Annotated in this window: 60 protein-coding genes (2 of these 60 cut by a window edge); 23 read left to right on the forward strand and 37 right to left on the reverse strand. The window is 65.5% G+C overall.

What is annotated here, in order from left to right; genetic code table 11:
• From J8G26_RS08170 to J8G26_RS08270, 21 genes are all read right to left on the reverse strand, one after another.
• Positions 1-8, reverse strand: partial view of a DUF3275 family protein gene (locus tag J8G26_RS08170; protein ID WP_210568559.1) — the beginning only. Its footprint begins 604 nt before the window's first position; the window shows 8 of its 612 coding nt (coding positions 1-8); the start codon lies at positions 6-8; the stop codon falls past the left edge of the window.
• 55 nt (positions 9-63) lie between these two features.
• Positions 64-615: an STY4534 family ICE replication protein gene (locus tag J8G26_RS08175; protein ID WP_210568560.1), complete on the reverse strand. Its 552-nt coding sequence runs from the start codon at positions 613-615 to the stop codon at positions 64-66.
• A 344-nt stretch (positions 616-959) separates the two neighbouring features.
• Positions 960-1325, reverse strand: a complete 366-nt coding sequence (locus J8G26_RS08180; RefSeq protein WP_210568561.1) for a DUF3085 domain-containing protein — start codon at positions 1323-1325, stop codon at positions 960-962.
• Between the two features lie 65 nt (positions 1326-1390).
• Positions 1391-2188: a GTPase gene (locus J8G26_RS08185; RefSeq protein ID WP_210568562.1), complete on the reverse strand. Its 798-nt coding sequence runs from the start codon at positions 2186-2188 to the stop codon at positions 1391-1393.
• Positions 2189-2478: 290 nt separating this feature from the next.
• A complete protein-coding gene (locus tag J8G26_RS08190; RefSeq protein ID WP_210568563.1) occupies positions 2479-3195 on the reverse strand; it encodes an ABC transporter substrate-binding protein in 717 nt (238 codons plus the stop codon).
• Between the two features lie 250 nt (positions 3196-3445).
• Positions 3446-3838 carry a hypothetical protein gene (locus J8G26_RS08195; protein WP_210568564.1) on the reverse strand — a complete coding sequence of 131 codons (393 nt, stop codon included), beginning with the start codon at positions 3836-3838 and terminating at the stop codon, positions 3446-3448.
• 24 nt (positions 3839-3862) lie between these two features.
• On the reverse strand, positions 3863-4114 hold the full coding sequence (locus J8G26_RS08200) for a hypothetical protein (protein WP_026353305.1): 252 nt from the start codon (positions 4112-4114) through the stop codon (positions 3863-3865).
• A gap of 805 nt (positions 4115-4919) precedes the next feature.
• Positions 4920-6950 (reverse strand): DNA topoisomerase III, encoded by a 2031-nt coding sequence (locus J8G26_RS08205; protein WP_210568565.1) that lies wholly within the window; start codon positions 6948-6950, stop codon positions 4920-4922.
• Between the two features lie 295 nt (positions 6951-7245).
• Positions 7246-7629, reverse strand: coding sequence for a single-stranded DNA-binding protein (locus tag J8G26_RS08210; protein WP_004362284.1), 384 nt, complete (start codon positions 7627-7629; stop codon positions 7246-7248).
• Positions 7626-8165, reverse strand: a complete 540-nt coding sequence (locus tag J8G26_RS08215) for a DUF3158 family protein (protein WP_210568566.1) — start codon at positions 8163-8165, stop codon at positions 7626-7628. Before J8G26_RS08215 ends, J8G26_RS08210 begins: the two co-directional genes overlap by 4 nt.
• Positions 8162-8938, reverse strand: coding sequence for a PFL_4669 family integrating conjugative element protein (locus J8G26_RS08220; protein ID WP_210568616.1), 777 nt, complete (start codon positions 8936-8938; stop codon positions 8162-8164). The genes J8G26_RS08215 and J8G26_RS08220 overlap by 4 nt, the downstream gene beginning before the upstream one ends.
• Before the next feature lie 123 nt (positions 8939-9061).
• Complete coding sequence (locus J8G26_RS08225) at positions 9062-9253, reverse strand: hypothetical protein (protein WP_068636810.1); 192 nt, start codon at positions 9251-9253, stop codon at positions 9062-9064.
• A 28-nt stretch (positions 9254-9281) separates the two neighbouring features.
• On the reverse strand, positions 9282-9569 hold the full coding sequence (locus tag J8G26_RS08230) for a type II toxin-antitoxin system RelE/ParE family toxin (RefSeq protein ID WP_020651212.1): 288 nt from the start codon (positions 9567-9569) through the stop codon (positions 9282-9284).
• Positions 9556-9855: a type II toxin-antitoxin system RelB/DinJ family antitoxin gene (locus J8G26_RS08235; RefSeq protein ID WP_009618210.1), complete on the reverse strand. Its 300-nt coding sequence runs from the start codon at positions 9853-9855 to the stop codon at positions 9556-9558. The genes J8G26_RS08230 and J8G26_RS08235 overlap by 14 nt, the downstream gene beginning before the upstream one ends.
• Before the next feature lie 131 nt (positions 9856-9986).
• A complete protein-coding gene (locus J8G26_RS08240) occupies positions 9987-11186 on the reverse strand; it encodes an STY4528 family pathogenicity island replication protein (RefSeq protein WP_210568567.1) in 1200 nt (399 codons plus the stop codon).
• A gap of 2 nt (positions 11187-11188) precedes the next feature.
• The gene (locus J8G26_RS08245; protein WP_020651215.1) at positions 11189-11749 is read right to left on the reverse strand and encodes a DUF2857 domain-containing protein; all 561 of its coding nucleotides are present in this window, start codon (positions 11747-11749) and stop codon (positions 11189-11191) included.
• 17 nt (positions 11750-11766) lie between these two features.
• On the reverse strand, positions 11767-13425 hold the full coding sequence (locus tag J8G26_RS08250; RefSeq protein WP_210568568.1) for a ParB family protein: 1659 nt from the start codon (positions 13423-13425) through the stop codon (positions 11767-11769).
• The gene (locus J8G26_RS08255) at positions 13418-13666 is read right to left on the reverse strand and encodes a type II toxin-antitoxin system HicA family toxin (RefSeq protein WP_142096545.1); all 249 of its coding nucleotides are present in this window, start codon (positions 13664-13666) and stop codon (positions 13418-13420) included. The genes J8G26_RS08250 and J8G26_RS08255 overlap by 8 nt, the downstream gene beginning before the upstream one ends.
• On the reverse strand, positions 13650-14516 hold the full coding sequence (locus J8G26_RS08260) for a ParA family protein (RefSeq protein WP_210568569.1): 867 nt from the start codon (positions 14514-14516) through the stop codon (positions 13650-13652). Before J8G26_RS08260 ends, J8G26_RS08255 begins: the two co-directional genes overlap by 17 nt.
• Before the next feature lie 41 nt (positions 14517-14557).
• The gene (locus J8G26_RS08265; protein WP_009461157.1) at positions 14558-14776 is read right to left on the reverse strand and encodes an AlpA family transcriptional regulator; all 219 of its coding nucleotides are present in this window, start codon (positions 14774-14776) and stop codon (positions 14558-14560) included.
• Between the two features lie 110 nt (positions 14777-14886).
• Positions 14887-15648: a hypothetical protein gene (locus J8G26_RS08270; RefSeq protein WP_210568570.1), complete on the reverse strand. Its 762-nt coding sequence runs from the start codon at positions 15646-15648 to the stop codon at positions 14887-14889.
• Positions 15649-16396: 748 nt separating this feature from the next.
• On the opposite strand from J8G26_RS08270, the gene J8G26_RS08275 reads away from it, so the two are divergent.
• The 6 genes from J8G26_RS08275 to J8G26_RS08300 all read left to right on the forward strand — a co-directional run bounded on the left by J8G26_RS08275 (position 16397) and on the right by J8G26_RS08300 (position 21990).
• Positions 16397-16816 (forward strand): helix-turn-helix domain-containing protein, encoded by a 420-nt coding sequence (locus J8G26_RS08275; RefSeq protein ID WP_210568571.1) that lies wholly within the window; start codon positions 16397-16399, stop codon positions 16814-16816.
• A gap of 122 nt (positions 16817-16938) precedes the next feature.
• Positions 16939-17739, forward strand: a complete 801-nt coding sequence (locus J8G26_RS08280) for a TIGR04255 family protein (protein WP_217999606.1) — start codon at positions 16939-16941, stop codon at positions 17737-17739.
• A gap of 16 nt (positions 17740-17755) precedes the next feature.
• Positions 17756-18400, forward strand: a complete 645-nt coding sequence (locus tag J8G26_RS08285) for a transcriptional regulator (RefSeq protein ID WP_068636797.1) — start codon at positions 17756-17758, stop codon at positions 18398-18400.
• Positions 18401-18415: 15 nt separating this feature from the next.
• The gene (locus tag J8G26_RS08290; RefSeq protein ID WP_068636796.1) at positions 18416-19270 is read left to right on the forward strand and encodes a hypothetical protein; all 855 of its coding nucleotides are present in this window, start codon (positions 18416-18418) and stop codon (positions 19268-19270) included.
• 530 nt (positions 19271-19800) lie between these two features.
• Entirely contained in the window at positions 19801-20691 is an 891-nt protein-coding gene (locus tag J8G26_RS08295; RefSeq protein WP_246881306.1) for a sulfurtransferase, read from the forward strand.
• A 108-nt stretch (positions 20692-20799) separates the two neighbouring features.
• Entirely contained in the window at positions 20800-21990 is a 1191-nt protein-coding gene (locus J8G26_RS08300; RefSeq protein ID WP_210568573.1) for a YeeE/YedE family protein, read from the forward strand.
• Positions 21991-22087: 97 nt separating this feature from the next.
• On the opposite strand, the gene J8G26_RS08305 is transcribed toward J8G26_RS08300, so the two are convergent.
• Positions 22088-23578, reverse strand: coding sequence for an NAD-dependent succinate-semialdehyde dehydrogenase (locus J8G26_RS08305; RefSeq protein WP_246881300.1), 1491 nt, complete (start codon positions 23576-23578; stop codon positions 22088-22090).
• 151 nt (positions 23579-23729) lie between these two features.
• On the opposite strand from J8G26_RS08305, the gene J8G26_RS08310 reads away from it, so the two are divergent.
• From J8G26_RS08310 to J8G26_RS19540, 4 genes are all read left to right on the forward strand, one after another.
• Positions 23730-24017 carry a PepSY domain-containing protein gene (locus J8G26_RS08310; protein WP_210568574.1) on the forward strand — a complete coding sequence of 96 codons (288 nt, stop codon included), beginning with the start codon at positions 23730-23732 and terminating at the stop codon, positions 24015-24017.
• A 134-nt stretch (positions 24018-24151) separates the two neighbouring features.
• On the forward strand, positions 24152-26773 hold the full coding sequence (gene alaS / locus J8G26_RS08315) for an alanine--tRNA ligase (RefSeq protein WP_210568575.1): 2622 nt from the start codon (positions 24152-24154) through the stop codon (positions 26771-26773).
• Between the two features lie 288 nt (positions 26774-27061).
• Entirely contained in the window at positions 27062-27250 is a 189-nt protein-coding gene (locus J8G26_RS08320; protein ID WP_210568576.1) for a hypothetical protein, read from the forward strand.
• A 45-nt stretch (positions 27251-27295) separates the two neighbouring features.
• Positions 27296-29836 (forward strand): HD domain-containing phosphohydrolase, encoded by a 2541-nt coding sequence (locus J8G26_RS19540; RefSeq protein ID WP_282598163.1) that lies wholly within the window; start codon positions 27296-27298, stop codon positions 29834-29836.
• 3 nt (positions 29837-29839) lie between these two features.
• Here J8G26_RS19540 and J8G26_RS08330 read toward each other — a convergent pair whose 3' ends face one another.
• From J8G26_RS08330 to J8G26_RS08350, 5 genes are all read right to left on the reverse strand, one after another.
• Positions 29840-30892 (reverse strand): GGDEF domain-containing protein, encoded by a 1053-nt coding sequence (locus J8G26_RS08330; protein WP_210568577.1) that lies wholly within the window; start codon positions 30890-30892, stop codon positions 29840-29842.
• 32 nt (positions 30893-30924) lie between these two features.
• Positions 30925-31728 (reverse strand): tRNA (guanosine(46)-N7)-methyltransferase TrmB, encoded by an 804-nt coding sequence (gene trmB, locus J8G26_RS08335; RefSeq protein ID WP_246881307.1) that lies wholly within the window; start codon positions 31726-31728, stop codon positions 30925-30927.
• Positions 31729-31733: 5 nt separating this feature from the next.
• Entirely contained in the window at positions 31734-32732 is a 999-nt protein-coding gene (gluQRS, locus tag J8G26_RS08340) for a tRNA glutamyl-Q(34) synthetase GluQRS (protein ID WP_210568579.1), read from the reverse strand.
• The gene (locus J8G26_RS08345) at positions 32729-33871 is read right to left on the reverse strand and encodes an FAD-dependent oxidoreductase (RefSeq protein WP_210568580.1); all 1143 of its coding nucleotides are present in this window, start codon (positions 33869-33871) and stop codon (positions 32729-32731) included. Before J8G26_RS08345 ends, gluQRS begins: the two co-directional genes overlap by 4 nt.
• A gap of 75 nt (positions 33872-33946) precedes the next feature.
• Positions 33947-34885, reverse strand: coding sequence for a LysR family transcriptional regulator (locus J8G26_RS08350; RefSeq protein WP_210568581.1), 939 nt, complete (start codon positions 34883-34885; stop codon positions 33947-33949).
• Between the two features lie 105 nt (positions 34886-34990).
• Here J8G26_RS08350 and J8G26_RS08355 point away from each other — a divergent pair, with 105 nt between their 5' ends.
• The 5 genes from J8G26_RS08355 to J8G26_RS08375 all read left to right on the forward strand — a co-directional run bounded on the left by J8G26_RS08355 (position 34991) and on the right by J8G26_RS08375 (position 38133).
• The gene (locus J8G26_RS08355) at positions 34991-35692 is read left to right on the forward strand and encodes a pirin family protein (RefSeq protein ID WP_210568582.1); all 702 of its coding nucleotides are present in this window, start codon (positions 34991-34993) and stop codon (positions 35690-35692) included.
• 53 nt (positions 35693-35745) lie between these two features.
• Complete coding sequence (locus tag J8G26_RS08360; protein WP_210568583.1) at positions 35746-36159, forward strand: DoxX family protein; 414 nt, start codon at positions 35746-35748, stop codon at positions 36157-36159.
• 100 nt (positions 36160-36259) lie between these two features.
• On the forward strand, positions 36260-36814 hold the full coding sequence (locus J8G26_RS08365) for a flavodoxin family protein (protein WP_210568584.1): 555 nt from the start codon (positions 36260-36262) through the stop codon (positions 36812-36814).
• Positions 36815-36841: 27 nt separating this feature from the next.
• Positions 36842-37249, forward strand: coding sequence for an OsmC family protein (locus J8G26_RS08370; RefSeq protein ID WP_210568585.1), 408 nt, complete (start codon positions 36842-36844; stop codon positions 37247-37249).
• Positions 37246-38133: a pirin family protein gene (locus tag J8G26_RS08375; protein ID WP_210568586.1), complete on the forward strand. Its 888-nt coding sequence runs from the start codon at positions 37246-37248 to the stop codon at positions 38131-38133. Before J8G26_RS08370 ends, J8G26_RS08375 begins: the two co-directional genes overlap by 4 nt.
• A gap of 66 nt (positions 38134-38199) precedes the next feature.
• Here the strand turns inward: J8G26_RS08375 and J8G26_RS08380 are convergent, their stop codons facing one another.
• From J8G26_RS08380 to J8G26_RS08395, 4 genes are all read right to left on the reverse strand, one after another.
• On the reverse strand, positions 38200-38967 hold the full coding sequence (locus J8G26_RS08380; protein WP_210568587.1) for a sulfurtransferase: 768 nt from the start codon (positions 38965-38967) through the stop codon (positions 38200-38202).
• A 65-nt stretch (positions 38968-39032) separates the two neighbouring features.
• Entirely contained in the window at positions 39033-39890 is an 858-nt protein-coding gene (locus tag J8G26_RS08385) for a MinD/ParA family protein (protein ID WP_210568588.1), read from the reverse strand.
• 10 nt (positions 39891-39900) lie between these two features.
• A complete protein-coding gene (locus tag J8G26_RS08390; RefSeq protein ID WP_210568589.1) occupies positions 39901-40665 on the reverse strand; it encodes a GGDEF domain-containing protein in 765 nt (254 codons plus the stop codon).
• Between the two features lie 34 nt (positions 40666-40699).
• Positions 40700-42424 carry a SulP family inorganic anion transporter gene (locus tag J8G26_RS08395; protein WP_086912500.1) on the reverse strand — a complete coding sequence of 575 codons (1725 nt, stop codon included), beginning with the start codon at positions 42422-42424 and terminating at the stop codon, positions 40700-40702.
• Between the two features lie 185 nt (positions 42425-42609).
• Here J8G26_RS08395 and J8G26_RS08400 point away from each other — a divergent pair, with 185 nt between their 5' ends.
• From J8G26_RS08400 to J8G26_RS08415, 4 genes are all read left to right on the forward strand, one after another.
• Entirely contained in the window at positions 42610-43104 is a 495-nt protein-coding gene (locus J8G26_RS08400; RefSeq protein ID WP_086912499.1) for a BON domain-containing protein, read from the forward strand.
• 108 nt (positions 43105-43212) lie between these two features.
• The gene (locus J8G26_RS08405; protein ID WP_210568590.1) at positions 43213-44451 is read left to right on the forward strand and encodes a PLP-dependent transferase; all 1239 of its coding nucleotides are present in this window, start codon (positions 43213-43215) and stop codon (positions 44449-44451) included.
• 151 nt (positions 44452-44602) lie between these two features.
• Positions 44603-45400 carry a DUF2189 domain-containing protein gene (locus J8G26_RS08410; protein ID WP_210568591.1) on the forward strand — a complete coding sequence of 266 codons (798 nt, stop codon included), beginning with the start codon at positions 44603-44605 and terminating at the stop codon, positions 45398-45400.
• A gap of 56 nt (positions 45401-45456) precedes the next feature.
• On the forward strand, positions 45457-45645 hold the full coding sequence (locus J8G26_RS08415; RefSeq protein WP_210568592.1) for a hypothetical protein: 189 nt from the start codon (positions 45457-45459) through the stop codon (positions 45643-45645).
• A gap of 19 nt (positions 45646-45664) precedes the next feature.
• Here the strand turns inward: J8G26_RS08415 and J8G26_RS08420 are convergent, their stop codons facing one another.
• Positions 45665-46345 carry an arylesterase gene (locus tag J8G26_RS08420; RefSeq protein ID WP_246881301.1) on the reverse strand — a complete coding sequence of 227 codons (681 nt, stop codon included), beginning with the start codon at positions 46343-46345 and terminating at the stop codon, positions 45665-45667.
• A gap of 15 nt (positions 46346-46360) precedes the next feature.
• Here J8G26_RS08420 and J8G26_RS08425 point away from each other — a divergent pair, with 15 nt between their 5' ends.
• Complete coding sequence (locus J8G26_RS08425) at positions 46361-47053, forward strand: ABC transporter ATP-binding protein (RefSeq protein WP_210568594.1); 693 nt, start codon at positions 46361-46363, stop codon at positions 47051-47053.
• Between the two features lie 27 nt (positions 47054-47080).
• On the opposite strand, the gene sstT is transcribed toward J8G26_RS08425, so the two are convergent.
• Complete coding sequence (sstT, locus tag J8G26_RS08430; RefSeq protein ID WP_210568595.1) at positions 47081-48304, reverse strand: serine/threonine transporter SstT; 1224 nt, start codon at positions 48302-48304, stop codon at positions 47081-47083.
• Positions 48305-48596: 292 nt separating this feature from the next.
• Between sstT and rlmB the strand changes: the two genes are divergently transcribed.
• A complete protein-coding gene (rlmB, locus tag J8G26_RS08435) occupies positions 48597-49346 on the forward strand; it encodes a 23S rRNA (guanosine(2251)-2'-O)-methyltransferase RlmB (RefSeq protein WP_210568596.1) in 750 nt (249 codons plus the stop codon).
• Between the two features lie 15 nt (positions 49347-49361).
• Here rlmB and J8G26_RS08440 read toward each other — a convergent pair whose 3' ends face one another.
• The 3 genes from J8G26_RS08440 to J8G26_RS08450 all read right to left on the reverse strand — a co-directional run bounded on the left by J8G26_RS08440 (position 49362) and on the right by J8G26_RS08450 (position 50962).
• Positions 49362-49955, reverse strand: coding sequence for a chromate transporter (locus J8G26_RS08440; protein WP_210568597.1), 594 nt, complete (start codon positions 49953-49955; stop codon positions 49362-49364).
• Positions 49952-50542, reverse strand: a complete 591-nt coding sequence (locus tag J8G26_RS08445) for a chromate transporter (RefSeq protein WP_210568598.1) — start codon at positions 50540-50542, stop codon at positions 49952-49954. The genes J8G26_RS08440 and J8G26_RS08445 overlap by 4 nt, the downstream gene beginning before the upstream one ends.
• A gap of 135 nt (positions 50543-50677) precedes the next feature.
• A complete protein-coding gene (locus J8G26_RS08450) occupies positions 50678-50962 on the reverse strand; it encodes a DUF6150 family protein (protein WP_210568599.1) in 285 nt (94 codons plus the stop codon).
• A 157-nt stretch (positions 50963-51119) separates the two neighbouring features.
• Here J8G26_RS08450 and J8G26_RS08455 point away from each other — a divergent pair, with 157 nt between their 5' ends.
• Entirely contained in the window at positions 51120-51830 is a 711-nt protein-coding gene (locus J8G26_RS08455; protein ID WP_210568600.1) for a VIT family protein, read from the forward strand.
• Between the two features lie 104 nt (positions 51831-51934).
• On the opposite strand, the gene J8G26_RS08460 is transcribed toward J8G26_RS08455, so the two are convergent.
• Entirely contained in the window at positions 51935-52528 is a 594-nt protein-coding gene (locus J8G26_RS08460) for a YigZ family protein (protein WP_210568601.1), read from the reverse strand.
• A gap of 153 nt (positions 52529-52681) precedes the next feature.
• Here J8G26_RS08460 and J8G26_RS08465 point away from each other — a divergent pair, with 153 nt between their 5' ends.
• Positions 52682-54561, forward strand: the 5' portion of a protein-coding gene (locus J8G26_RS08465) for a YgiQ family radical SAM protein (RefSeq protein WP_210568602.1). Its footprint extends 493 nt past the window's final position; the window shows 1880 of its 2373 coding nt (coding positions 1-1880); it begins with the start codon at positions 52682-52684; its stop codon lies off the right edge, out of view.

Genomic DNA, 54561 nt, shown 5'->3' on the forward strand with positions numbered 1-54561 from the left:
GTGATCATGAAGGTCTCCTGCTGACGAAGAGAAGACAAGGCCCCGGGGATGGGGCCTTGCGGATCAGAACGACTCGGCAACGGCCAATGCGGGGGCATCTGCTGCGCCGTCGGCAGCATCGGCGACGGGCTCCGAAGGCTCCGGTGCCGAGGCTTGCTGCGCAGCGGGCGCGTCGGACGTCACAGGGACTTTCGGGTCCCGCTCGTCGGTCTCGGTCGGCTTGGGCTCGGCCTTGTAGACGAGCTTGCCGTCGACCTTGATCCAGCTGACGAACAGCAGGCGGGCCTTGAGGCTCACCCCCTGCTCGCCGGCACGCTTGCCCTTGGAGTAGGTGAAGGTGTCGGTCCACAGGTCGCCCATGCGGAAGCCGATCATCACCTTCTTCTCGGCGTCGACCGCCTGAATGCAGCGGCGCACCAGGTGCTGCGCTTCCGAACCCGATACGCGCGTGTCGAAGCGCACATACGAGACGTCGTCGCTGGGACCGTTCAGGGCTGCGATGTCGCAGGCCAGGAACGCATCGCCTTTCTTGGGCTTCACTTCGCGGATGCGATTGAGGTACCCGAGGCCAGTGATGTGCAGATCGAAGTAGGATTTTTCGTTAGAAGTGGTCATGGTGAATCTCCTGAAGAACAAAGAGGCGGAGACACACCCGACCCAGGCGGGGAAGGTGTGGAACCCCCGCGTGGGTTGATGGAACAGCTTGGTGGCATCGCCATCGAGAACCGATGGCCGTTCGCGCATGGATGCCGGTGCGAACTGGTGTGATCAACGCGGTCGGAACCGCGTCGCAGCCTTGAAGATCGTGGCTGCCTGGGCATGTCGCTGACGGACGTCAGCGGAACATGGCCGGAAGCGTGGCGCCGGGACGGCGCGCAGGCGAGCGGCAATCGGCACTCGCGGCTGTCCGCATTGCCTGGAAGAAAGAGGCCCCCGGAGCGGGGGCCAGGGATGGGCGGTCAGTTGCCGCTGGGCGTGGGAGGAACCGCCTGCAGCGACAGGTGTGTCGTGGTGGCGGACACGTCGAGGTCGTTCTCGCTGCGCAGGATGCGCGCAAACACGCCCTCCTGCGGATCGAAGAATTCGCCGAAGTCATCGCCGCCGAACTCGGTACGCGCCAGTTCCCACCAGTCGTCGAAGGCATCGACATCCGGGTTGCAGCCGGCGGCGTAGGCGATGGTCTTCTGGCGACCATCGGGTCGGCGCTCGCCGCGCTCGGTCAGGAAGTACACGCCCTGATCCTTGACCAGGATGACGCGGCATTGATTCGCCACCGCTTCGGCGAGCACGGGCCGCAGTTCCGTGCCTTTGAATCGAACAGTCATGGGTGTGGTCTCCAGGGAAAGGAATGAAGGGCCTCCCGCCGAGAGGACGGGAGGCCGTATGAAGGTCAGTGCCGGACAGCCTTGCGACCCGACAGGCACTGCACGCGGATGCGCCTCCAACTCCCGTCGTCGATCAGCCGTTCCAGCGTCTCGCCGAGGGTGTCGAAGAACACCTCATCGACCCGTTCGACCAGCTCGCCGTCGCGGTACAGCTCCACCGCGTAGAGGTCGAGGCCACGCTCATACAGCACGGTGACGCGACCCTGGAACTTCATCGTGGCGACGGTGAAGCCGATGGCCGGTGGCGTGCGGATGATGTCGGCGGGCAGCGGATCGACCCAGGTGATGTCCCGCGCACCTGCATCCACCAGCATGTGGGTGATGCGCCGGAAACCGTCGGGAGCGGGCAACTGCTCCAGTTGCTCGACCAGCTCCTGCAGCTCGGGGCAGCGCGGCTCGGGAATCGGCAGCTTCGCCGGTGCGGACCCGAGCACGAACCGCTTCACCGTGTAGGGCTGGCCGTCGGCGGTGAACTCGGTCTGCTCCTCGGGCGTGTCCGCCCGCTGACCGTCGAAGCGGCGTCTGACATAGGGTTCGACCTGCACCTTGGCGCCCTCGTCGGGCACTTCGGTCACGAGCGTGCGATCGAGAACCGCGAACTCGGCCCGTCCCGTCTTGACGACGATGGCCTCGTCAGTGGTGGCAATGACCTTGCCCTCGAAAGGCTTCGGGTCGATGTGAAAGCCCAGCGTCGAAATCTTGGGCTGACCGTCGAAGATGTTGAACTTGAACGAACGGACGTTGGAAGGCACATGACCGACAACGAGCTTCGGCATCTGTGCGCGGATGGCTTGGGTATCCATGGGGAGACTCCTTGTGGCAACCAAGGGACTCCCGCCCGCAAGGGAGGTCGGTCCCTTGAGGGTGAGGTGGATGGACGCGGGTGCGCCCGAAGAACGAAGCAACCAGCACGGCGAACCGCGCCGCAGTCTCGAAGGTCTCGACTGCCTGGGCATGCTGCCGGCAACGCCAGCGAACATGCGGCCAGCGTGCGGCACATGGCGGCGGCCGTCCGCCGTGAATCGGCAATGCGCCGGCACCGCGTTCCGCGAAAAAGAAGAGCCCCGACGTGGGGGCTCGAATGGGTTGCGGGTTACTCGTCGTCGTAGAGCGTCAGTCCGTCCAGCACGGGCGCGTCGGCATCGAAGATCAGCAGCCGCACGTCGGCGAGCGCGGCTAGGTGGAGCACCTCGACGAGGGACTCCGGCATGCCCTTGGCCCGGTGCTCCTGCCGCAGCTCTTCGGCGGTGATGCCCTCGACATGCTGCAGGTTCGCATCCGTCCAGGGCGTGGCGATCAGCTTCACGCCGATCGCGGGGCTGTACGGGATGCGGAAGGCGACGAACAGAAAACCGCTCGGCGTGGCGATGTCGGCCAGGTTGGCCAGATAGCGGCCGGCCTCCTCGGTGATGTGCGCCGAGCTGATTTCCCAGGCTCGGCTGTAGAAGCCGGTCTCGAAGCGCAGGCGCCGCACCACCTCGCGCGCGGCTTCCTCGGAGTAGCTATCGCCGACGTGTAGCGGCTGGCCGGCTTCCTCGGCCATGACGGCGTAGACGAGGTTTCGGGCGATACCGTGGCTGGGGCACTGCGCGTCCAGCTCGGGCGGCACGTTCTGGCCCTCGGTGATCAGCGCGAAGTCGTCGCAGAAGACGCAGGCATGGCGCTCGACCTGGCTGTCTGGCAGGTGCGACTGCGAGACGTGCAGCGGCAGATAGCTCAGCGGGCAGTCGTCGTCGTAGGAAATCGCCAGCAGCCGCTGCACGGACAGGCCATCGTAGCCGCGGACGAAGGGGTTTTTGGAATGAGACATGGGATTCCTCCAGCAGAGGATGGCCGAGGCAATCCCCTGCCGGGGATTGAACCCCAGCGAGTGGATGAAGCGGCAACCGGTCAGCCGGCCGCGGCGTCGGGCCGCCCTGGTGGCGGGCGGTGCAGGTCAGTGGAAGATGGTGATTCGGGACATGGCCGCTCCTGCGAAAAGAAGGAGGGACATGGCCCCGAACGGGGACGCATGTCCCTCGTGGGGTGGGATGAAAGGACGGTGGGTTGCCAAGCGCGGCTCACCAGCCGTTGTAGTTCAGCGTGAGGTCAGCGATGACCTGGCGCCGTTCCAGATCGAGGCCGCCGAAGTCGGACAGCCCCTCGAAGCCGCAACGCTTGAGCATCGCGCCGCCCTCGCGGGAGTTGTAGAAGCTCACCATCGCGGACAGGAACATGCGTTGACCGCTGCTCAGCACGCCCAGGGCGTCGTTGAGCATCAGCATGTTGGGCCGCAGGTCCCACTTGGTGGTGGCACGCTGCAGACCTTCGCGTGTGCCGTCGCCGAACCACTCGTGGCCGGCGATCTGCGCGCCGCGCTTCCAGGCCTCGAAGAAGGCTTGGGGCGCGGCGGCGAAGTGCTGGTTTTCCAGCTTGATCTGATCAAGTACCTCTTGAGGCAGAGCACGGTTCATGACGGGGGCTCCTGATGATGGGATTCACGGGTGGAGGCGCTGCTGCCAGCGGCCCGTTTGCAGGGCGTGCTCGGCAGCGTGGTGCGAGCGGAAGAAGCTGACCGACTCGCGCGAGACGGGACCATCCGCATCGGCGGTGCCGATGTAGTGGCCGGCTGCGCTGCAGAGCACCTGCAGGGGCAGGCGCTTGCCAACGTAGGCCAGGGCCTGGTAGCCGATGGATTCGGCGCGGGCCTGTTCAGCACTCAAAGGTGCCGATGCGAACGCGAGGGACATATGGTTTCTCCTGGTGGTTGAAGACCGGGAGCACCACGCCCTGTCGGGAGCGGAGACCTCCCGAAAGGTTGAACATCGAAAGCACCCGCGTCGTGGCGACGCGCGTCCGCGGTGGTCGGTGCGAGGCGGACTGGATCGGTCAACGCGGCGAGGCGCGTTGCAGCCTTGAAGACCGGAGCTGCCAGGGCATGGTGCTGACGACCGTCAGCGACACATGCGGGAAGGATGGAAGCGCGGCGGCGCACCGTCGCCGATCAAACGGAACCGCCCGCCGTCCGGTTTGGCCCGAGCACTGCCGGCAGCAGCAGTGCACGATCTGTCCGCCCACGACAAAGGCGCCGAAGCCCCGTAGGGCTTCGGCTGGAGAAGAATCAATCCACCTGTGGGCTGCAAGCAGGCCAGGCCGTCGTCAAAGCCATTCGCCGCGTCAGCAATCTCACCCGGCCCGTTTCGTGGCTGGGGCCGGCATCCTCTGGCGTGCATCCACACACAAAGGGAACCCGTTGTTTCGCCGGCGGGCACCGGCACCGAATACCGTCGACCACAAGCGGTCTCCTGGCACCTCGCAGCCATGCGGGCCAAGGCGTCAGGAGACCGCTCGTGGATGGACGGAACAACCTGGATCAACGGAACCGCGTTGCGCGCGGTTCGACGGAACAATGACCTTCTCGCCCTGCCAGCCGTGAGGCCTGTGCAGGACGCGCACACCGTTGCAGAAGGGAACGCGCGCTGGGGAGTCCCGCGGGGCGCGGGAGGTTTGCCACGCCGTCGGCAGGAGCCGGCGTGGCAGCGGGAGACGTGGGCGTCAGTTCGCCCTGGGGCGCCGCCGCGGTGTGCTGGAGGTGCGGCCAGATGCGCGGCGCTTGTTTGCCGGGGCATCTTCGACCGGCTGTGTACCCTTGCAGTCCGGGTAATGGCTGCACGACCAGAACGCGCCGATCTTGCCGCTGCGCTGGTGCATCGGTGCGCCGCACTGCGGGCAGTTCGGCGCGGGCGGCAGCTTGAAGTCGAGGGTCGCGCCGCGGTACTGCTGCACGATCTGGGCGACCCAACTCGATTGCTTGGCGATGAAGGTGTCCAACGTCATCTGGCCGGCCTCGATCATGTCCAGTGCCTGCTCCCACACCGCCGTAGTCCCCGGGTCGGCGATAGCGGCCGGCACGGCGTCGATCAACGTGAAGGCCGCATCCGATGCGCGGATGGCGCGGCCTTTCTTCAAGAGATAGCCGCGGGCCAGCAGCCCGCTGATGATGTTGCCGCGTGTCGCCTCGGTGCCGATGCCGGTGGTGTCCTTCAGCTTCTGCTTCAGGCGCGGGTCGGTCACGAGCTTGGCGACGCCCTTCATGGCCTTGACCAGCTCGCCCTGCGTGTAGGGCTTGGGCGGAAGCGTCTTCAATGCCTTCAGCTCGACCTGGCCGACTTGACAGGCATCGCCAGCCTTCAACGGCGGCAACACTTGGCTGTGCTGCGCATCGTCCCGGTCCGTGTCGTCAACGGCCGGCGCCGCCAGCACCTGGCGCCATCCGGCCATCGCGATCCGCTTGCCGACTGCCACCAGCGACTGCCCGCCGCACGTGAGCTGCGCCACCGTCCGGTCGAACTCGTGATGCGGCAGGAACTGCGCGAGGTAGTGGGCGCGGATAAGCCGGTAGACGGTCAGCTCCTTGTCGCTCATCGCCGAGAGGTTCGCGGGCTCCAGCGTGGGAATGATGCCGTGGTGCGCCGTGACCTTGCCGTCGTTCCACGCTCGCGAACGCTGTTGGCGATCCAGGCGCTCGATCAGCGGCCGCAGGCTGGGGTCGGTCTTGACCAGACTTTCGAGCACGGTCGGCACCTCGGCCAGCATGCTCTCGGGCAGGTAGCCCGAATCCGAGCGCGGATACGTTGTCGCCTTGTACGTCTCGTACAGCGTCTGGGCAATGTCCAGCGTCTCCTGCACGTCGAGGCCCAACTGCTTGGAGCACACCTCCTGCAGCGTGCCCAGGTCGAACGGCAGCGGCGGTACCTCGCGCACGCGCTCGGTGTCCACCGACACGACCTGCGCATCGCGTGCCACGCGAATGCGATCCGCAGCCTGCTGCGCCACCGGCTGCTGAAGGCAGCGACCCGCTGCATCCGTGCTGCCTTCGGGCGGTATCCAGCTCGCGGTGAAGGACTGGCCGGCATGGGATAGCAGCACGCCCACGGCCCAATACGGCACGGAGACGAATCGCGCGATCTCGCGATCGCGATCGACGACCAACTTCAGCGTCGGCGTCTGCACGCGCCCCACCGACAGCACGCCGGTATAGCCGGCCTGGCGCCCCAGCAGTGTGAACAAGCGGCTCAGGTTCATCCCGATCAGCCAGTCGGCGCGCGATCGGGCGAGTGCCGAGAAATACAGCGACAGCGTCTCGGCGGACGGCTTGAGCGCACCCAGCGCTTTGCGGATCGACGCATCGTTGAGCGCCGACAGCCACAGGCGCTGAATCGGCCCGCGGTAGCCGCACAGGTCGATGATCTCGCGGGCGATCATCTCGCCCTCACGGTCGGCGTCGGTCGCAATCACCAGCTCGCGCGCCTTGGCGACGAGCTGCTGCACGACCTTGAATTGCGCTGCGGTCGCCGCCTTGGGCTCGACACGCCAACGCTCAGGAAGAATGGGCAGTTGCTCGATGGTCCAGCGCTTGTATTGCTCGCCGTAGCCTTCGGGTGGAACTGCCTCCACCAGATGACCGATGCACCAGGTCACGACGACACCCGCACCGCTGTAGCAGCCGTTGCCGCGTTGGCCAGCGCCCAGCACACGGGCGATGTCCTTGCCCTGGGACGGCTTCTCGCACAGGAACACGCGCATGAAGCCTCCTTGGAAATGTGCGGTTCATCGGATGAGCGCCAGCTTGGCAGGGCCAGGAGATGCCGGCAGCAAGGAAGCCGATTGATGCAGACGCCGCTTTGTGATCGGCAGGCGATCCGTTGCCGCAGCGGTGCGCATAGACCGCAGGAGCTGGCACAGCAAGAGCGTCGTTTCGGGAGGGCGGCTGGAACGCCGTGGACTAACTTGGAGCTATCCCCTGGGGATAGCTCGCTGGTGCATCGCGGGCGCATGACGGTTGCTACAGCCGCCCTCGGGGGCGGCGACGATTGGCGAGCTACTGTCCGCCGGCTGGCTTGGCGCTCAGCGCCACCGACTCGATGCGGTACGGCAGGATGCCCACGCGCCGGGCCTCGACCTTGAAGGTCACCCGCTCGTTCTCGTCGGCGTCCTCCCATTCGTCGCGCACGGTGCGGCCCTCGACCAGCACCCGCATACCTTTCTGGTACAGCGTCTTCCAGTGCTCGGCGTCGCGGTGCCACAGCTCCACGGGCGCCCAGAAGCCGCCGCGATCTTCGTACTCGCCGTCCTTCTTCGGGATCGGGTTGTCGAAATAGACGTTCAGGCGAAGCAGCCGGCGTGGCTCGTCGTTGCCGTTCGGAAATTCGCGGTAGTCCGGCGCAGAACCGATGTTGCCCTCGCCGACGAAGTGCGTGCTCATGGTGACTCCTTGGTGGTGGGTGGAACGGACGCGGTATGCCCGTGGACGCGCCGCAGGTAAGCCGCTTCGGCCTGCGCGGCCTTGTTCGCGCATTCCTGGGCTTGGCGAGCGATGCTGTGGGTCAGGCTGATCTGCATGTTCAGCACGATGCGCTGCAGTTCGATCGCGTACAGCTCGTCGATCAGCGATGCCGGCGTCGCTGGGTTGGCCAGCAGGGCCTCCCACAACGCCACGCCCATGGAGGAACGGTCGAGGTTGCGCCAGCGCAGGAAGGTCGTCCCTGCGCCAGTGGCCTGCTGGGCCAGTTGCACGTGGAGCAGGCTGAAGGGGTAGGCGCGCGCCTGGGGCAGCACGCGCCGCTGCGCCAGGCCAATCAGGTCGTCGCGCAGCGCTGCGCACTGGCTGGCCCAGGTCTCCAGACTCCCCTTACCCTTAAAGGGCTGTAAAAGGCCTTTTAGGTAGGTCGCATGTTCCAGCCGCCGGAAGTCCGTCTGTTCCAGCGAAACGAAGTGCGCGGAAGGGGTCAATGCCGTCATGTCGTGGCATCCTCGTCTGGTGCCCCATCGGGTGCGCCATCTTTCGGTGCAAGCTTCACCGTATCGGCGGCAGGCGCCGCAGCCGGCGCACCGGGCCGGTTCGCCCGCCGTGCGATGGGTGGCGCGAAGCGCGAGCGGCGCGTGCCTTCCAGCACGTCCTGCGGCAACTCGCCGAACTTCTCCAGCGCCGCTCGCGCCGCGGCGTTCTTCGCAGCGAAGTCGTCGCGCGTCGTGCCCGAGTAGCGGTATTGCTGGGCCAGCGAGAACAGGCTGCGCAGCGCGTGCGCGCCGTCATTGAGCCAGCGCTCCAAGGTGCTGCGGTCGATCAGCGCCGTGTGGTGCGCCAGGATGAGTTTGCGTGCCAGGTCGTCGTAGTCGGCCAGCAAATACACCGCCATGAAGCCGAGCTGGGCATTCACGAACAGCGGCAGCTTCACCGGCTGCACGTTCATGTTCTCGCCCAGAGACAGCGCCGCTGGCACGTCGGCCAAGGCCTGATCCACCTGTTCGCGCAGCGCCTGCAGCGTGCTCTTGGTCTGCTCCAGCTTGTCTTCGATACGCAGCATCCAGAAATCGGAGTACGGATCGTCCTGCTCGGCGCCGCGCTTCATCTTGTTCATCGCGCTGATGAAGCCGTTGAGGCCGATGATGCCGGCGCGTCCTTCTGAAGGTGCGCGGCCATGCCAGATGCGGGAGGCGTGGTGCGTGTGCAGCGTCAGCGACATCGCGCTGCGCAGCGACCCGAGATTCAATTGCATGGGTTCATAGGCCATGGGTGACGACTCGCGGTAAGGGAAAGAGTCGCCAGCATCGGCACCGACCGGAAGACCGTCAGTCAACAAACCGCAATCGGCTTGCGCCCGGTTGCTCCGTGGCGGGAAGGCTGGCTGTCCCAGCTATCCCCTGGGGATAGCCTCGCGGCGGGTAGCGACGGCAAGCGCCGCTTGCTGTCCCAACTGTGCAATGAAACCTTCGAGTTGGCCGTCGGCGACATCGGCATGGCGGCCGACGGCGATGTCGGCCCAGCCCATGCAAGCTGCTTCCTGCAGCGCCTTGAGTTTGGCTGCGTCAGGCTCCTTGGCATTCATGGTGAATCTCCAGTAAGGAAAACCGCCTTCACTCCCGTGCCGGCGGCCACTGCTGCGCGGCGTGCAACACGCGCAGGATGGACACCGCGCGGGTGTCCTCCATGTAGACCACCACGTAGTTCGCACGCACGACCATCTCCCGCGTGCCGGCCACGCGGCCAGGCCGGTAGAGCTTCGGGCGCTCCGGCAGCTTTGCGGCCTTGGCCTCGATATCGTCCTTCAACCGCTGCGCGGCATCGGGGTTGTCGTCCGAGATGTAGTCAACAATCGCCAGCAGGTCGGCGCGGGCAGCTTGCCGCCACTCAAGTACGCGCACGCCGCTTCCTGTCGATCAGGGCCTGCGCCTCGTCCATGACCTGCTGGTGCGGCACCGGCGGCCGTGTGTCGGCCAGCGCCTCCTGGACCTTCGCCCGGAACCAAGCATCGTAGGCCTCCGGGTCGGCCGTGAGGCCAGCCGGCAGCGCGCCTTCCTTGACCACGCGGGTCAGCAGGATGCGCACGGCATCCGAAACCGTGAGGCCGACCCCGGCGAGCTTCTCGGCGGCATCGGCCTTGAGCTTGTCGTCCACTCGGATATGCAGCATCGAAGTCTGTGCGGCCATCTCGGCTCTCCTGTTTGTGCATCAGGCTGTATTTTGTATCTCAATTGAGACTCGCGCAAGAGCCAGGGCCGGGCCGACTGCCCGCCAGAAGGCTCCCTGTCCCGGCTATCCCCTGGGGATAGCTCGGCCGGTCACGGGTCGCGCAGGGCCGCCCGCAGCCGCGCCAGGTGGGCGCGCGCCACTTCGGGGGATACCGGCGGTGCCGATGGCGCCGGTGCCGGCGCGGGTGGACGGGAAGCAGGCGACACCGTGGCGCTGTCGCCCGCCCAGGCCTTGAACTCCCCACGGATCGCCTTCTGGATGATGCCGAACAGGTAGCCAGCCGGGTTGCGCACCGAGCTGTTGCAGCAGCGCGCCTCCCATTCGTCCAGCACCGCCTGCCGCTGGGCTTCGTCCACCTGCCGCAAGGCCACCAGCGCGCCGGACTGCTGCTCGTGCTTCAAACGCTGGAAGCGGTCTGGCAGCCGCAGGTTCTGCAAGGCCCTCGCGCGCGGTACTGGTACTGTACGTACTTCATTTATACGATCATTACGTACTGTACGGTCCTCCTTCGGAATCCGAAGAGAGCTATCCGGCGCGGGTTTCGGCCCTGCTTCGGATTCCGAAGACGGGCGCGCAGCATTCCGAAGAAGGGCTTCCTGGCCTTCTTCGGATTCGTGGTCCGCACCCTCCTGTGGATAACCTGGCGTCGTCCATCCATGCAGCGCCATGCGCTGCGCCAGCACCTGCAGGCGGGTCGGCAGCGTGCGGCCGCTGAGCAGCGGGTCTTCGGCAATCTCCTTGAGCGTGTTCATGCCCACGATCTGCACCGCCTTCGCCGCGTGCGTGAGCGCCTGGCTGACCAGTCCGAGGTAGTCGGCATCAAGTTGCATCGCCTCGAAGGGCGACAGCGGTTCGTCGTGCAGCACGTAGAGGTTGCCTTGGATGCGGCCGGTCTTCGGGTCGCGCCGTCGTCGCACCAGGCTCAGCCAGCGCGTCAGCCGCAGCAGCGTCAGGGCGCGCGCCACGGTTTCGTGCGAGGCTTGCGCCCCGCAGGGCATCGAGGCCAGGTAGGGGCGCAATTGGTCGTAGGTGGGAAAGGCGGTCACGCCGTCGTCGTTGAGCTGCAGGCGGAACACCTGCCAGGCGTTGCGCTCCAGCGGGGTCAGGCGCCGGTCGAGGAACAGTCGGCGCGGCACGCTCTCATGGCGGTTGCCGCTGTAGAGGAACCCGTCGGCGGCCGGCGCGGTGCCCTGTGCCGGTTCCTGCGGCCCAAGGTGCCGCAGCGCCTCGTCGAACACCGCCGACAGCGCAACGGGACCTTCGCGCCGTGGTGTGCCGGACGTGGCCATGGCTACACCAGCCCCTGGTCGATCCAGTTCCGTATCGCCGACCAGATCACCGACATAGGCAGGCTCATGGCCTCGGCCAGGTCCATGGTCAGTGCCAGCATCGCCATGTCGTCGGTCAGGGCGACATGGCGCTCGGCGACGCCGGCCTTCCAGCGTTCCCACAAGGCCACGTCCTGCGCCTCGTCGAGCACCGGATGCCGGCCCTTGCGCTTGGGCAGCCCGAGGATGTCGCGGCGCAGCGCCACTTCCTGATGCGTGAGGCCGTAGAACTTGCTGACCATCTCCGTGCTCGCCCCCAGGCGCAGCATGCGGTCCACCGTAGCGATCTCCCGCTCCACGTCGTGCACCTGGCTAAGCAGCCGCTTCAACACTTCCCGGTTCACCGACACCGAACACCACGACACCGTGGCATTCACCAGCATGCTCACGAGTTCGGGGTGCTTCAGCGCATCCAGTTCCTCCTCGCCGAAGCCCATGGCCTTGCAGCGGCGCAACTGGCCGTTGCGCAGGTCATGCAGGGCCTGGGCGATCACGGCCTGGTTGAGTGGGTGCGGTGCCGACATGCGGGAGCCTCCTGCGCTCAGGAATCCTGGCTCGCTACGCCGGCTTCCAGATCCAGTAGCCGGCGCGCCAGGCGCAGCAGACGGAACAGCTTCACCAGCGCAGCATCGCTCAGACGTGTAGCCGAGCCGCCGTGGCCATGGAGCAGCGCCGCCAGTTCGTCGGCCAGCCGCGCGCGGTCCAATCCGTTCGCGGCGGGTGGCGCCGCACTCAGCGCATGCAGCAGGGTCAGTACCGCCCGCGCGAACGCCGGCAGCACCTTCGCCTGGCCCACGGCCGGCGCCACGCAGACGAAGCCGATGCCGCCGACGCAGGCCTCGATGTGGTCGGCAACCGCCGCTTCCTCGCCGATTTCGCGCGCGAACTGCGCGATGTGCACGCGCAGGCGATCCGGCGCGTCCAGCCCCGGCTCGACGTACCAGACGTCCGAGATGGGATAGAGCCCGCCGACCTGTACGGGGATCGCACGCAGCGCATCGGCCTCGAAGTCGGGCAGCTTGTCGCCAAGCTGGTCGGCGACCATCCGCTGGATGGACTGCAGGCGCTCGGTGGTCGGTGCCGGTGTCACGATGTGCCCTTGCAGGCGCTCGTCGCGTGGTCCGCGCTGGTCCTCTGGCGCTTCGGGCGATGCAGGCGGTGTCGCTGCTGACACCGCATGCGAGACCGGCGTGGTGTCGCGCGGTACGGACGACCCGGGTAGCTGCTGAGGTGCGGAGACCGGTGCGGAAGGAGCAGCAGGCACGACAGACGCCGCCGAAGGCATCGGCGCCGCCGGTTCGCTGGTCAGCGCACGCTGGCGGCTTTCGCTGTCGTTGATTTCCAGCGCCAGCGTGTCGTAGTCGGCCTCCAGCAACTCGGCCATCTGGCCCACCAGTTCGTCCTGCACCCGCTGCGGCGAGAAGTCGTCCGGCTGTGCGTCGAACTGCGTCAGCACGTCCTGAAACAAGGTGGCGAAGTCCACGGCCACGGTGCGGCCCAGCGTACGCCGCTCCCAGGTGCGCTCGCACGCCTTGCGCAGTACCGCGATCCGTTCCACCTGATGCCGGCCCAATCCGCCGTACAGCAGCGTCGGGATCGCCGGCAGCAGATAGCGCACCGCATCGTTCATACGGCTGATGTGCGACTGCGGCACCGGATAGCCGTCGGCAGTCAGCCGCCGCGCAAGTTCGCTTTGCGATAGCTCCTGGCCGCTTTCCTGCTCGTAGAACTCGCGCGCCTTCTCGATGCCCAACGCCCGCTCGATGAAGGTCAGCCCGCCGCGCAACTCGTTCTCGGCCAGGTGCCCGGTCAGCGCCACGATTTCGCCGCGCGCCGGCCATGGGCGGAACAGGCATGCAATGCGGAAGAAGCGTTCCTCCTTGGTCTCGCTCCACAGTTCGCGCAGGATGGCGAGCCGCGTATTGCCACCGTTCCTGATGATGTAGTGCGCCTCGCCCGGCCGGCGCGTGATCGCCGGCGGCGCGTCCAGCCCGCGTTCGCGGATCGACGCCTTGATTTCCTCGTAGGCCGGGTTGCGCGTCACGCGCGGGTCATGTTCATAGGGGCGCAGCTCGTCCAGCGTCACCACCATCGGTGTGTCGGCGATGGGGTCGGTCAACGCCCCGGCCGAAGGACCGCTGCGCTCGAAGCCGGTGGCCAGCAGCTTGGCGGCCATGTCCTGCGGCGTCGGCTCAGCCATCGCTGCTCTCCCGAGATGCCACCGGTGCCTGACGATCGGCGCGGCGAAGCTGCGCGCGTGCGTTGCGGCTGGCGCGGTGATCACTCGCGGTCGAGCTGGTATAGATCGCGGCGCAGCCGGGCTTGGTGAACATCAGGTGCCCGCCGCGCGTGCGTTTCACGTGCCAACCTTCGCCCAGCGCGAACTCGATCAGCGCGCGCAGCCGCGCATGGCCGCGGGCCAGTTCATGCGCGTTCGCCATGACTGGCTCCCCCTGCGCGGCCTCTGCCGGTAACGCATGCAAAGCGCTCCCTCCATGCCGGGAACAGCTCGCCAGCCAGCGCACGCATCGTCTCCAACGCCGCAGGGGCAGTACGGCCCACTGGTTGCCGGTACTCGACGCGATGCACCGGCAGTCCTCGTGTTGCGGCACGTGGGTAGGCTTCGATGGCCGGGATGTCGGTGTTCAGGACCTGTATGCCAGCGTGCGCCTGGAACACTTGTCGCAGGGCCTGCTGGATCAGTCGGGCGTTCGACGAAACCGGATGCACACGGTTGATGAGCAAGCGCAGCGGTGGCGGCTCGATGCCGAGGTGCCGATACGGAGCGATGTCCTCGATCAGTTGCAGCGTGCCGCGCCTCAGCTCACGCGCCGCCAGGATTTCCGGTGTCACCGGCGACAGCGCCAGGCTGGAGGCCAGTACCGCCATCTCCAGCAGCACACTGCGCGCTCCCTGGGTATCGATCAGCAGCAGGTCGTAGTGCGACGCCAGCGAGGGAAGCAGGTGACGCAGGCGCAGGCGCCCGTCGGGTGCATGCAGCAGCAGTGTGTTCAGTTCGCCGCGGTGGTCGTTCGACACCACCAGGTCGAGACCTGCCACAGCGGTCTGCGAAGCCAATTGCTCGATACGCTGCTCGTTGAAGGCCAGCATCTCGTAGATACCGGCAGGCGCATGCGTGCCGAGCGTGAAGTAGCTCGACAAGGTGGGCTGTACGTCCAGGTCCAGCAGCAGCACGCGCAGCCCTGCATCGGCGATGAAGCCGCCCAGGTTCGCCGCGGTGGTCGTCTTGCCGACGCCACCCTTGGTCGAAATGATGGATACCACCTGCATGGCGCGACTCCTCGTGGAAGGGATTCCGACGGAGCGCGGGCTCACGCCCGTTCCCTGAGTCGATCGGTGATCCACTGATCGATCTCCACCGAATCCCAGCCGATGGCGCGTACCCCGAGGCGCAGGGGCTTGGGAAACTTGCCCTCCTTGATCAGGTTGTAAATGTGGGCGCGCTTGAAGCCGGTCTTGGCCTCGACTTCCGCGCGGCGCAGGATGCGGTGTTCGTTCGGCGTCGCGGTGGCGATGGTCTGGGCAGTCACGAGGGGCACTCCTTGGCGCTGTGTAGCGGCGGTGATGGACGTGCCCCGTATTCAATAGCGCGGTTCCCGCGCAGTCACCGCAAGTGCAGGCTCGGCGTCTGCACTTGCAGTCAGCGGTCCTGGGTGGCGAGATGACGCCTGGCTGCCGAAAACTTCGCCCACAGCGTTCGCTCGCTGATCCCGGATTTGTCGCCGTAGTGGGCAACCAGCGCACTGATGACCGATTCCAGCGTCTCGAAGGACGAATAGGGAACGCCATTGGGCGACTTGCCCAGCAGCAGGGTCAGAAGACCGCCAACGATGTTCAGGTAGGTGGACTCACTGCGGGCGCCCGGCACCCCGGAACGCTTCTCGCGCTCCGTGCGCGCCTGATGCTCCTGGCTGAGCGCCTGGAACTGGGCATAGAGCGCATCCCAGGCTTGCACCCTGTCGGCAAGCTGGAGCTTCAACGCCTCGCGATCCATGACCAGTGCCTGCACGGCATCGACACTGACGGCCGGATGCAGGTGACGCTCGAAGGCATCGAACAGGAAGGCCGGTCGCTGGTCGGGATAGAAACGGATCATCCAGGCCTTCAGATCGACGTGGCGGATCGTGAGGCCGGGGTCATCGAGCAAGGCGGGGTCGTTGCTCGTGATGCCATCCTTGCCGTAGGGAAGGTCGAGATGCACCAGGGCGTCGTAGATCCGTTCTGCGTTCAGGCGAAGCTGTGGCCAGCGCGCCAGTGCAGCGTGCTCCGGTAGCCAGTTCATCCCCTTGGCGACATCAAGGATGCGGCGCTCGAAGCGTGACAGCCCCGCCCAATGGATGGCCGCCTCGATCGGACGATAGAAGACCTTGGCTTGGACGTCGAATGAAGGTGGCTTTCGCATGGCTGCTCCCTGGTAACCGGATTCAGGACATCTGTTTCCCTCGTTGATTGGAATCGCTGCCGGGACGCGCCTTCACGGCTCGAGACGGTGGCGGCTTGGCTTGTGGGAAAGGCCGGGATGACGGATGTTCACCAGAGCAGCCGCCTGTCGATATGGCGCTTGTCCACCAGCCCCGAGCCTCTGCGTGGCGGTATGCTTCAAGCGGTTGACTGCTCATGGCAGGATGGCTCGATAACGAGGTTTTGCTACAGACGCCATCGTGGCGAAAGACGAATTCGGTCTTCTTGCGTTCGAGCCTGGGCGTTACCGGCGTGCAAGACAGCGACGGTCTATCAGCAGACGCAGTTCGGGCAGAAACAGGCGTGGCGATGGCGCTTCGACGGAGTGCGGCGAGGTTTCGGGCAAGACGCGGGAGGTCTGCCTCTAGATCGACAAAGCATGACAGTCCGGTTCCGCACTCATGGGAAGGAGCGATTGGGTAGTTCCGACGACAGGACTGAGCGATGACGAGGGGATTGCCTGTCGGGTCTCATTGGACATTGGTGGCCTGATCGTCATGCAGCGATCAGACAGCGCGATGGCGCAGCGCGTGGTCCCCAGAACTGCAAGCGGGGTAGCAGCGGACCGACAGAAGCCAGCCTTTTCATTGCCTACTAATTCCAAACTTGGGCTTGTTGACTAGATCATACTTATGCATTCAAATTTGAATGCTTATTGCTGAATTAAATTCATATTTGCGGCTTAATTCATGTCCTCTTCCGGTCAGAAGCGCTCTGGAGCGCAGGTGGCGATGCCGCAGCCCGTCGCGCGTGCGCTGCGCCGCCTGGGGCAGGACATCTCGGCGGCGCGGCGCATGCGCCGCCTGAGCCAGGAAGACCTGGCGCAGCGCATCGGCACGTCCCTGAGCACCGTCAGGCGCATGGAAGATGGCTATCCCGGCACCGCGCTGCACACCTTCCTGCGCGCGCTGCACGTGCTGGGCCGGCTCGATGACCTGTCACGGGCGATAACCCTGGAGAAGGACGCCCTTGGCATGGAACTGGTGCGGGAATTGTTGCCACAGCGGGTGCGCAGCGTTTCCCGCAGGCAAGGGCAGCCGGCTGGGCGAACGTCGGGAGCCGGCGATGGTGGCGCGAGCGGGAGTGTCGACGTAATGGAAGGCTTTTGACGGCGCCTTCTCCTCAGCTTGCGTCCCCCTCATCCAGCCGCATTGAGCAAGTCCCCTAGAATGGATGTCAACCATGGTGTAAACTGGCAACTGAAGTGTCAACCGAGAAGATGGAGCGGCCTGTGAGCGAACGAATGTCCAATGCGCCGGTGTACTACGCGCTGGCACAGGCGCATTTCAATCCGGTGGCGGCCATGGTCAAGTATGTCGACCAAATACAAGATCGACTGCGTCGTGAAGGGTATCCCTTGTTCGAGCCGCAGCAGGTCACTCACTTGGTCGTGTCCGGGCCAGGCCAAGCACAACAAGCCGAACCAAAGATCCAGCAAACGGTATCCTGGCTCCTGACCAGGAGTGATCGATCTGCGGGCTTCATCCTGTCCCCTTCGACAATCACGTTTCATACGACGCATTACGACACCCACAAGACATTCATTCCGGAATTACTGCGTGGGTTGGATGCCGTGCATGATGCGGTCAGCCTTGACCACGTGGGGCGGCTTGGGTTGCGCTATCTGGATGCGGTGGTGCCATCAGACGGAGAGTCCGTTGAACAGTACCTTGTCGGTGGCGTCCATGGGGTGGGATTCGACGCGGTTCGCCGACACGCAATGAGTGAGTCCGTGTTTTCAACCGATGTTGGTCCACTCGTTCCCGTCGGAACCTTGGTTGCAAGGGTATACAGAGCAACGGCGCAGCTTGGTTTCCCTCCCGATATGCTGCCGAACGGGCTGGCACTGAATCCGCGTTTCGCCATGTCCACGCCACGTGAGCATGGTGTGCTCGATACCGACCATTTCTGCGAAGGTCGCATGCCTATCGATCTCGGCAAGCTCGAAGAACAACTGCGCTCGCTGCATGTCCCAATCAAGTCCGTGTTCAAGGCGACCACCACGGATCACGCGCGCCGGGCATGGGCGTAACGCTGGAGCCCCCCACATGTACACCGAGACATTCCCGACAATCAGGACTTCGCCGTCGATCGTACCCGTTCGAGTCGCGGCCACGGCTGCCTTCGCCCTGATGGGGATCACGCAGTTGGTTGGCGGTACTGGCAGCGTGTTCGATGTGACCCGGGCGGGGGAATGGCGCAGGCTGGTGGAGGCGCGGACTCCCATTCACGTCGAAATCGAGGTGGATGGCGAGGAGGCAGTTCGTCCCGATCTGCGAAGCGCTTCGGAGCATCTGGCCAACATCCGTGAGGTGCTCAATCCAGCAATCGCTGATCTCGCCGGGACCTTTGGTGTTTCCCGGCAAGCGATCTACAAATGGCTGGGGGGGGAGTCGACGCCAGAAGCGGACAACTTCGCTCGGATACAGGCACTCAGCCAAGTGGCCGACGCCTTTCGCGAAGCAGGCGTCAAACGGGCGCCAATGATGCTGAAGATGAAGGCGTTTGACGGCAGGTCTCTCCTGGATCTCATCGCTGCAAACCAGACTGTCATGGAGCATGTCCAAACGCTGATTTCAGAGGCTCAGGCCATGGATGCGGCATACGAAAGGTCGGGACTGGCCAAGAGCAAGGCCGCGCCAACGGATGATTGGCGTTCCGCTGCTTCCATTCCTGGCTATCCCGAGCAGTGATTCGGGGATCGCGCGATGCTGGACCGGGAGACGTCATGGCGGCAGGGAGATTTGCTGACCAGCGATGGATCGCTGCAACTGGGATTGGTCGAGTCACTGGAGGATGGCCGCTTCGCTGTCGTGATCTCCCACGACTGTGACATTCCTCACCCGCACGAACCCTGTATTGAGGTCATCGTGGCGGACTTGATCGGCGATGCCCGTGAGGATCCGCAACTGTCCCATGCCAAGAACCCCCGGCGGCTGCATCTTGCGTATGACAAGGCGGATGGAGGATCGATGGTGCTGGAGTTGCGGCATGCGGAGAAAAGGTCCATCCCGAGAGTCGAGTTTGGCCGGGGCGCGTCTCGGTTTCTTGAAGCGTCGCTTTCGGATGAATCGAAGCGCACCCTGAAGCAATGGCTGGCGGCACGCTATGGCCGGCCCGCGTTCCCCAACGCCTTCGAGAACCGGCTTGCGAAGCGTGTCGGCAAGAGAGACGTCAAGAGCCGGATCGCCCGCATCCTCGCTCCCGAAGCCCGACATCTGGTGGGATTGTTCTTCGATCTGGGTGAGCAGCGAGGCATCGAGGCTTCTGATGGTGAACCCTATGCGCTGTCCATATCGGTGGCCTATGACGCCATCGAGGGTGGGCCAGGCGCGCGTGAGTCCGCCGAAAGCGTAGTGCAACAATTGCGAGCGCTTTTCATCGAAGCGTACGGCCCTCCCGATGCGGCAACGGAAATCGCCCTCGACGCCTGCGAGCCAGTCCCGGATACGCACATGACCCTCGCCGATCTTCGGCGCGTGGATCAATGGCGACTTGAGTACCTCAGCCTGCATGACGATGAACATGGTGGCTTCCTGCCGGACGGCGTTGCCCCTGCGTGAGACGTGAGGTGGCTGGATGAGCCTGGGATAGGCTGGGGGCTGTTGTGCATCTGGCACTGGGCAGTGTCTGACGGCTCTGGGTGAGCCAATGCGGCAGCAACGGCCGCGCCGAGTTGCCGAGGGCTCGCTACAGGTACATAATTTGGCCTGATTCCGTAGCGCCAACGGAATAAACCCGTTATCAATCAACGATTTGAGTGCGGCGTGATGTTCCCATCACCCGCTCCAGCCCTTCCTGGCTGATCGCCTTCTCGCCATCCCCCCCGGTTTCTCTGATTTGCACCGCGTGCCTAGCGCAGGCGTCGCCATGTCTGCGTGCGCCGCAGGCAAGCGCAGATTTCGCATATCCATAGCCGTTTTGTTTGGTTGGCCCCTTGCCGCGTTCCTTCTAAATTGCAGCTGTCGGGTGCCGCTGGCCCCGTGATCTCAATGACATGGAAAGGACGACGATGAACACTTCTTCACTCCGCACAAGCAATTTCGCGCAGTCGGCGCACAGCTGGCTTCGCGTTTCAGCGCTGGGCGGCGCCATGCTGCTGTGCAGCGCGGTGTTTGCCGCCACGCCCATTCCGGCCGGGCCGCTGGTTACCACCGAGTGGTTGGCACAGAACCTCGATAACCAGCAGGTGCGCATCGTGGAGGTGAGCGTGAATCCGGGCCTGTATGAGCGCGGCCATGTTCCGGGTGCGGTCAACTTCTCGTGGCACCAGGATCTGAACGACCGCGTGCGCCGCGACATCGTGAGCAAGGAAGGGTTCGAAGCGCTGCTGTCCAAGGCGGGCGTGGCGCAAGACACCACGGTGGTGCTTTACGGCGACACCAACAACTGGTTTGCTGCCTGGGGCGCGTGGGTGTTTGACATCTATGGCGTCAAGAACGTGAAGCTGCTCGACGGCGGCCGCAAGAAGTGGGAGGCCGAGAACCTGCCGCTGAACAACCGCGTGCCCGATCTGGCAGCCACCAGCTACAAGGTGACCAGGGTGAACACCGACCTGCGCGCCCGCCTGACGGACGCCCTGGCAGCCGCCGAAGGCAAGAGCAACGCCAGGCTGGTGGACATCCGCTCGGCCGACGAGTATTCGGGCAAGATTTTTGCCCCTGCGGGTGTGCCCGAGCTGAGCATTCGCGCTGGCCACATTCCCGGCGCTGCCAATGTGCCCTGGGGCCAGGCGGTCAAGGAAGACGGCACCTTCAAGTCGGCCGACGACCTGAAAAAGCTCTACGCCAGCGTGGGTGTGGACGGCAGCCGGCCCATCATCACCTACTGCCGCATCGGCGAGCGTTCCAGCCACACCTGGTTCGCGCTGTCCAAGATCCTGGGCTACAGCGTGAAGAACTATGACGGTTCGTGGACCGAATACGGCAATGCGGTGGGTGTGCCTATCTCGAACCCGGCAGGCACCATCTGGGCTGCCAAGTAAGCAACACGCAATGGGGAAGAGGGCGCAACAGGGAAAAACACGTTGTGACTTTCGGTAGGGGGTCTCTTTTACAGCCCGCCTTTGTGCGGGCTTTTTTTGCGCAGGCTTATGACATTCAGGATCAACTTCACTTCTTTGGCGGCTGTGGCGCTGCTGGTGGCGCTGGGCGTGGCGGCCCAGGCTTTGCAGGGCCTGCCAGGCGGGCGCACGCTGGTGTTTGCGCTGGTCACGGGTGCGGTGCTGGGGCTGGGGCTGCAGCGCTCGCGGTTCTGCTTTTATTGCCATGCGCGCGACTGGTTTGAAGACCGCAATCCGCGCGGTCTGCTGGCCATCGTGCTGGCGCTGGCGGTGGGCGTGGTGTGCTACACCGTGGTGCTGGGCGGCTGGCTGCCGGTGCCCCAGCCTGGCAAGCTGCCGCCTGACATGCACATCGGCCCGGTGAGCTGGGTGCTGGTGGCGGCGGGCTTGTCGTTTGGCGCGGGCATGGTGGTGTCGGGCTCGTGCATCAGCGCGCACTGGTACCGGCTGGCCGAGGGCTCGGCGGTGTCGCCGTTTGCGCTTGTCGGCTCGGCGCTGGGCTTCATTGTGGGCTTCAAGACCTGGAACGCGCTGTACAGCCTGAGCGTGGCCGATGCGCCGGTGGTGTGGCTGCCGGCCCACCTGGGGTATGGCGGGGCATTGGCGGTGCAACTGGGTGGGTTGGGCTTGCTGGCGGCGTGGCTGTGGCGCGGCTTTGCGCGCGAAACTGCGGGGCCCCCACAGGCGCGTGTGGTGCGGCCCTTGCGGGCCGTGTGGCACAACCTGTGGGCCGGGCGCTGGCACTACTGGGTGGGCGGGCTGGTCGTGGGGCTGATTGGCGCGTTTGCCATCGTGCGCATGCGGCCCCTGGGCGTGACGGCCACGCTGGGCAGTGCGGCGCGCCAGTGGGCGCAGGGGCAGGGGTGGATTCCCGATCGGCTGGACGGGCTTGACGGCTTTGCGGGCTGCGCGACTGCGCCACAGTCCACCTGGTTCACTCCCAATGCAATGCTGCTGGCAGGGCTGGTGGCGGGGGCATTCATTGCCGCCTTGGCAAGCCGCCAGTTTGCGCCGCGCTGGCCTACTGGGCGCGATGCGGCGCGGGGTCTTTTGGGTGGCGTGCTGTTGGGCTGGGGCGCCATGACGGGCCTGGGCTGCACCATTGGCACGTTGCTGTCGGGTGGCATGGCTGGGGCGCTGTCGGGCTGGGTGTTTGGGGCGGCGGTGTTCTTTGCGGTGTGGGCGGGCCTTGGTGTGAAGTCCGCCCTGGTCCGCAAATGACGTGGAATGATTTGAAGTGTTTTTGGCCGCTAGCGCTTATCCAGCAAGCGTTAGCAGCTATCAAAAATATATCAATGGCTCACCGGCCCTGTGCCGGTCACTTCTGAATGTCGCCCAGGCACAGGTACTTGATTTCCACGTAGTCGTCGATGCCGTAGTGCGATCCCTCGCGGCCCAGGCCTGACTGCTTGACGCCGCCAAACGGCACATGCTCGGTGGCCAGAATGCCCACGTTGATGCCGACCATGCCGTATTCGAGCGCCTCGCTCACGCGGAAGATGCGGCCCACGTCGCGGCTGTAGAAATAGCTGGCCAGGCCGAACTCGGTGGCGTTGGCTGCATCGATGGCTTCCTGCTCGGTCTTGAAGGAAAAGACCGGCGCAAAAGGGCCAAAGGTTTCTTCGCGCGCGCACAGCATGTCGGCCGTGGCACCTGCCACCACCGTGGGCTCGAAGAACTGGCCCGAGCCCAGGTTTGGTAGACGCTTGCCGCCTGCAACCACCTGGCCGCCCTTGGCAACGGCGTCATCGACATGGCGCTGCACCTTCACCAGCGCGGCTTCCTCGATCAGCGGGCCCTGGTTCACGCCGTCCTCGAAGCCGTTGCCGACCTTGGCGGTTTTCACTTTGGCGGCAAACTTGGTCACGAACTCGTCGTACACGCCTTCCTGCACGTAAAAGCGGTTGGTGCACACGCAGGTCTGGCCGGCGTTGCGGTATTTGCTGGCAAAGGCGCCTTCCACGGCGCTGTCGATGTCGGCGTCGTCGAACACGATGAAGGGCGCATTGCCGCCCAGTTCCAGCGACATCTTCTTCACGGTGGGTGCCGATTGCGCCATCAGGATGCGGCCCACTTCGGTGCTGCCGGTGAAGCTGATGTGGCGCACCACATCGCTGGCGCACAGTACCTTGCCGATGGCGATCGAATTGGCGGCGTCGGCACTCAGGATGTTGAGCACGCCTGCCGGGATGCCAGCACGCTGGGCCAACTCGGCCACGGCCAGGGCCGTGAGCGGGGTCAGCTCGGCCGGCTTGATGACCACGGGGCAGCCGGCTGCCAGCGCAGGCGCAACTTTGCGCGTGATCATGGCCAGCGGAAAGTTCCAGGGCGTGATGGCGGCGCACACGCCGATGGGTTGCTTCAGGACCAGCAGGCGACGGCTGTTGTCGAACTGGGGCAGGGTTTCGCCGTTGATGCGCTTGGCTTCTTCGGCAAACCATTCCACAAAGCTCGCGCCATAGGCGACTTCGCCCTTGGCTTCAGCAAGCGGCTTGCCTTGTTCGGCGGTCATGATGCGGCCCAGGTCGTCCTGATTTGCCATGAGCAGGTCGTACCACTTGCGCAGGATGATGCTGCGCTCCTTGGCGGTCTTGGTCTTCCAGGCGGGCCAGGCGGCGTTGGCGGCAGCAATCGCCGCCTCGGCGTCCTGCGGGCCCAGGTTGGCCACGTCGGCCAGTTTGAGGCCCGTGGCGGGGTCGTGCACGTCAAAACGGCTGGTGCCTGCCACCCATTGGCCGTTGATCAGGCCATCGGTCTTGAGCAGGGTGGGGTCATTGAGCTGGGCGAGGGGAGAGGTTTTGGTGTCCATGCTTGTCTCGTTTGGGCGGTTGGTGTCTAAGCGTAGCACCCGGCGAGTTTGGGCGCAGCGCAGGTTCATGGTGCGGCGTGTTCAGCCGATCTTCAGGGGGCGTTTTCACAATGATCCCCATGTCAATCCGGCATGCCAACAGGAGATCATCATGAAAACCCGTACCCTTTGCGTCACAGCCGCTGCACTGCTGCTGGGCACATCCGCTTTTGCCGGTTCCCCATCGTGCACCGCGGCCCGCAACGACACCCGGCTGACGCAGGCGCAAATGCTGCAAAAGCTGGTGGACGCGGGCTATTCGATCGAGCGCTTCGCCGTCACCAAAGCCAGCTGCTACAAGATGCACGGTTGGGACAAGGACGGCAACCGCGTCGAGATCGTCCACCATCCGGTGGACGGTCGCATCGTGAAACTGGAAATGACCACTCAGCAGGGTTGACAGCGGGATTCGGCTTGAAGGCGGGGCATCGGGGTGGGGCCCGGTGGCGCGTGAAACCCCTCTAAAATCACTGGTTCGCCTGCCGGTAGCAGCGCAGGCCTGCCGCAGCACCTCTGTTCGTGAAGAAAAAGCCCATGACCCCTACATTCACCGTTGCCGACATCCGCAAGACCTTCCTGGACTTTTTTGCCTCCAAGGGCCACACCGTGGTGGCGTCCAGCCCGCTGGTGCCCGGCAACGACCCGACGCTGATGTTCACCAACTCGGGCATGGTGCAGTTCAAGGATGTGTTTCTGGGCACCGACAAGCGCCCCTACAACCGCGCTGTGTCGGTGCAGGCCTGCCTGCGCGCCGGTGGCAAGCACAACGATCTGGAGAACGTGGGCTACACCGCGCGCCACCACACCTTCTTTGAAATGCTGGGCAACTGGAGCTTTGGCGACTACTTCAAGCGCGAGTCGCTGAAATGGGCGTGGGAGCTGCTGACCGAGGTCTACAAGCTGCCTGCCGACCGCCTGCTGGCCACCGTGTACCAGGAAGATGACGAGGCCTACGACATCTGGACCAAGGAAATCGGCCTGCCGCCCGAGCGCGTGATCCGCATTGGCGACAACAAGGGTGGGCGCTACAAGTCTGACAACTTCTGGATGATGGCCGACACCGGCCCCTGCGGCCCGTGCTCAGAGATTTTTTACGACCACGGCGACCATATCCCCGGCGGCCCCCCGGGCAGCCCCGACGAAGACGGCGACCGCTTCATCGAGATCTGGAACAACGTGTTCATGCAGTTCAACATGGATGAAACCGGCGCCGTGACGCCGCTGCCCGCGCCGTGCGTGGACACCGGCATGGGCCTGGAGCGCCTGGCCGCCATCCTGCAGCATGTGCACAGCAACTACGAGATCGACCTGTTTGACGCGCTCATCAAGGCCGCAGCGCGCGAAACCGGTGAGACGGACCTGAACCACAAATCCTTGCGCGTGATTGCTGACCACATCCGCGCCACCGCGTTTTTGGTGAGCGATGGCGTGATCCCCAGCAACGAAGGCCGCGGCTACGTGCAGCGCCGCATCGTGCGTCGCGCCATCCGCCACGGCTACAAGCTGGGCAAGAAGACGCCGTTCTTCCACAAGCTGGTGGCCGACCTGGTGCGCGTGATGGGCGATGCCTACCCCTCGCTGCGCGCGCAAGAGCAGCGCATCACCGACGTGCTCAAGGCCGAAGAAGAGCGGTTCTTTGAAACGCTGGCCAACGGCATGGAAATCCTGGACGCCACCCTGGACGGCGGCGCCAAGGTGTTGCCCGGCGACGTGGCGTTCAAGCTGCACGACACCTATGGTTTTCCACTCGACCTGACCAACGACGTGTGCCGCGAACGCGACGTGGAGGTGGACGAGGCCGGCTTCAAGACCGCCATGGAAAAGCAGAAGGCCCAGGCCCGCGCCGCCGGCAAGTTCAAGATGGACAAGGCGCTGGAGTACACCGGCGCAGCCAACCAGTTCACCGGCTACGAGCACCTGTCCGAGACTGCAAAAATCGTAGCAATTTATGTAGATGGAACAAGCGCTGCAGCCCTCAAAGCAGGCCAGAACGGCGTGGTGGTGCTCGACACGACCCCGTTCTATGCCGAAAGCGGCGGCCAGGTGGGTGACGAGGGTGTCATCACCAGCGGATCAGCCCGTTTTGCGGTGGGCGACACGCTCAAGATCAAGGCCGATGTGTTTGGTCACCATGGCACGCTCGAAGTGGGCACGCTGAATGTCGGCGACACGGTGCAGGCCCAGGTCAACACCGCCGTGCGCGCTGCCACCATGCGCAACCACTCGGTCACGCACATCATGCACAAGGCCCTGCGCGAAGTGCTGGGCAGCCATGTGCAGCAAAAGGGCAGCCTGGTCAACGCCGACCGCACGCGTTTTGACTTTGCACACAACTCTCCGGTGACGGACGCCGAGATCCGCGAGATCGAGCGCCGCGTGAACGAGGAAATCCTGGCCAACCAGGCCACGCAGGCCCGCGTGATGGACATCGAGTCGGCCCAGAAGACCGGCGCGATGATGCTGTTTGGCGAGAAATATGGCGAGACCGTGCGCGTGCTCGACATTGGCACCAGCCGCGAACTGTGCGGCGGCACCCATGTGCAGCGCACGGGTGACATTGGCCTGTTCAAGGTGGTGGGCGAAGGCGGTGTGGCCGCAGGCATTCGCCGTATCGAGGCCGTGACCGGCGCCAACGCGCTGGCCTATCTGCAGAACCTGGAAGACTCCGTGAACCAGGCCGCCAGCACCCTCAAGGCCCCGGTGGCCGAGCTGAACACCCGCATTGCCCAGGCGCTGGAGAACGCCCGCACGCTGGAAAAGGAAGTCGCCGCCCTCAAGGGCAAGCTGGCTTCCGCCCAGGGCGACGAGTTGTTGACGCAGGCAGTGGAGGTGAAGGGCCTCAAGGTACTTGCCGTCGTGCTGCCCGGTGCCGACGCCAAGACCTTGCGCGACACCATGGACAAGCTCAAGGACAAGCTCAAGACGGCCGCCATCGTGCTGGCAGCTGTCGATGGCGACAAGGTGCAGATCGCAGCGGGCGTGACGGCCGACAGCGTGGGCCGCATCAAGGCCGGTGAGCTGGTGAACTTTGTGGCCAGCCAAGTGGGTGGCAAGGGCGGCGGCAAGCCCGACATGGCCATGGCCGGTGGCACCGATGCCTCCAAGCTGCCCGCAGCGCTGGCCTCGGTAACGGGATGGGTGACCCAGCAGCTGTGATGGCCCGCGGCGGCGCCCGCTGACCCACGCCAACGGAGTGACGTGTAACCATTTGCGTCTAATATCGGGGCATGGATTTACACAGCGCCGCCGATTCCGATTCTTCCGGTGGCCCGGCCACCCTGGCCGGGGTGGAGACGCGCTTGCCCTGGTGGAGGCGCATCACCGTCCGCTTTGAGGTGCTGGTTGCCACGGTGGTGGTGCTGGCCATGCTGCTGCTGACGGCGCTGATGGCCTACCAGTTCAGCACCAGTGCCCGCCAGGCCATCGAGACCGCCTCCGGCGAGAGTGCGCTGCGCACAGCTGATCAGCGAGCGCGTGCACCGCATCGTGGACCCGGCCGACGCCACCCTGCGCCTGCTCGCGTTCGACCCGGTTGCATCAGCCTCCACCCTGGCGCCGCGCCTGCGCCGAATGCCGGTGCTGGCCCGTCTGCTGGAGCAAAACCCGCTGCTGTCGGCCGTGTACGTGGGCTAGCCCGATGGGCAGTTTTTGCTGGTGCGGCCGCTGCGCAATGCCAACTTGCGCACGCGCATGGGAGCGCCCGGCAATGCCGCGTATCTGTTGCAGTCCATCGCCCGCGAGCAGGGCGGCGCACCCCTGGTGGGCCGCTGGAGCTTTTATGACGCGCAACTGCGGCTGCTAGCGACGTCGATCCGGCCAGACTACCGTTTTGACCCCCGCACCCGCCCTTGGTACGACGAGGCGCTGCAAACCGGAACGCAGATCCTCACCACGCCCTATGTGTTTTTCACCACCCATGAGGTGGGCGTCACCCTGAGCCAGCCCAGCGAAGAAGGCCGCGCCGTGCTGGGCCTGGATGTGGCGCTGACCGATCTGGGCCGCGAGATTGGCAGCCTGCGCCTCATGCCACGCACTGAAATCGCGGTGCTGGGCAAAGACCAGCAGGTGCTGGCCTACCCCGACATGTCCCGTGTGCTGCTGCGCGACGGCGAGCAGACCCGCATGAGCCCCCTGAGCGAGCTGGGGGTGCCCAGCCTGATGGCCCTGAGCGCGCAGGGCGTGCAGCCGGGCGAGTCGCGCCGTTTTGAGGCGCAGGGCGAAGAGTGGCTGGGCCAGGTGCAACCGCTGCAGTCCCCGCGCTGGCGCAACCTGAGCCTGCTCATGGCCATCCCCACGGCCGAGCTGCTGGTGGACATGAATCGGGACTTGCGCCGACAGGTGTTGTTTTCGCTCGGGCTGCTGGCCTTGCTGCTGCCCCTGGGGTGGATTGCCGGGCGGCGCGTGGGGCGCACCCTGAAGGGCCTGGCGGCGCAGGCGCACGCGCTGGCCCAGTTTGATTTTCGGCGCTCCGAGCGCGTGCCTTCGCCCGTGCGGGAGGTACGCGAACTCGGGCAGGTGATGGACCGCATGTCCGACACCATCCAGGATTTTTTGCACATCACCCATCACATCAGTGCCGAAACGCGCCTGGACGTGATGCTGTCGAGCGTGCTGTACCAGCTGGTGCAGGCGACCAGTTGTCGCAGCGGCGCGGTCTATCTGGTGGATGCCGAACACACAAACCTGGTGCGCACAGCCCGCCATTGCGAGGACCCGCAGGACCAACCGCGCTATCCGGACCAGCTGGGAATGGCGCATTTCATCAATTACGCGGATCATCAGGCGGAGGACGAAGAAGAGGCACCGGGCGAACCGGACATGCCTGCGCAGCAGGTGCTGCGTGCCCAGCTGCACACGCGGGGCGGCCAGCCACTGGGGCTGTTGGTGCTGCGCTTTGTGCAGGACCAGCGCCGCGATGGTGGCAACTTTCGCGCTTTTGTGGAAAGACTTTCAGGCACCTTATCGGTGGCCATTGAAACGCGCAACCTCATCGAGGGCCAGCGCAAGCTGTTTGATGCCGTCATTCGGGTGCTGGCCGATACGATCGACGCCAAGAGCCCTTATACCGGCGGCCACTGTGAGCGGGTTCCCCAGTTGGCCGAGGCCTTGATGCAGCGCATTTGCGACACTCGGGAAGGGCCCTTTGCCGACGTTTCTATGACCGAGGCCGAGATGTATGAGTTTCGCCTGGGGGCCTGGCTGCATGACGTTGGCAAGGTCACCAGCCCCGAGCACATCATCGACAAGGCCACCAAGCTCGAGACCATCTACAACCGGATTCATGAAGTGCGCATGCGCTTTGAAGTGTTGTGGCGGGATGCCGAATTGGACTATTGGCAGCAGCGGGAGGACGGCGTGGACCCGGCAAGGCTGCAGACCGAACTCGTGCGCAAGCGTGCGCAGCTGCAGGAAGATTTTGCCTTCGTGGATCGCAGCAACGTCGGAGGCGAAGCCATGGCTGATTCCGATGTGCAGCGCCTGCAGGCTATTGGTCAGGCCCGGTGGCAGCGGCATTTTGACGACCGTATCGGCCTATCGCAGGCTGAACGCGAGCGGCTTGCGGGGGTGCCGCCGCGCAAACTGCCGGCCACCGAATGCCTGCTCGCCGACCGGCCGGAGCACATCGTGCCCTGGGGAGGGCACCGCCCGCCGGTGGAGGCAGGCAACCCGGCCAATCAATGGGGCTTCGACATGGTACTGCCACCGCAGGAGATTCACCTGGGCGAGTTGCACAACCTCTCGGTGCGACGCGGCACGCTCACGGCAGAAGACCGTTTCAAGATCAATGACCACATTGTGCAGACCATCATCATGCTCAACAGCCTGCCGTTTCCGCCGCACCTGGCGCGCGTGCCCGCCATTGCGGGTTCGCACCATGAAAAGCTCGATGGAACGGGCTATCCGCGGCGCCTCAAGGGCGATGAGCTGACGCTGGCGGACCGGGTGATGACACTGGCGGATATCTTTGAGGCACTGACCGCCTCCGACAGGCCTTACAAGCTACCCAAGACGCTTTCAGAGTCATTGGCAATCATGGCCGGCATGGTGCGTAACCAGCACATCGATTCGCAGGTGTTCCGCGTTTTTCTGCATGGCGGCGTCTGGCGAGACTATGCCGAGCAATTCTTGCCGTTGGCCCAGCATGATGCGGTCGATCTGGATGCCATTGAGCGCCTGGCAGATCTGAAGCCAGCTCCCGCGCTGGCGCTGCAGGACTGAGCGTCAGAACAGCTCGACGCTGTCGTTGGCCACCTTGGTGGCCAGATGGCCGCTGGCCACCAGATCGTCGTAGTAGCAAACCTGGTTGCGTCCGTTTTCCTTGGCGTGGTAGAGCGCCTGGTCGGCCTGCCCCAGGATTTCCACCGGCGAGCCCCTGGATGTGCTGACAAAGCCCATGCTCACCGTCACCTGGCCCACCTGGGGGAAGGGGTATTCCTGCACGGCGAGGCGAAAGCGGTTGAACACCTTGTGCGCCGTGGACAGGCTGGTGGAGCGCAGCAGGATCACAAACTCCTCACCCCCGAAGCGGAAGATGCGGTCGTGGCTGCGAAAGGAGCTGCGCAGGATGTTGGCGACCAGGATCAGCACCTCGTCGCCGTAGAGGTGGCCGAAGCGGTCATTGACCTGTTTGAAATGGTCGATATCCACCACGGCCAGCCATTGCTCGGCAGTGGGTTCGCAGCAGGATGCATCTTCGTCGTCCGGCACGCCCGCTGCGGTCGGGCTCGCGTGGCGAGGCCGGCTGGCGGTGCGGTTGCGGGAAAACTGCTCGTCAAAGGTCTTGCGGTTGAGCAGCCCCGTGAGTGCGTCGCGCTCGCTGTAATCCAGCAGGCTCTGGTAGTTCTGGTAGACCTGAAAGATGCCCTGGATCACATCGAGCTTGTGCGCTGAAAAGGGCCTCGACTGCGTGATCTCCAGGCAGGTGCTGACCTTGTCGTGCATCCACACGGGCAACCACAGCGTGTAGCAGCCCTTGCGCACGCTGGCCGTGGCCCGGATTTCGCGCTTTTCGATGCACTGGTACAGGGCCGGGTAGTTGTGCAGGGGCTCGCGGTGCGGGTCGCTGGCGGCTTCCGAGTCGGTGGAAACCAGCTCGCCATCCTGCAGCCAGGTGCGCGGGCGCACGAGGGTGGTGCCACCATCGGTGAACACTTCGAGAGCACGCACTTCGGTGGTGCTGTTGAGCTTTTGCAGCGTTGACAGCACCGACACTTCCAGGCGCAGGTGGTCTCGGTGGCCGGTCATTTCGACCAGGTTTTGCAGGATGGGCTTCATGAAGGCGGGGCAGCGCGGGTGGGGTCAGGTGCTCAATTGCGGCGCACGAAGACCACGTCCCAGACACCGTGCCCCAGTCGCAGGCCACGGTTCTCGAACTTGGTCAGGGGACGGTAATCGGGTTGCGGTGCAAAGCCCTCGGCGGTGTTGGCAAGCAGCGGCTCGGCCCCCAGCACCTGCAGCATCTGCTCGGCATAGGGTTGCCAGTCGGTGGCGCAGTGCAGGTAGCCGCCGGGCTTGAGGCGCGCGGCCAGCTTGGCCACGAGGGGGGACTGGATCAGGCGGCGCTTGTTGTGCTTCTTCTTGTGCCACGGGTCGGGGAAGAAGATGTGGATGCCGTCCAGGCAAGCGGGCTGCAGCATGTTGTCGATCACCTCGACGGCATCATGCTGCAGGATGCGGATGTTGGTCAGGCCTTGCTCGCCAATGCGCTTGAGCAATGCGCCGACACCAGGTTCGTGCACTTCGCAGCACAGAAAATTGTCATGGGGGCGCACCTTGGCGATGTGGGCCGTGGCCTCGCCCATGCCAAAGCCGATTTCGAGCACCAGTGGGGCACTGCGGCCAAAGGCGGCATCGGCATCGAGTGGCGCTGCCGAGTAGGGCAGCACAAAGCGCGGCCCCAGGTCTTCAAAGGCCTTGGCCTGGCCCGTGGTGGTGCGGCCGGCGCGGCGCACAAAGCTCTTGATGGTTTTGGGGTAGGCAACGCCGGCAGGCGGTGTGCCGTCGGGGGCACGGGCGGCAGCGGCTGTAGCGGCTGTAGCGGCTGTAGCGGCTGTAGCGGCTGTAGCGGCTGTAGCGGCTGCAGGGCGCGCGGAGTCTGGAGAAAGGGTCAGTTCGGTCACGATGGCCCATTGTAGGTTCGCGCCCAGGCGTTGACCCACATCTCCAGGGCCTCAGGTAGCGTATTTTTATGAAGCTGTTCGACGGCTGGAAGACCGAGCACCCGGGCGGCCTCGCCCAGGGTCTGCAAGGGATCGGAAAGGTCGAGCGCCGCGGCGCCATTTTGCTTGGAGAGCTTTTCCCCATTGGCGCCACAGACCAGCGGGGTGTGCAGGTAGCTCGGTGTTGCCACACCCAGCGCCTGCTGCAGCAGGATCTGGCGCGGCGTGTTGTCGGCCAGGTCTTCGCCGCGCACCACATGGGTGATCTGCTGGGCCGCATCGTCCACCACCACGGCCAGCTGGTAGGCCCACAGGCCGTCGGCGCGGCGCAGCACAAAGTCGCCCACGGCGCCGGCCACATGCTGCGCCTGGGGGCCGAGGCGGCGGTCTGCCCAGCGCACCGTGCCGTTTGCTATTGAAAATGTAGCTTCTTGCGCTTGATCCATAAGCGCTAGAGGGTGTTTTGGCTTGAAGTCTGTGGTGTTGAACCGCCACGATCGCGCAGGCCGCCCGCGCAGGCCCTGGCGGCAGGTGCCGGGGTAGGGCAGGGTGGCATGGCGTGCGCGGTCATGGCCTTGCGCCGCGTGGGCGTCTTCGATGTCCTTGCGCGAGCAGGCGCAGGGGTAGGCATGGCCCTGCGCGATGAGCTGATCCAGTGCCTGCTGGTACAGGGCGCCGCGGTCTGATTGCCACACCGGCGGTGCGTCGGGTAGCAGCCCGCAGGTGGCCAGCTGCTGCAGGATGCGCTCGGCAGCGCCGGGCACGCAGCGTGGTGTGTCCACATCTTCCATGCGCACCAGCCAGCGTCCGCCGCGCCCCCCGTTCCAGGCCCGCGCATCCAGCCAGCTGGCCAGCGCTGCCACCAGCGAGCCCGCATGCAGCGGGCCGGTGGGCGAGGGGGCAAAGCGGCCGTGGTACGTGGTAAGCGCCCCGTGGACCCCTTCACCGCCCGTCATGCAACGGCGAGTGCCAGCTCCAAACCGGACACAAAAGCGTCTTCCAGGCGGTGGCCCAGGCACCAGTCGCCGCAGGCGCCCAGAGCCAGGCTGGCGTCCCACAGGTGGCTCTGGCCCAGGGGTTGCGTGGTTTGCGCATAGCGCCAGCGGCGCGTGTCGGCATGGGTGGGTTCGGCCCGAATGCCGGTGACTTCAGAAAACGCCTTGAGCAGCTTGGACTGCACGCGATCCGCGTCGTCTTCCAGGTGCTCTGCCGACCAGGCCGGACTGGCTTGCACCGTCCAGCGTTCAACGGTGGTGCGGCCGGGTTTGGACGACTCGCGCGCCAGCCAAGAAATGCGGTGATGGGTGCTGCGTGCTGCGTTCCACTGGGGTCCGAGGGTGGTCAGGCCCGGGCGCACGGCCTGGGGGTAGGCGAGCATCAGCGTCCAGCAGGGGGCGGTGGTCACGCGCGCCATGGCGGCGGTCAGCGGGGTTTCGAGCGCGGAAACCGCCAGCAGCGCCTGGGCCGGCGTGGCGGGCTGGGCCAGCAGCACGGCATCAAAGCCGGCATACACATGCTGCGTGCTGCCCGCGCCTTCGGTGCGCACCTGCCAGTGGGCGCCATCGAGCGGGTCGCGCTCGATGCTGCTCACGCGGGTGTCGGTGATGAGCTGGCCAGCCTGCAGCAGCGGGGCCGCCCAGGTGGTGACGAGGGCGCTCATGCCCGGGCTGGCCACCCAATGGGGTTCGCGGGTGGGCAGGCCCGCAGCCGCTACGCGGCCTGCCGCATCGAGCACGCGCACGGCATTGGCGCTCCAGGGCCGGCACACGCCGGGCACGGTGGCTATGGCTTGTGCAAAGCGCGGATCCCGCACGGTGAAATACTGCGCACCGGCATCAAAGCTGCCGAACGGGGAGTCGATGGTGGTGGTGCGGCCACCGGCCCTGGACGATTTTTCAAACACGGTGACCTGGTGCCCTGCCTGCACCAGCGTGCGCGCGCAGACCACGCCGGCCATGCCCGCGCCAATGATGGCGAAGTGGCGTGGCGTTTTGGCGGTCTTTGCCGCTTTGCCGGGCTGGCGTTTGGTAGGGGCTGCTGCAGCGGTGCCGGGGCGTCGGGGCCGTTTGGCGGGGCGGGAAACGGGTTTTGTCATGGAAGGCCTTTCGGAGACGGTCGGCAGGAGAAATCTGACAAGGCCCACTCTACACGCGTGGCGCGGGGGCGGGCATCAGAAATGATGGTGGTTTTCCAGCAGGGCGCGGCGCGTGGCCGGGCTTTGCAACTGGTTCAGCCACCAATGCAGGGCGCGCCCCGCAGTCGTGAACCCGGGGCCACCCCATGCGTAGTGCATGCGCATGTTGCGCTCAGGGCGGGCCACGCGGCGTGCCACCAGGTGGCCGGCTTCGAGGTAGGGGCGCACCATGGGCTCGGGCAGAAAGCCTCCGCCCAGGCCGCGCAACTGCGCCTGCACCTTGGCCTGCATGGTGTCCAGCGTGAGCACGTCCTGCCCGCCCAGCAGGCCCATGGTGGCGCCGCCGCGCTGCGCGGAGTCGGCCACGGCCACCGCGCGGTGCTGCAGCAAGGTGGCGTCGGTGAGGGGTTCGGGCACCGAGGCCAGCGGGTGGTGGGGGGCCACCACGTAGATGAACAGCATCTCGCCGAGCAGGCCCTGCTGCAGGCCGGCCACGTTCGAGCCTTCGACCGAGACGCCGATGGCCAGGTCGGCGTGGCCCGAGGTCAGCGCCTCCAGGGTGCCGTTGAGGATGCCGTCACGCAGCTTCAGGTGGGTGGGCGGAGCCATGGCGTAAAACGCGTCGACCAGCTCCAGCATGGTGTGGGGCGAGACCACGCCATCGACGGCAATCGTGAGCTGGGGCTCCCAGCCCGTGGCCACGCGGCGCACGCGGTTGGCCACGGCGTCGATCTCGCGCAGCAGCCGCGCGCCTTCGCGCAGCAGTTCGGCGCCGGCTTCGGTGGGGCGCGCCTGGCGGGCCGTGCGGTCAAACAGCAGCACGTCCAGGGCGTCCTCGATCTGGCGCACCCGGTAGGTCAGCGCGCTGGGCACCAGGCCCAGGTGCCGGGCCGCCGCGGCAAAGCTGCCGGTTTCCGAGATCACCTGTAGCATGGCAAGGCTGTCCGGGGTGAGAACGTCGTAGGGGTGGTGCATGGTGTTCGGTGGGTAGTTCAGATATTTTGAACGATTCCGACAATCCTGCAGGTTCTGCGATGGTGCAGCGACCAATACAGTAGAGTCTTGAAAGGAGCAATCACCATGCTGACTGTTCGTAAATCGCAAGACCGGGGCCACGCCGACCATGGCTGGCTCAATTCATTTCACAGCTTTTCTTTTGCGGGTTACCACGATCCGCGCCACATGGGCTTTGGCAACCTGCGCGTCATCAATGAGGACCGCATTGCACCAGGCACCGGCTTTGGCACCCACAGCCACCGCGACATGGAGATCATCAGCTATGTGCTGTCGGGCGAAATGGCCCACAAGGACAGCATGGGCAACGTCAAGGGCATTCCACCCGGCGATGTTCAGCGCATGAGCGCCGGCACCGGCGTGATGCACAGCGAGTTCAACCATGCCGCCGGCCAGACCACGCATTTCCTGCAGATCTGGATCCTGCCCAACCAGCAGGGCATTGCGCCCAGCTACGAGCAAAGGACGTTTACCACCGCCGAAAAACGCGGTGCGCTGCGGCTCGTGGTCTCGCCCGATGGGGCGCAGGGCTCGGTCACCGTGCATGCCGATGCCGCGCTGTATGCGGGGCTGCTGGATGGCCCCGAGGCCGTCACCCAGCCCCTGAACCCGGCGCGCAAGACCTATGTGCACCTGGTGCGCGGCGCGCTGCGTGTCAATGGCCAGCCTCTGGCCGCAGGCGACGCCGCACTGATTGAAAACGAGTCGTCCCTGGCGTTGACCGATGGCCAGGACGCCGAGGTGCTGGTGTTTGATCTGGCTGCTTGAGTTTTTTTGAGTCGTTTCCCGTTCGTTATTTGTTCTTTATTCTGGAGTTCACCATGCTTTCTTCTTTACAAAACCCCTTGGCCCTCGTTTCGCGCCTGCTGTTTGCTGCGCTGTTTCTTCCCGCAGGCATTGGCAAACTGACCGGCTTTGCCGGCACGGTGGGCTATATCTCTTCGGTGGGGATGCCCATGCCCACCGTTGCGGCGGCGGTTGCCGCGGTGGTCGAGGTGGTGGGCAGTCTGGCGCTGATTGTGGGTTTCGGCACGCGCTTTGCTGCGCTGGTGCTGGCATTCTTCACGCTGGTGGCCAGCTTCTACTTTCACGCTTACTGGTCGGTGCCGGCCGATGCGCAAATGGTGCAGCAACTGCTGTTCTTCAAGAACATCGCGGTGGCGGGTGGCCTGCTGGCGCTGACGGCCTTTGGTGCCGGCGCCTGGAGCGTTGACGGCCAGCGCAGCGGCCGCTGAGGGCCAGCATGTTCCCGCTCGCCGCCCTGCAGTCATGGCGAGCGGCGAGTTTTTTTGTGTTTCATTTTTGTGTTGCCCTTGTGCAGAAAGTCCCCTGACCATGTCTTTGATTGCAGTGGTTTATCACTCGGGCTACGGCCATACCCAGCGCCTGGCCCAGGCCGTGGCCGATGGCGCCGACGCCCAATTGATCGCGATTGATGCCGACGGCAACCTGCCCGAAGGCGGCTGGGACACCCTGCTGGCCGCCAAGGCCATCGTCCTGGGTTCGCCCACCTACATGGGGGGACCGAGCTGGCAGTTCAAAAAGTTTGCGGATGCCTCGTCCAAGCCCTGGTTCACCCAGGCCTGGAAAGACAAGCTGTTTGCGGGCTTCACCAACAGTGCCAGCATCAACGGCGACAAGCAGATCACGCTGGACTATCTGTTCCACCTGGCCATGCAGCATGGCGGGCTGTGGGTGGGCGCGGGCATGTTGCCTGCCAACGCGAAGGCGGCCACGCGCAACGATGTGAACTGGATGGGCGCGTTCAGTGGTGCCATGGCGCAGTCGCCCTCCGATGCCTCTGCGGCCGATATGTTTGCGGGCGACCTGGAAACCGGCCGGTTGCTGGGCCAGCGCGTGGCAGCTGTTGCGGCGCGCCTGGGCGCCTGATTGATCCAACCCACTTAGGAGTGCCCGATGACCATTGAGCTCAATCGCATCACATCCACCCCCATGGCGCAGACGCTGACCATCCGCAGCCACACGCTGGTGGTGGATGGCACTGCCGCAGAGGGCGGGGACGACACGGGCCCCAATCCGCACGACCTGTATGACGCAGCGCTGGGTTCGTGCAAGGCGCTCACGGTGCTTTGGTATGCGCGCCGCAAGGGCATACCCGTGAGCGATGTGCGCACGGTGATCGAACGCGATGCTTCGGCCGAGCGCGCGGGCACCTACCACCTTGCAGCCCGCATGCAGATCAGTGGCGAACTCAGCGATGCCCAGTTGCAAGAGCTGCAGGCCGTGGCGCACAAGTGCCCCGTGCACAAGCTCATGACGGCCGTCGCCACGGAAATCACCACCACCGTGGAGCGCATGGCATGAGCCATGCCCCGCTCCAGCTCACCGGCCATATCAAGGACCTGGGCGGTGGTTTCACGGTGCGCCGGCTGCTGCCTGACCTGCAGCGGCGATCGGTGGGGCCGTTCCTGTTCTTTGACCATTTCGGCCCGGTCACCGTGCAGCCATCGGATGAATACGACGTGCGGCCGCACCCGCACATCGGACTGGCCACGGTCACCTATTTGTTCTCGGGCGCCATCTTGCACCGCGACAACCTGGGCAGCGTGCAGCAGATTGAGCCCGGGGCCATCAACTGGATGACCGCCGGGCGTGGCATCGTGCATTCCGAGCGCCGCCCACCCGCGCTGGCCACCCAAAACTATCTCAACCACGGGATCCAGCTGTGGGCCGCACTGCCGCTGGGGCAGGAAGATGGCCCGCCCTCGTTCACGCACACACCTGCCAGCGCCATTGCGCAGCAGACGGTGGGTGACGCCACGGTGCGGGTGCTGATCGGGTCGGCGTTTGGCGTGACCTCGCCGGTGGCCACCCTGTCGCCCACGCTGTACCTGGATGTGCAGTTGTCAGCGGGCGGCGTGCTGGAGCTGCCCGCCCTGGCGCAGGAAATGGCGGTGTATGCAGTGGATGCCGCCGTGCAGCTCGATGGCCAGCCGCTGGCCGAACACACCATGGCCGTGTTGCCGCCCGCCGCATCGGCACGGCTGCAGGCGGGCGCCACGGAGGCGCGGCTGATGGTGATCGGCGGTGCGCCGCTGGATGCACCCCGCCATATTTGGTGGAACTTTGTCTCCAGCAACAAGGAGCGCATCGTGCAGGCCGCCCAAGACTGGGAAGCCGACCAGATGGGCCAGGTGCCCGGAGACACCGAGCGGATTCCCCTGCCAGCGCACCGTTTCAAGCCGTGATGCGAGGTCGCGCGCAGGTTTGCAGGTAAATATGCCTCTGGCGCTTACGCAGCAAGCGCTAGTAGCTCACTTATCAATAGTGTCTTCCGCGGTGTTGCGCAGGGTTCCAGCCGAGAGGTCGGCGGCCAGCGTGCGGCGCTCGTCGAACACGAAGCAACCGCCGTGGTAATGCGCGCCATCCGTTTCCTCGAAATATTTCAGGATGCCGCCTTCGAGCTGGTAGACATGCGTGAGGCCTTCCTCGCGCATCAGGATGGCGGCCTTTTCGCAGCGGATGCCGCCCGTGCAAAAGCTCACCACCGTCTTGTCCGCCAGTTCGGCCTTGTGGGCCCGCAGGGCCGGGGGGAACTCGGTGAACTTGTCGATGCGCCAGTCGATGGCGTTGTCGAACGTGCCTTCATCCACCTCGAAGGCGTTGCGCGTGTCCAGCGTCACTACGGGGCGGCCCGCGTCGTCATGGCCCTGGGCCAGCCAGCGGTGCAGGGTGGCGGGCGTGACAGCCGGTGCCCGGCCTTCTGAGGGCTGGATGGCGGGGTGGTCCATGCGGATGATCTCGCGCTTGACCTTGACCAGCATCTTGCGAAACGGCACGGTGTCTGACCAGCTCTCCTTGGGAGCCAGGTCGGCAAAGCGCGGGTCGGCGCGCAGTGCATCGACAAAGCCGTGCACCGCCGCGGCCGGGCCTGCCAGAAACATGTTGATGCCTTCGTGGGCCAGCAAGATGGTGCCTTTGAGCGCGGCAGCCGTGGCCCGCTCGTGCAGCAGCTCGCGCAAGGCCGCTGCATCGGGCAGGGGCACGAATTTGTAGCAGGAGATGTTCAGGACTTCGTTCACGGCAGATATCTCAGGACGGCGCCCCGGCCCGCAGGCAGGACAGCGCTGCGCCGGGGCCGCTGCTTTCAGGCGGTGGGCACCAGCAGCGTGGATTCGATCTTGTTGGCCAGCTGGGCAATGGCCAGGGACGCGGCGCAGCCCGGCGTTTGCAGCAGCAGCAGCTGGCGGCGCATGACGGCATCGCGCACCGCAGGGTCGGCCGGGATGTCGCCCATGTGAATCAGACGAATGGCGCGCCCCGACTCGGTGCTGACAAAGCGGTCCAGCACCTGCTGCAACTGGCTGGTGATGGCGCGGCCATCGCCCGGCCGGGCGGCCTGGTTGATGACCATGCGCACATGCTGGCGCTTTTGCTGCATGGCCAGCACCTTGATGGCGGCATAGGCGTCGGTGAGCGAGGTGGGCTCGGGCGTGGCCACGATCAGCACTTCGGACGCCAGCGAGACGGAAAACAGCACCACATCGGAGATGCCGGCGCCGGTGTCCAGCAGCACCACGTCGTAGTTGGGCGTAATCGCCTGGATGACGTTGAGGAACTGGTTGCGCACCTCGGGGGTCAGGCGCGAGTACTCGACCATGCCCGAGCCCGCCAGCAGCACCGAGAAGCCGCCGGGCGCCTGGATGATGGCGTCCTGCAGGGGCGACTTGCCGGTGAACACGTCGTGCAGCGTGACCTTGGGGTGCAGGTTGAGCACCACGTCGAGGTTGGCCAGACCCAGGTCGGCATCGAGCACCAGCACACGCTGGCCCCGTCGGGTCAGGGCGGCGGCCAGGTTGGCAGAGACAAAGGTCTTGCCCACGCCGCCCTTGCCGCTGGTGACGGCAATGATGCGGGCACCGGCGCCTGCCGCTGCAAAGGGCGGTGCGGGTGGCACGGGGGTGGCGGCCGGGTTGTTGAAGGGGGGGGACAGCGCGTCGCTCATCTCGTTACTTTCAGTTGACGCTGCCTGCAGAGTCCAGCGGGGGCAGGTCGCCCCAGCCCGACGGGGTGTAAAGCGGGCCGAACAACAGGCTTTTTTCTTCGGCACTGACCGTGCTGTCAGGTTGCTCCTCGATGCTCACGCGATTGCGGCCCATGGATTTTGCGTTGTACAACTGCTGGTCTGCCCGGTCTGTCCAGAGCACGGTGGTGGAGCGAATCCATTGCATGGCGAAGGCGCCACCAATGCTGAGCGTGACGTTGACCTCGACCGAGGGCGAAATGCGCACGGGCGTGTTGGCCACCGCACGGCGAATGCGCTCGGCCACCACCTTGCCAAAGCCTGCCTGGCAGGCGGGCAGCACCACGGCAAATTCTTCGCCACCGTAGCGTGCCAGCGTGTCCATGGGGCGCACGCAGGCGCTCAGGGTGCGCGCCACCGACTGCAGCACCACGTCGCCGGCCAGATGGCCGTGGGTGTCATTGATCTGCTTGAAATGGTCGATGTCCAGCATCAGCAGCAAGGCGGCCTCGCCCGAGCGCGTCACACGGTCGATCTCGCGCTCCAGCACCGCCCGGAAATGGCGGCGATTTGCCAGCCCGGTGAGGGGGTCTTTCAGCGACAGCTCGCACAGGCCGTCGATCAGGTTTTGCAGGTAGCGCGACGGCTGCTCGCGGCGCAGGGCGGCCTCGCTCCCGCTGGCCTGGGCTACCAGAGCGTGCGCAGTGTCCAGGCGCAGGTCGCGCAGGTCTACGATGTGGGAGGCCGAATCAGACACGGAATGGGAGAGCCAGAAAGAGTCTGCGAGTGTATCAGTCGACCCGCGCTTTTTGGCCGCCAGAGGCCGCGCCGTGGGCGTTTTCTGCAGCGACAGGCAGTTGCTGCAGTGCCCGCAGGGCCTCGGCATCGGTGCGGTACATGGCCAGCCCCGCGCCGGGCTCCAGCACCCCCGCGCGGCGCAGCACCTGTTCCACGGGCAGCTTGAGCCCGCTCAGGTGCAGCGTGCCCGCGCGGGCGCGCAGGGTGGCCACCAGCTGGGCGAAGGTTTCCACACCGGTCACGTCGATGCGGTTGATGGGCTGGGCCAGCAGGCACACATGCACCACATCGGGATGTGCGCTCAAGTGGTCCATCACCCGGCGTTCCAGCGCGCTGGCCGAAGCAAAGTCGAGTTCGGCATCCATGCGCAGGGCCAGCACATGGGGCGCCAACGCCGGCAGCTGCCAGAGGTGCCGGTCGCGCAGGGTGCCGTCGGGGTGCATGCCCACCTCGATGATGCGCGGGTGCAGGCGCTGGTAGAGGAAATGGCTCAGGTTCATCAACAGGCCCACCAGCACGCCCCAGTACATGCGGGGGGCCGTGGCCAGCGTCAGGCCAAAGGTGATGCCGGAGATGACCGCCTCGACGCGGGAAATGCGCCACAGCCGCACGAAGCTGGCCGGTTTGACCAGGCTGGTGACGGCCGTCACCACCACGGCTGCCAGCACCGACTGCGGCACATGGTAGAGCGCCGGCGTCAGCCACAGCAGCACTACCAGCACCAAGCCGATGGCAAACACGGTGGCCCAGCCGCTGCGGGCGCCGGCATAGAGGTTGATGGCCGAGCGCGAAAAGGATGCGCTGGTGGCAAAGCTGCCGCACAGCCCGCTGCTGATTTTGGCCAGCCCCTGGCCGATCAGGTCCTGGTTTTCGTTCCAGCGCTCTCCGGAGCGCTGGCTGTCTACCTTGGCGCTGGAGGCTGTTTCAAGAAAACTCACCAGCGTGACCACCAGCACGGGCATCACCAGTGCCGCAAAACTGGGCCAGGGCAGGGCGCCCGGCCAGTAAAGGCTGGGCAGACCGGCAGGCAAGGCGCCCACCACCGCGCCGTCCGCCTCGGCATAGCCCACGGCCCAGCTGACGAGCCCCGCCACCCCCAGCACCACAATGGCGGCTGGAAAGCCCGGCCGCAGCCGGCGCGCCAGCATCAGCAACCCCAGGCTGCCCAGCCCGAAGGCCGCCGCGGTCAGGTCGAAATGCCCCAGCGAGGGCGTCGTCCACAAGGCACCCAGATCGGAGCGCAACCCGGTCAGCGCCCCCAGCTGGGACGAAAGAATCAGCAGCGCCGCCGCCTGGGTGAAGCCGCTGAGCACCGGCGATGTCACCAGGTTGAGCAGCCAGCCGAAGCGTGCAAGGCCCATCAGCAGCTGCACCATTCCCGACAGCATGGCCATCCAGGCCGCCATGGCCACCCACTGCGCGCTGCCGGGCTCGGCCAGTCCCGACAGCGATGCGCCGATCAGCAGGCTGGTAAGGGCCGTGGGCCCCACGCCCAGGCGCGTGGAGGCGCTGAACAGCACCGCAACCAGCGCCGGCACCAGGGATGCATAGATACCGGTCACCAGCGGCATGCCCGCCAGGGCGGCGTAGGCCACGCCCTGCGGCACCAGCATCAGCCCCACCGTCATTCCGGCCCAGAACTCCCCCTTGAGCAAGGCACGGTCAGGGCGCGGCCAGGCCAGAAACGGAAGCCAGCGGGACAAGGTGTGCAGTGTCATCGCTGCGATTGTCGCCTTTGCGCAGGGCGTATCGGCCCTTTGGCTCGTCGTGCACGGCGTTCCTGTGCCGAGATGGATTGAGCCTGTTGGCGATCTTGTCCTACAACCCCTTCGGCGCCGTCCGACCCCGGCTGCCAACGTAGCTACCTACAGTCAGACCATCTTTATCTGGAAGGAGCCACCACATGAATATCGGTCACTTTTCGCCTGCTGCCTCGCAACGCATCTGGACCATTCTGGGGGTCAGTGCCCTGGCGTTCGGTCTGGCTGCCTGCAACAAGCAGGAACAACCACAACCCACTGTCGGCCAAAAGCTCGATTCTGCGGTGCAGCAAACCGAACAGGCCGCCGCAGATGCCAAGGTGAAGGCAGAGGAAGCCCTCAAGAACGCGGAAACCAAGGTTGAAGAAGGCGCTGCCAAGGTGCAGTCGGGCGCCCAGGACATGGGCACTGCCGCCATGGGCGCGGTGGATGACGCGACCATCACGGCGCAGGTGTCGGCCGGCCTGGCCAAGGACCCCGACCTGAGCGCGTTCAAGATCGATGTGGACACCCGCGCTGGCGCCGTGACGCTCAACGGCCCCGCACCCAACGCCAGCGCCCGTGAACGCGCTGAAACCATTGCCAAAGGTGTGAAGGGTGTGATGTCGGTGACCAACAACCTCAAGGTCTCAGGTTGATCCTCGGGCTCCTTTCCGCCGTGAGTCGGTGAGGAGTCGCTGGGTCGTGCGGCTTTGTGGAGTCGGCGGCGGCATGGGTGCTCGCAACGGCGCGCTACCATGCCAGGCATGACTGAAGACTCCGCTTTCGGGCCTGCAACCCGCATCGTCCACCACTCCTATACCCCTCCCGACGGTTTTGTTGCGCCGCAGCCTGGCGTGTTCAAGGCCTCCACGGTCATTTTTCCCAATGTCGCCGCGATGCGTTCGCGCGAATGGAAAGACAAGAGCGGCTACACCTACGGGCTGCACGGCACACCCACCACCTTCATTCTGGAAGAGCGCCTGTGCGCGCTGGAGGGCGGGCTGCAATGCGTGCTGGTTCCCAGTGGCCTGGCGGCGATCGCCAATGTGGTGCTGGCCCTGCTCCAGCCCGGCGATGAGGTGCTGATTCCCGACAACGCCTATGGCCCCAACAAAGATCTTGCCAACGGCGAGCTGGCCCGCTTTGGCATACGCCATGTGCTGTATGACCCGCTCGACCCGGCCGATCTGGCTGCGCGCATCACCGCCGCAACGCGCCTTGTGTGGCTGGAGGCACCTGGGTCGGTGACCATGGAGTTTCCCGACCTGTGCGAACAGGTGCGCATCTGCCGGGCCCGCGGTGTGACCTCGGCGCTCGACAACACCTGGGGCGCCGGTCTGGCGTTTGCACCGTTTGATCTCGTTGGGGATGGCAGCGGTAACCTGGCCGTGGATATTTCCGTCCATGCGCTCACCAAATATCCCAGTGGCGGTGGCGATGTGCTCATGGGCAGTGTCATCACGCGCGACGGGGCCCTGCACATGAAAATCAAGCTCACGCACATGCGCCTGGGCCTGGGCATTGCCGCCAACGATGCCGAAGCCGTTCTGCGCGCCTTGCCCAGCATCGGCCTGCGGTACCGCGCGCACGACGTGGCGGCACGCAGGCTGGCCCTGTGGATGCAGCAACAGCCCGCCGTGGCGCAGGTGCTGCACCCGGCACTGCCGGGCGCCCCGGGCCACGCCCACTGGCAGACCCTGTGCGGTGCTGCAAACGGCGGGGATGGCGCTGCAGCCGGCCTGTTCAGCGTGATGATCGACGCGCGTTACAGCCAGCAGCAGGTCGATGCGTTCTGTGATGGCCTGCGCCTGTTCAAGCTCGGCTACAGCTGGGGCGGCCCCATGAGCCTGGTGGTGCCCTACCAGCTCGCGTCCATGCGCAGCTGGCCTGCGTCGCACCTGAAGCCGGGCACACTGGTGCGCTTTTCCGTGGGGCTGGAAGATGTGGAAGACCTCCGCCGGGATTTGCAGCAGGCCATGGGCCGGGCTTTTGGCGCGACCTGAGGGCGCGGCATCATGGCGTCAGCCACGGCTGGGGTGGTAGTTTCCTCAGTGGCGCGCAACCGGCAGGTGGCTTAGGGTGTGGCTTGGTGGCAAGGGGCATTGCACATGCCCGCCTCGACCACCTTTTTTGCCCACTTACGCCCTTGCCTTTATGTCCGCACCTCCTGTCACCCAACTGCCGACCGCCACCGCCGCCGCGATCACGCTGAACTCCCTGCGTTTTGCCGATCCCTTTCGCTGGCTGCGCAAGGGCATGCAGGATGTTGCGGCCGCACCGGGCATTGCCCTCTTTTATGGCGCCTGTTTCTGGGGCATGGCACTGGTGCTGGGCTGGGTGTTTCGCACCCGGCCCGAATACACCATGTCGCTTGCCAGCGGCTGCCTGCTGGTGGGGCCGTTTCTGGCGATGGGCCTGTATGACACCAGCCGGCGCCTTGAGGCGGGCCAGGCGCCCGATCTGGGGCAATCCATCACCAGCTGGGACACGCACATGGGCAGCATGGGCATGCTGGTGCTCGTGCTGGTGGTGCTGGAGTTGCTGTGGGGCAGGGCGTCACTGGTGGTGTTTGCCGTGTTCTTCAACACCGGAATGCCATCAACCACAGGGGTGATGGCGGCCATCTTCAACCCGCAGAACTGGGGTTTTGTTGGCGTTTACCTGGCGGTGGGCGGCGCCTTTGCGGCGCTGGTTTTCTCGACGTCGGTGGTCTCCATTCCCATGATCCTGGACCGCGACACCGATGCGCTCACGGCCGGCATCACCAGCATGCGGGTGGTGCTGGAGAACACCGCCGTCATGCTGCTGTGGGGCCTGTTGATTACCCTCATCGTGGGGGCATCGCTGTGGTTCTGGGGGGCGGGCCTGTTGCTGGCCGGCCCGGTGCTGGGCCATGCCAGCTGGCACGCCTACCGCGCTGCGGTATCCCCTGCGCAGCGCGTGCCAGTTTGAGCGTGGACAAAAGGGCAAGCTGTTACAGTGGGCCACTACTTTAGGAAGCAAATACCTTGGCAACACCCAACTACGGATACGAAAAGCGCCAGCGCGAACTCGCCAAAAAGAAAAAAAAGGAAGAGAAGCTCAAAGCCAAAACCCAACGCAGGCCCGACGAGCCGCAAGATGATCAGCCTGCCGATGGCCCTGCCGCGTTTGCGTCGCCCGCACCGGCCGAGCCCTCGGAATCTGCAGGCAGTTAGTTGACTTTCGCCAGGGCTCTTAGCGCAAGAGCTTTTGGAGTTCCGGCCACACATTGGCCAGCATCTGCGGATGCGCCTCGGCGCGCGGGTGGATGCGGTCTGGCTGGAACAGGCGCGTCGGGTCAGGCCCATCGGCCACACCCATGAGGAAAAACGGCACCACGCCCGCCTTGTGCGCCTTGGCCACCGCCGTAAAGGTGGCCGCAAAGCGGTTGGCATAGTTGGTGCCGTAGTTGGGGGGCACCTGCATTCCCACCAGCAGCACCTTGGCACCCGATTTCTGTGCCGTCTGCACCATCCACGACAGGTTTTCTTCGGTATTTTTCAGCGGCAGACCGCGCAGCGCGTCATTGCCGCCCAGTTCGATCACCACCTGGCTGGGCCGGTGTTGCGCCAGCAGCGCCGCCAGACGCGAACGCCCGCCCGATGTGGTTTCTCCGCTCACGCTGGCATTCACCACGGTGGCTGCGATCTTTTCCTGCGCCAGGCGCTTTTCCAGCAAGGCCACCCAGCCGGTTCCGCGTGCCAGCCCATATTCAGCGCTGAGCGAGTCGCCCAGCACCAGGATGACCTGTGGCCGCGTTGTGGCTGCCCGTGCCTTGCCAGCCTGCTGGGCCATGGTGGCCGGGGCGCAAAGCCCCGCCAGCGCACCGGCTGCGGCGGTCAGGATAAAGTGGCGTCGATGCACGTCGCAAATCAAAATAAGAAACCTTTCATGTCCGAACCTTCCCTTTCGCCAGCCACGCCCATTATTGCTGTCGAGCATGTTTTCAAGTCGGTGACAGATTCCACCGGCACGCTGGACATTCTGCGTGATATCGATTTCCGCCTGGCGCCTGGGGAAACCGTGGCAATTGTGGGCGCGTCCGGCTCGGGCAAAAGCACATTGCTGTCGATCATTGCGGGGCTCGATACGCCCACGCGCGGCACCGTGCGGCTCGATGGACAAGACCTGTTTGCGCTGAGCGAAGACGGCCGCGCCGCGCTGCGTGCGCAAAAGGTGGGCTTCGTGTTCCAGAGCTTTCAGCTGATGGGCAACCTCACGGCACTCGAAAACGTCATGCTGCCCCTTGAACTGGCCAATCGCAGCGATGCCCGCAAGGCGGCCACCGAGATGCTCCAGCATGTCGGGCTGGGTCAGCGCCTGCGGCATTACCCCAAGGTGCTCAGTGGCGGCGAACAACAGCGCGTGGCACTGGCGCGCGCTTTTGTGATGCAGCCCGCCGTGCTGCTGGCCGACGAGCCTACCGGCAGCCTCGACTTCGCCACCGGCGAAACCATCATGCAGCTGATGTTTGACCTCAACCGCGAGCAGGGCACCACGCTGGTGCTGGTCACGCACGATCGGGGCATTGCCCAGCGCTGCGAGCGCGTTATCAGCATCGAGGCCGGCAGGGTCAGCTCCTGACCCCGCTGGCGTCGAACGACAGCCTTTTCAGCGCGCTATCCGGCGCCCTGGCTCCGCCCAGCGGCAGGCCACGGCCGTGAACAGCACATCGGTCGATGAATTGAGTGCCGTCTCGGCCGAATCCTGCAGGATGCCAATGATGAAACCGATGGCCACCACCTGCATGGCGACATCGTTGCTGATGCCAAACAGGCTGCACGCCAGTGGAATCAGCAGCAGCGAGCCGCCGGCCACGCCCGAGGCGCCGCAGGCGCACACGGCCGCCACCACGCACAGCAGCAGGGCTGTGGGCACTTCAACCGCAATTCCCAGCGTGTGCACTGCCGCCAGCGACAGCACGCTGATGGTGATGGCCGCGCCGGCCATGTTGATGGTTGCGCCCAGCGGAATGGCGATGCTGTAGGTGTCTTCGTTCAGGTTCAGGCGTTTGGCCAGCGCCAGGTTGATGGGGATGTTGGCCGCCGAACTGCGCGTGAAGAACGCCGTAACGCCGCTCTCGCGCAGGCAGGTGAACACCAGCGGATAGGGGTTGGTGCGCAGCGCCAGAAACACAATGAGCGGATTGACCACCAGCGCCACAAACACCATGCAGCCCAGCAACACGGCCAGCAGGTGCGCATAGCCCCACAGCGCCTGCGCGCCGGCTTCGGCAAAGGTGCCGGCCACCAGGCCGAAAATGCCCAGCGGCGCAAAGCGGATCACCACCTGGATGATCACCGTGATGCCAGCCGACAAATCGTGCATCACGGTGCGGGTGCCCGCACTGGCGTGGCGCATGGCCAGGCCAAAGCCCAGCGCCCAGGCCAGGATGCCGATGTAGTTGGCATTCATCAGGGCGCGCACGGGGTTGTCCACTACGTTCATGAGCAGCGCCAGCAGTACATCCTGGATGTGCATCGGGGCATTGGCCGCATCCGCCGGTGCCTGCAGCACCAGGGTGGACGGAAACCACAGACTGGCCGTGACACCCACGATGGACGCCGCCAGCGTGCCCACCAGATACAAAAAGAGCACGGGGCGCATGTGGGTGGCTTCGCCGGGCTTGTGGTTGCTGATGGCGGCAGTCACCAAAATGAACACCAGCACGGGCGCCACGGCCTTGAGGGCAGAAATGAACAGCGTTCCCAGAATGGCCACCTTGGGTGTAGCGGTCGGAAAGAACGCGGCCAGCGCGATGCCGGCAAACATGGCAATCACGATCTGCGTGACCAGGCTCGTGCGCTGTACCCAGCGAAGCGGGTTAAAAATCATGGTGTTGAAAAAAGGTAAAACAGACCAGCGGGGGCGGCAAAAAATGCCCAAAACCACTGCTGGCCCCCATCGAAAGGGCTGGCAAAAGCCAGGCCCGCAAAGCCACACTGGCACGCCAACAACGGCGCAGCAAAGCCGCGCCGCCTGGCAGGTCGAGAAATGGAAGAGCGCGATTTTAGGCGCTTGGGGGCAAGCCCTTTTCGCAGGGCCTTTTGGCCCCGGGCCGCTGGTTCGCCCGCTGGCTGCATGTGCGCCGTTCCGTGCGATCGGCCAATGCCCGGATAATCCTCCCATGTCCAGCCCCAAAGTTCTCTTCGGCTTTCACGCCGTGGGCGTGCGTCTGAAGACCGCGCCAAAATCCGTCATCGAGATCTACTACGAAGCCACGCGGCGCGATGCCCGCATGCGCCAGTTTCTCGACCGTGCCCGCGAGGCCGGTGCCCGCCTGATCGAGGCCGACAGCGTGCGCATTGCCAAGCTGGCCGGCAGCCATGGCCACCAGGGCGTGGCCGCGCGGGTGGAGCCCGTGGCGCAGGTCACCTCGCTCGACGAGCTGCTTGAAAACCTCGAAGCCGCCGGCATCGAGCAGCCCCTGCTGCTGGTGCTCGATGGCGTGACCGACCCGCACAACCTGGGCGCCTGCCTGCGCGTGGCCGATGGCGCGGGCGCACATGCCGTCATCGCCCCCAAGGACCATGCCGTGGGCATCAACGCCACCGTGGCCAAGGTGGCCAGCGGCGCGGCCGAGACCATGCCGTATTTCATGGTCACCAACCTCGCGCGCACCTTGAACGAGCTCAAGGAGCGCAACATCTGGTGCATCGGCACCAGCGACGACGCGCCCAAAACCGTGTACCAGGTCGATCTGAAAGGCCCCGTGGCCCTGGTGCTGGGTGCAGAAGGCGACGGCATGCGCCAGCTCACGCGCAAGACCTGCGACGAGCTCGTCAGTATCCCCATGAAGGGCGCGGTGGAAAGCCTGAACGTATCCGTGGCCAGCGGCGTGTGCCTGTACGAAGCCCTGCGCCAACGCGGCGGCTGAAGCACCCCGCCCCCATCACACCAGTCCCAGCGCACCCAGCAGCGCACCGGCGCCCAGCAGCCATAGCAGGTGCAGCCGGGTGCGCCACACCAGCAGCGTGCACACCAGCGTCAGCAGCCACAGCGGCCAGTCGGTGGCCGGCTTGCCATGGGCGCTGCTCAGCAGCCAGGCGGTGGCCAGCAGCAGGCCAATCACCACGGGGGCCATGCCCTGCTTGAAGGCGCGCACGCTGCGCCGCTCGCGGTTGCGGTGGCCCCAGCGCGTGGCCAGCCAGGTCAGTGTGGTGCTGGGCAGCAGGATGCCGACCATGCACAGCGCCATGCCCAAAGCGCCGCTGGCCCAGCCGGCCGCACCGGCCCCGCCGGTGTTGATGCCCACGTTCCAGCCCAGCAGTGCAATGAACAGCACATTGGGCCCCGGCGCAGCCTGGGCGATGGCAATGGAGGCGTTGAATTGCAGCTCGGTCAGCCAGCCCTGGCGCTCCACCAGAAAGCGGTGCATGTCGGGCGCGGTGGCAATGGCGCCGCCCACGGCCAGCAGCGAGATCGAGATGAAGTAGAGAAAAAGGTTGAGCCAGTCCAGCGGCTGCAGCGCAATGGCGTGGGTCATGGCGCAATCTTTCGCCAGGTCAGCGCGCAGGCCAGGCCGCCCAGCGCCGGCAGCACCCAGGCCAGCGGCCAGCGCAGCAGCGCCATGCCGGCAAAGGTGAGGGCGGCGAGCGCAGTGCACAGCCAGGGGCCCAGCGGGTGTTTGCGCAGTGCCGCCGCCAGCTTGAAGCCCGTGCCCGCAATCAGCCCGGCGGCCACGGCGCCCATGCCCCGCAGCGCGCCCGCCACGGCCGGGTGGCTGGCAAACTGCGCATACACCAGCGCCAGTGCCAGCACCAGCAGCAGCGGAAAAGTGAGCATGCCCGCCAGCGCCGCCACGGCGCCGCGCAGCCCGAAGTGGCGGTCGCCGATCATCACCGAGAGATTCACCACGTTCGGCCCCGGCATGATCTGGGCCACGGCCCAGTCTTCCACGAACTCCTCGTTCGTCATCCAGCGCTTTTTTTCGACCAGCTCGCGTTGTACCACCGCCAGCACCCCCCCAAAGCCCTGCAACGCCAGCCAGGTGAACGACCAGAACAGATCGGCCGGGTCGCGCGGCTGCGGCCGTGCGTCGGGTGTATCAGGGGAGGGCAAGGGCGCAGACATGGTGATAAGGGATGAAATATGCCTCTGGCGCAATAGCCATAAGCGCTGGTAGCTATGAAAACAGGAGTTTACCGGAGGCTTTGGCGGCCCATGTGCAGGGCGGTCCATGGTAAGCCTGCCAGGCAGGCCAGTTTCTCAGCCGATTTGCCCGCGAAACCGGTGCGCGTTGTTGCGCCAGCCCGCCTGTTCGGGGTATTTGACCTTGAAGGTCTTGAGGTCGGCCTGGGTGGCGTATTTGACGCGGAAGATCTTGAACGTGGCATCGTCCTCGAAATCCACAAAACTCCACTGCGCGTCACCCTCGGCCTGCTGGCGGTGGGGCCGCTCATACCAGCACAGATCGGCCTGGGTTTCAAAAGGCACTTCGAACACGTTTGCGTCGGCCTTGCTTGCCAGCGTTGCCACCAAAATCCTTGCCATGATCAACCTCCTGCAAAAGGGAGACAACCAACGTGTGCATGTTATCGGAGCGCACACTTGGTTGCATAGTGCGCAACCCTGCCATGCCGCGCAGCGGTTGACGCACCACCCCATTGCCCCATACCCTGGCCGCCTCACCACCCGCCCAAAGCCCCCCATGACCTCCGTCACACGCCGCTTGCACCTTGAGCACCACCGCACCGACCGCATTGGCTGGCTGCGCGCCGCCGTGCTGGGGGCCAACGACGGCATTGTCTCCACCGCCAGCCTGGTGGTGGGCGTGGCGGCGGCGCAGGCCAGCCAGTCCACCATCTTGATGACGGCGGTGGCCGGGCTGGTGGCCGGGGCCATGTCGATGGCGGCGGGCGAATATGTGTCGGTGCACTCGCAGGCCGACACCGAAAAAGCCGACCTCGACCGCGAGCGCCGCGAACTGGCCGCCGACCCCGCCGCCGAGGCGCGCGAGCTGGCCGCCATCTACGAGCGCCGGGGGCTCGATGCCGCGCTGGCGCAGCAGGTGGCCCAGCAGCTCATGGCGCACGACGCGCTGGGCGCCCATGCGCGCGACGAACTCGAAATCTCCAGCGCCATGACGGCCCGCCCGGTGCAGGCCGCGCTCACCTCGGCCGCCAGCTTTGCGGTGGGCGCCGCGCTGCCGTTGGTCGTGGTGGCCGTGGCGCCCATGGCGAGCCTGCTGTATTGGGTGGCTGGCACCGCCCTGGTGTTTCTGGCCCTGCTGGGCGGCCTGGCCGCACGCACGGGCGGCGCGGGCGTGCTGGTGGGCGCCTGGCGCGTCACCTTCTGGGGCGCGCTGGCCATGGCCATCACGGCGGGCGTGGGGGCGCTGTTCGGGGCGCCGGTGGGGTGATGCGGGTTAGAGGTTTTGAACGTGCTGCCGCCCACCCACACGATGACCGAGTGAGTTGCCTCTGGCGGCACCTCTTTGTCAGGGTGTGCTGAATGACCGCAGGATCAATCCTGCGGGCGGGTCCAACCCACGCGGCCCTGGCCCAGGTCGTTGACGCGCTGCACAAAGGCGTCGGCCTGGGCTTGGGGCAGGCGCAGCCGCAGCGTGACGAGCGAGCCGTGCTGCACGTCCAGCAGTTCGGCGCCGGCGGCCTCGATCTCGCGGCGCAGCAGGCCTTCGAGCGCATAGGGCACCAGGCATTGCAGTGTGGCCATGCGCTGCAGTTGCACCTTGGGCGCGGTGAGCAGGGCCTGGGCCACGCAGTCGGTGTAGGCCCGCACCAGGCCGCCCGCGCCCAGTTTGACGCCGCCAAAGTAGCGCACCACGGTGGCCAGCACGCCTTCGAGGTCCTGGTGGCGCAGGACATCGAGCATGGGGCGCCCGGCGGTGCCGCCGGGTTCGCCGTCGTCCACCGCGGCCGATTGCCCGCCTGCCAGCAGCGCCCAGCAGATGTGGGCCGCGCCGGGGTGTTGCTTCCAGAGCGCATCCACATGGGCCTGGGCGCTGGCGCGGTCGGGCATGGGTTGCACGCAGCCGATGAAGCGGCTTTTTTTGAGGATGATTTCGCTGTGCGCGGGCGCGGCCAGGGTCTGGGGCATGGGGCGCGAGCTTAACCCTGGGGATGACGCTGCAGGGACATGTGCCCCGCAAAGCGACAAAAATGGCCTGGCGCCGTAAAATCGCGGGCTACCCACCACACGACCGCGCCCCACCATGCCCCACCCATGCATCGGCGGCCGCACCTCCCCCGCATGAACGCCCCCGTTGACGTCTCCTTTTTTGCGCGCGCAGCCAAGCCGCTCACCAGCTACCGCCCTTACTGGGCCAAGCGCTTTGGCACGGCCCCGTTTTTGCCGATGAGCCGCGCCGAGATGGAGCAGCTGGGCTGGGACAGCTGCGACATCGTGCTGGTGACGGGCGACGCATATGTCGATCACCCAAGCTTTGGCATGGCGGTGATCGGGCGGGTGCTGGAGGCGCAGGGCTTTCGCGTGGGCATCATCGCCCAGCCCGACTGGCAGAGCGCCGAGCCCTTCAAGGCGCTGGGCAAGCCCAACCTGTTCTGGGGCGTGACGGCCGGGAACATGGATTCGATGATCAACCGGTACACCGCCGACCGCAAGATCCGCAGCGACGATGCCTACACCCCCGGCGACGTGGCCGGCAAGCGCCCCGACCGCGCCGCCATCGTTTACAGCCAGCGCTGCCGCGAGGCCTACAAGGACGTGCCCATCGTGCTGGGCGGCATCGAAGGCAGCCTGCGCCGCATCGCGCACTACGACTACTGGAGCGACAAGGTGCGCCGTTCCATTGTGGTGGACGCCAAGTGCGACCTGCTGCTGTATGGCAACGCCGAGCGCGCGCTGGTCGAGGTGGCGCACCGCATTGCCGCGCGCGAGCCGGTCGAGCAGATCACCGATGTGCGCGGCACGGCCTTTGTGCGCCGGCCCGACGATGCAAGCGGCAAGGGCTGGTTCGAGATCGACTCCACCAGCGTGGACGAGCCCGGCCGCGTGGAGGCCCACGTCAACCCTTATATGACGACCAGCGAGCAGGCGGCATCGCAAGGGAGCAGCTGCAGCAAGGACGATGCTACGGATTCTGTAGCTACTAGCGCAGTTGGAATAAGCGCTGGAGGCCAAAAAGACCCACAATCTGCCGAGCCCAACCCCGCCATCCAGCCCATGCTGTTCGTGGCCAACCCGGCGCTCAAGGCCAAGCTCAAGGTGCCGCCGCGCGACCGCAGCGTGATCCGCCTGCCCAGCTACGAGCAGGTCAAAAGCGACCCGGTGCTGTATGCCCACGCCAACCGCGTGCTGCACCTGGAGACCAACCCCGGCAACGCCCGTGCGCTGGTGCAGGCGCATGGTGAAGGTGTGACGGCGCGCGACGTGTGGATCAACCCGCCCCCCATCCCGCTGACCACGGCCGAGATGGACTATGTGTTCGATCTGCCCTACGCCCGCAGCCCGCACCCGAGCTACGCCGACGAAAACGGCAGCCACGACGGCGCAACCAAGATCCCGGCGTGGGAGATGATTCGCTTCTCCATCAACATCATGCGCGGCTGCTTTGGCGGCTGCACCTTTTGCTCGATCACCGAGCACGAGGGCCGCATCATCCAGAGCCGCAGTGAAGATTCGATCATCCAGGAGATCGAGGACATCCGCGACAAGGTCAAGGGCTTCACCGGCACCATCAGCGACCTGGGCGGCCCCACGGCCAACATGTACCGCCTGGGCTGCAAGAGCCCCGAGATCGAGGCCGCCTGCCGCAAGCCGAGCTGCGTGTATCCGGGCATCTGCTCGAACCTGGGCACCAACCACGATCCGCTGATCAAAATCTACCGCCGGGGCCGGGCGCTCAAGGGCATCAAGAAAATCCTCATCGGCTCGGGCCTGCGCTACGACCTGGCCGTGAAAAGCCCTGAATACGTGAAAGAGCTGGTGCAGCACCATGTGGGTGGGTATTTGAAAATCGCCCCGGAGCACACCGAGCAGGGGCCGCTCACCAAGATGATGAAGCCCGGCATCGGCAGCTATGACAAGTTCAAGCAGATGTTCGAGAAGTTCAGCGAAGAGGCGGGCAAGAAGCAGTTTCTGATTCCGTACTTCATCGCCGCGCACCCCGG

Source organism: Acidovorax sp. JG5 (genome assembly GCF_017939685.1).
GTDB lineage: Bacteria > Pseudomonadota > Gammaproteobacteria > Burkholderiales > Burkholderiaceae_C > Acidovorax.

What these genes read in the sequence shown, in the direction of transcription:
- J8G26_RS08175 (WP_210568560.1), bottom strand. Translation starts at nt 615, where the DNA reads ATGACCACTTCTAACGAAAAATCCTACTTCGATCTGCACATCACTGGC.
- J8G26_RS08180 (WP_210568561.1), bottom strand. Translation starts at nt 1,325, where the DNA reads ATGACTGTTCGATTCAAAGGCACGGAACTGCGGCCCGTGCTCGCCGAA.
- J8G26_RS08185 (WP_210568562.1), bottom strand. Translation starts at nt 2,188, where the DNA reads ATGGATACCCAAGCCATCCGCGCACAGATGCCGAAGCTCGTTGTCGGT.
- J8G26_RS08190 (WP_210568563.1), bottom strand. Translation starts at nt 3,195, where the DNA reads ATGTCTCATTCCAAAAACCCCTTCGTCCGCGGCTACGATGGCCTGTCC.
- J8G26_RS08195 (WP_210568564.1), bottom strand. Translation starts at nt 3,838, where the DNA reads ATGAACCGTGCTCTGCCTCAAGAGGTACTTGATCAGATCAAGCTGGAA.
- J8G26_RS08200 (WP_026353305.1), bottom strand. Translation starts at nt 4,114, where the DNA reads ATGTCCCTCGCGTTCGCATCGGCACCTTTGAGTGCTGAACAGGCCCGC.
- J8G26_RS08205 (WP_210568565.1), bottom strand. Translation starts at nt 6,950, where the DNA reads ATGCGCGTGTTCCTGTGCGAGAAGCCGTCCCAGGGCAAGGACATCGCC.
- J8G26_RS08210 (WP_004362284.1), bottom strand. Translation starts at nt 7,629, where the DNA reads ATGAGCACGCACTTCGTCGGCGAGGGCAACATCGGTTCTGCGCCGGAC.
- J8G26_RS08215 (WP_210568566.1), bottom strand. Translation starts at nt 8,165, where the DNA reads ATGACGGCATTGACCCCTTCCGCGCACTTCGTTTCGCTGGAACAGACG.
- J8G26_RS08220 (WP_210568616.1), bottom strand. Translation starts at nt 8,938, where the DNA reads ATGGCCTATGAACCCATGCAATTGAATCTCGGGTCGCTGCGCAGCGCG.
- J8G26_RS08225 (WP_068636810.1), bottom strand. Translation starts at nt 9,253, where the DNA reads ATGAATGCCAAGGAGCCTGACGCAGCCAAACTCAAGGCGCTGCAGGAA.
- J8G26_RS08235 (WP_009618210.1), bottom strand. Translation starts at nt 9,855, where the DNA reads ATGGCCGCACAGACTTCGATGCTGCATATCCGAGTGGACGACAAGCTC.
- J8G26_RS08240 (WP_210568567.1), bottom strand. Translation starts at nt 11,186, where the DNA reads ATGGCCACGTCCGGCACACCACGGCGCGAAGGTCCCGTTGCGCTGTCG.
- J8G26_RS08245 (WP_020651215.1), bottom strand. Translation starts at nt 11,749, where the DNA reads ATGTCGGCACCGCACCCACTCAACCAGGCCGTGATCGCCCAGGCCCTG.
- J8G26_RS08250 (WP_210568568.1), bottom strand. Translation starts at nt 13,425, where the DNA reads ATGGCTGAGCCGACGCCGCAGGACATGGCCGCCAAGCTGCTGGCCACC.
- J8G26_RS08255 (WP_142096545.1), bottom strand. Translation starts at nt 13,666, where the DNA reads ATGGCGAACGCGCATGAACTGGCCCGCGGCCATGCGCGGCTGCGCGCG.
- J8G26_RS08260 (WP_210568569.1), bottom strand. Translation starts at nt 14,516, where the DNA reads ATGCAGGTGGTATCCATCATTTCGACCAAGGGTGGCGTCGGCAAGACG.
- J8G26_RS08270 (WP_210568570.1), bottom strand. Translation starts at nt 15,648, where the DNA reads ATGCGAAAGCCACCTTCATTCGACGTCCAAGCCAAGGTCTTCTATCGT.
- J8G26_RS08275 (WP_210568571.1), top strand. Translation starts at nt 16,397, where the DNA reads ATGTCCTCTTCCGGTCAGAAGCGCTCTGGAGCGCAGGTGGCGATGCCG.
- J8G26_RS08285 (WP_068636797.1), top strand. Translation starts at nt 17,756, where the DNA reads ATGTACACCGAGACATTCCCGACAATCAGGACTTCGCCGTCGATCGTA.
- J8G26_RS08290 (WP_068636796.1), top strand. Translation starts at nt 18,416, where the DNA reads ATGCTGGACCGGGAGACGTCATGGCGGCAGGGAGATTTGCTGACCAGC.
- J8G26_RS08295 (WP_246881306.1), top strand. Translation starts at nt 19,801, where the DNA reads ATGCTGCTGTGCAGCGCGGTGTTTGCCGCCACGCCCATTCCGGCCGGG.
- J8G26_RS08300 (WP_210568573.1), top strand. Translation starts at nt 20,800, where the DNA reads ATGACATTCAGGATCAACTTCACTTCTTTGGCGGCTGTGGCGCTGCTG.
- J8G26_RS08305 (WP_246881300.1), bottom strand. Translation starts at nt 23,578, where the DNA reads ATGGACACCAAAACCTCTCCCCTCGCCCAGCTCAATGACCCCACCCTG.
- J8G26_RS08310 (WP_210568574.1), top strand. Translation starts at nt 23,730, where the DNA reads ATGAAAACCCGTACCCTTTGCGTCACAGCCGCTGCACTGCTGCTGGGC.
- alaS (WP_210568575.1), top strand. Translation starts at nt 24,152, where the DNA reads ATGACCCCTACATTCACCGTTGCCGACATCCGCAAGACCTTCCTGGAC.
- J8G26_RS08330 (WP_210568577.1), bottom strand. Translation starts at nt 30,892, where the DNA reads ATGAAGCCCATCCTGCAAAACCTGGTCGAAATGACCGGCCACCGAGAC.
- gluQRS (WP_210568579.1), bottom strand. Translation starts at nt 32,732, where the DNA reads ATGACGGGCGGTGAAGGGGTCCACGGGGCGCTTACCACGTACCACGGC.
- J8G26_RS08345 (WP_210568580.1), bottom strand. Translation starts at nt 33,871, where the DNA reads ATGACAAAACCCGTTTCCCGCCCCGCCAAACGGCCCCGACGCCCCGGC.
- J8G26_RS08350 (WP_210568581.1), bottom strand. Translation starts at nt 34,885, where the DNA reads ATGCACCACCCCTACGACGTTCTCACCCCGGACAGCCTTGCCATGCTA.
- J8G26_RS08355 (WP_210568582.1), top strand. Translation starts at nt 34,991, where the DNA reads ATGCTGACTGTTCGTAAATCGCAAGACCGGGGCCACGCCGACCATGGC.
- J8G26_RS08360 (WP_210568583.1), top strand. Translation starts at nt 35,746, where the DNA reads ATGCTTTCTTCTTTACAAAACCCCTTGGCCCTCGTTTCGCGCCTGCTG.
- J8G26_RS08365 (WP_210568584.1), top strand. Translation starts at nt 36,260, where the DNA reads ATGTCTTTGATTGCAGTGGTTTATCACTCGGGCTACGGCCATACCCAG.
- J8G26_RS08370 (WP_210568585.1), top strand. Translation starts at nt 36,842, where the DNA reads ATGACCATTGAGCTCAATCGCATCACATCCACCCCCATGGCGCAGACG.
- J8G26_RS08375 (WP_210568586.1), top strand. Translation starts at nt 37,246, where the DNA reads ATGAGCCATGCCCCGCTCCAGCTCACCGGCCATATCAAGGACCTGGGC.
- J8G26_RS08385 (WP_210568588.1), bottom strand. Translation starts at nt 39,890, where the DNA reads ATGAGCGACGCGCTGTCCCCCCCCTTCAACAACCCGGCCGCCACCCCC.
- J8G26_RS08395 (WP_086912500.1), bottom strand. Translation starts at nt 42,424, where the DNA reads ATGACACTGCACACCTTGTCCCGCTGGCTTCCGTTTCTGGCCTGGCCG.
- J8G26_RS08400 (WP_086912499.1), top strand. Translation starts at nt 42,610, where the DNA reads ATGAATATCGGTCACTTTTCGCCTGCTGCCTCGCAACGCATCTGGACC.
- J8G26_RS08405 (WP_210568590.1), top strand. Translation starts at nt 43,213, where the DNA reads ATGACTGAAGACTCCGCTTTCGGGCCTGCAACCCGCATCGTCCACCAC.
- J8G26_RS08410 (WP_210568591.1), top strand. Translation starts at nt 44,603, where the DNA reads ATGTCCGCACCTCCTGTCACCCAACTGCCGACCGCCACCGCCGCCGCG.
- J8G26_RS08425 (WP_210568594.1), top strand. Translation starts at nt 46,361, where the DNA reads ATGTCCGAACCTTCCCTTTCGCCAGCCACGCCCATTATTGCTGTCGAG.
- sstT (WP_210568595.1), bottom strand. Translation starts at nt 48,304, where the DNA reads ATGATTTTTAACCCGCTTCGCTGGGTACAGCGCACGAGCCTGGTCACG.
- rlmB (WP_210568596.1), top strand. Translation starts at nt 48,597, where the DNA reads ATGTCCAGCCCCAAAGTTCTCTTCGGCTTTCACGCCGTGGGCGTGCGT.
- J8G26_RS08440 (WP_210568597.1), bottom strand. Translation starts at nt 49,955, where the DNA reads ATGACCCACGCCATTGCGCTGCAGCCGCTGGACTGGCTCAACCTTTTT.
- J8G26_RS08445 (WP_210568598.1), bottom strand. Translation starts at nt 50,542, where the DNA reads ATGTCTGCGCCCTTGCCCTCCCCTGATACACCCGACGCACGGCCGCAG.
- J8G26_RS08450 (WP_210568599.1), bottom strand. Translation starts at nt 50,962, where the DNA reads ATGGCAAGGATTTTGGTGGCAACGCTGGCAAGCAAGGCCGACGCAAAC.
- J8G26_RS08455 (WP_210568600.1), top strand. Translation starts at nt 51,120, where the DNA reads ATGACCTCCGTCACACGCCGCTTGCACCTTGAGCACCACCGCACCGAC.
- J8G26_RS08460 (WP_210568601.1), bottom strand. Translation starts at nt 52,528, where the DNA reads ATGCCCCAGACCCTGGCCGCGCCCGCGCACAGCGAAATCATCCTCAAA.